This is a genomic window from Chloroflexota bacterium (assembly GCA_020850535.1).
In the GTDB taxonomy this organism is placed as follows: Bacteria; Chloroflexota; UBA6077; order UBA6077; family JACCZL01; genus JADZEM01.
In genome coordinates this window covers 1-56,595 of sequence record JADZEM010000174.1, presented here as the reverse complement: position 1 = coordinate 56,595, position 56,595 = coordinate 1, and the positions used below count along the sequence as shown (strand labels likewise).

51 protein-coding genes and 1 pseudogene are annotated in these 56,595 nt (G+C 69.3%); 30 read left to right on the top strand and 22 right to left on the bottom strand.

Translation table 11 applies throughout. The annotated features are described in order from the left end of the window. Positions 1-424: 424 nt before the first annotated feature. Positions 425-892, bottom strand: coding sequence for a methionine--tRNA ligase subunit beta (metG, locus tag IT306_25020; protein MCC7371704.1), 468 nt, complete (start codon positions 890-892; stop codon positions 425-427). A gap of 224 nt (positions 893-1,116) precedes the next feature. Here metG and IT306_25015 point away from each other — a divergent pair, with 224 nt between their 5' ends. Then, entirely contained in the window at positions 1,117-1,716 is a 600-nt protein-coding gene (locus IT306_25015) for a TIGR00730 family Rossman fold protein (protein MCC7371703.1), read from the top strand. Between the two features lie 46 nt (positions 1,717-1,762). Next, positions 1,763-2,503, top strand: coding sequence for an SDR family oxidoreductase (locus tag IT306_25010; GenBank protein MCC7371702.1), 741 nt, complete (start codon positions 1,763-1,765; stop codon positions 2,501-2,503). Positions 2,504-3,783: 1,280 nt separating this feature from the next. Here the strand turns inward: IT306_25010 and IT306_25005 are convergent. Continuing rightward, positions 3,784-4,647 (bottom strand): aldolase, encoded by an 864-nt coding sequence (locus tag IT306_25005; GenBank protein MCC7371701.1) that lies wholly within the window; start codon positions 4,645-4,647, stop codon positions 3,784-3,786. A 114-nt stretch (positions 4,648-4,761) separates the two neighbouring features. Here IT306_25005 and IT306_25000 point away from each other — a divergent pair, with 114 nt between their 5' ends. From IT306_25000 to IT306_24980, 5 genes are all read left to right on the top strand, one after another. Then, positions 4,762-5,871 (top strand): Gfo/Idh/MocA family oxidoreductase, encoded by a 1,110-nt coding sequence (locus IT306_25000; protein ID MCC7371700.1) that lies wholly within the window; start codon positions 4,762-4,764, stop codon positions 5,869-5,871. A gap of 154 nt (positions 5,872-6,025) precedes the next feature. Continuing rightward, positions 6,026-7,141 (top strand): mandelate racemase/muconate lactonizing enzyme family protein, encoded by a 1,116-nt coding sequence (locus IT306_24995; GenBank protein MCC7371699.1) that lies wholly within the window; start codon positions 6,026-6,028, stop codon positions 7,139-7,141. 21 nt (positions 7,142-7,162) lie between these two features. Then, positions 7,163-8,161 (top strand): hypothetical protein, encoded by a 999-nt coding sequence (locus IT306_24990; GenBank protein MCC7371698.1) that lies wholly within the window; start codon positions 7,163-7,165, stop codon positions 8,159-8,161. Positions 8,162-8,172: 11 nt separating this feature from the next. After that, the gene (locus tag IT306_24985) at positions 8,173-8,970 is read left to right on the top strand and encodes an SDR family oxidoreductase (protein ID MCC7371697.1); all 798 of its coding nucleotides are present in this window, start codon (positions 8,173-8,175) and stop codon (positions 8,968-8,970) included. A gap of 63 nt (positions 8,971-9,033) precedes the next feature. Further along, positions 9,034-10,104, top strand: a complete 1,071-nt coding sequence (locus IT306_24980; GenBank protein ID MCC7371696.1) for a lactonase family protein — start codon at positions 9,034-9,036, stop codon at positions 10,102-10,104. Positions 10,105-10,179: 75 nt separating this feature from the next. Here the strand turns inward: IT306_24980 and IT306_24975 are convergent, their stop codons facing one another. The 3 genes from IT306_24975 to IT306_24965 form a co-directional block, all read right to left on the bottom strand. Next, a complete protein-coding gene (locus IT306_24975) occupies positions 10,180-10,350 on the bottom strand; it encodes a hypothetical protein (protein ID MCC7371695.1) in 171 nt (56 codons plus the stop codon). A gap of 275 nt (positions 10,351-10,625) precedes the next feature. Then, on the bottom strand, positions 10,626-11,603 hold the full coding sequence (locus IT306_24970) for a hypothetical protein (protein MCC7371694.1): 978 nt from the start codon (positions 11,601-11,603) through the stop codon (positions 10,626-10,628). Continuing rightward, positions 11,603-12,016: a response regulator gene (locus IT306_24965; protein MCC7371693.1), complete on the bottom strand. Its 414-nt coding sequence runs from the start codon at positions 12,014-12,016 to the stop codon at positions 11,603-11,605. Before IT306_24965 ends, IT306_24970 begins: the two co-directional genes overlap by 1 nt. A gap of 269 nt (positions 12,017-12,285) precedes the next feature. Between IT306_24965 and IT306_24960 the strand changes: the two genes are divergently transcribed. Then, on the top strand, positions 12,286-13,236 hold the full coding sequence (locus tag IT306_24960; protein MCC7371692.1) for a serine/threonine protein kinase: 951 nt from the start codon (positions 12,286-12,288) through the stop codon (positions 13,234-13,236). Positions 13,237-13,299: 63 nt separating this feature from the next. Here the strand turns inward: IT306_24960 and IT306_24955 are convergent, their stop codons facing one another. From IT306_24955 to IT306_24940, 4 genes are all read right to left on the bottom strand, one after another. Beyond that, entirely contained in the window at positions 13,300-14,175 is an 876-nt protein-coding gene (locus IT306_24955; GenBank protein ID MCC7371691.1) for a glycosyltransferase family 2 protein, read from the bottom strand. Positions 14,176-14,216: 41 nt separating this feature from the next. Then, complete coding sequence (locus IT306_24950; GenBank protein ID MCC7371690.1) at positions 14,217-15,128, bottom strand: glycosyltransferase family 2 protein; 912 nt, start codon at positions 15,126-15,128, stop codon at positions 14,217-14,219. Next, positions 15,125-16,075 (bottom strand): glycosyltransferase family 2 protein, encoded by a 951-nt coding sequence (locus IT306_24945; GenBank protein MCC7371689.1) that lies wholly within the window; start codon positions 16,073-16,075, stop codon positions 15,125-15,127. Before IT306_24945 ends, IT306_24950 begins: the two co-directional genes overlap by 4 nt. Positions 16,076-16,183: 108 nt before the next feature. Then, on the bottom strand, positions 16,184-17,044 hold the full coding sequence (locus IT306_24940; GenBank protein MCC7371688.1) for a zinc metalloprotease HtpX: 861 nt from the start codon (positions 17,042-17,044) through the stop codon (positions 16,184-16,186). Between the two features lie 85 nt (positions 17,045-17,129). On the opposite strand from IT306_24940, the gene IT306_24935 reads away from it, so the two are divergent. The 3 genes from IT306_24935 to IT306_24925 all read left to right on the top strand — a co-directional run bounded on the left by IT306_24935 (position 17,130) and on the right by IT306_24925 (position 19,477). Continuing rightward, positions 17,130-17,258: a pentapeptide repeat-containing protein gene (locus IT306_24935; GenBank protein ID MCC7371687.1), complete on the top strand. Its 129-nt coding sequence runs from the start codon at positions 17,130-17,132 to the stop codon at positions 17,256-17,258. Positions 17,259-17,344: 86 nt separating this feature from the next. Next, entirely contained in the window at positions 17,345-18,037 is a 693-nt protein-coding gene (locus IT306_24930; GenBank protein ID MCC7371686.1) for a response regulator transcription factor, read from the top strand. A 15-nt stretch (positions 18,038-18,052) separates the two neighbouring features. Further along, complete coding sequence (locus tag IT306_24925) at positions 18,053-19,477, top strand: HAMP domain-containing protein (protein MCC7371685.1); 1,425 nt, start codon at positions 18,053-18,055, stop codon at positions 19,475-19,477. Positions 19,478-19,795: 318 nt separating this feature from the next. Here the strand turns inward: IT306_24925 and argF are convergent, their stop codons facing one another. The 4 genes from argF to IT306_24905 all read right to left on the bottom strand — a co-directional run bounded on the left by argF (position 19,796) and on the right by IT306_24905 (position 24,494). Further along, positions 19,796-20,755 (bottom strand): ornithine carbamoyltransferase, encoded by a 960-nt coding sequence (gene argF / locus IT306_24920; protein MCC7371684.1) that lies wholly within the window; start codon positions 20,753-20,755, stop codon positions 19,796-19,798. Between the two features lie 428 nt (positions 20,756-21,183). After that, positions 21,184-22,032, bottom strand: a complete 849-nt coding sequence (locus tag IT306_24915; GenBank protein ID MCC7371683.1) for an LLM class F420-dependent oxidoreductase — start codon at positions 22,030-22,032, stop codon at positions 21,184-21,186. 132 nt (positions 22,033-22,164) lie between these two features. Then, positions 22,165-23,895, bottom strand: coding sequence for a molybdopterin-dependent oxidoreductase (locus tag IT306_24910; protein MCC7371682.1), 1,731 nt, complete (start codon positions 23,893-23,895; stop codon positions 22,165-22,167). Continuing rightward, positions 23,892-24,494 carry a hypothetical protein gene (locus IT306_24905; protein ID MCC7371681.1) on the bottom strand — a complete coding sequence of 201 codons (603 nt, stop codon included), beginning with the start codon at positions 24,492-24,494 and terminating at the stop codon, positions 23,892-23,894. The genes IT306_24910 and IT306_24905 overlap by 4 nt, the downstream gene beginning before the upstream one ends. A 332-nt stretch (positions 24,495-24,826) precedes the next feature. On the opposite strand from IT306_24905, the gene IT306_24900 reads away from it, so the two are divergent. The 5 genes from IT306_24900 to IT306_24880 are packed head-to-tail and all read left to right on the top strand — an operon-like array spanning position 24,827 to position 30,136. Beyond that, entirely contained in the window at positions 24,827-25,846 is a 1,020-nt protein-coding gene (locus IT306_24900) for an iron ABC transporter permease (GenBank protein MCC7371680.1), read from the top strand. A gap of 19 nt (positions 25,847-25,865) precedes the next feature. Further along, entirely contained in the window at positions 25,866-26,654 is a 789-nt protein-coding gene (locus tag IT306_24895; protein MCC7371679.1) for an ABC transporter ATP-binding protein, read from the top strand. Between the two features lie 53 nt (positions 26,655-26,707). Then, complete coding sequence (locus IT306_24890) at positions 26,708-27,784, top strand: ABC transporter substrate-binding protein (GenBank protein MCC7371678.1); 1,077 nt, start codon at positions 26,708-26,710, stop codon at positions 27,782-27,784. A gap of 58 nt (positions 27,785-27,842) precedes the next feature. Beyond that, positions 27,843-28,898, top strand: coding sequence for an LLM class flavin-dependent oxidoreductase (locus IT306_24885; GenBank protein ID MCC7371677.1), 1,056 nt, complete (start codon positions 27,843-27,845; stop codon positions 28,896-28,898). A 50-nt stretch (positions 28,899-28,948) separates the two neighbouring features. Then, positions 28,949-30,136 carry a hypothetical protein gene (locus tag IT306_24880; protein ID MCC7371676.1) on the top strand — a complete coding sequence of 396 codons (1,188 nt, stop codon included), beginning with the start codon at positions 28,949-28,951 and terminating at the stop codon, positions 30,134-30,136. Positions 30,137-30,206: 70 nt separating this feature from the next. Here IT306_24880 and IT306_24875 read toward each other — a convergent pair whose 3' ends face one another. Continuing rightward, on the bottom strand, positions 30,207-31,406 hold the full coding sequence (locus IT306_24875) for a hypothetical protein (protein ID MCC7371675.1): 1,200 nt from the start codon (positions 31,404-31,406) through the stop codon (positions 30,207-30,209). 125 nt (positions 31,407-31,531) lie between these two features. Here IT306_24875 and IT306_24870 point away from each other — a divergent pair, with 125 nt between their 5' ends. Beyond that, the gene (locus IT306_24870) at positions 31,532-32,197 is read left to right on the top strand and encodes an MBL fold metallo-hydrolase (protein MCC7371674.1); all 666 of its coding nucleotides are present in this window, start codon (positions 31,532-31,534) and stop codon (positions 32,195-32,197) included. A 98-nt stretch (positions 32,198-32,295) separates the two neighbouring features. Here IT306_24870 and IT306_24865 read toward each other — a convergent pair. After that, positions 32,296-33,780 (bottom strand): annotated as a pseudogene (locus IT306_24865) (aldehyde dehydrogenase). Between the two features lie 266 nt (positions 33,781-34,046). Here IT306_24865 and IT306_24860 point away from each other — a divergent pair. From IT306_24860 to IT306_24850, 3 genes are all read left to right on the top strand, one after another. After that, entirely contained in the window at positions 34,047-35,540 is a 1,494-nt protein-coding gene (locus IT306_24860; GenBank protein ID MCC7371673.1) for an aldehyde dehydrogenase family protein, read from the top strand. Between the two features lie 275 nt (positions 35,541-35,815). Then, a complete protein-coding gene (locus IT306_24855) occupies positions 35,816-37,261 on the top strand; it encodes an aldehyde dehydrogenase family protein (GenBank protein ID MCC7371672.1) in 1,446 nt (481 codons plus the stop codon). A 171-nt stretch (positions 37,262-37,432) separates the two neighbouring features. Further along, positions 37,433-37,924, top strand: coding sequence for a hypothetical protein (locus tag IT306_24850; GenBank protein ID MCC7371671.1), 492 nt, complete (start codon positions 37,433-37,435; stop codon positions 37,922-37,924). A 71-nt stretch (positions 37,925-37,995) separates the two neighbouring features. Here the strand turns inward: IT306_24850 and IT306_24845 are convergent, their stop codons facing one another. After that, positions 37,996-39,516 (bottom strand): aldehyde dehydrogenase family protein, encoded by a 1,521-nt coding sequence (locus IT306_24845; protein MCC7371670.1) that lies wholly within the window; start codon positions 39,514-39,516, stop codon positions 37,996-37,998. A 54-nt stretch (positions 39,517-39,570) separates the two neighbouring features. Between IT306_24845 and IT306_24840 the strand changes: the two genes are divergently transcribed. Then, positions 39,571-40,926 (top strand): aldehyde dehydrogenase family protein, encoded by a 1,356-nt coding sequence (locus IT306_24840; GenBank protein ID MCC7371669.1) that lies wholly within the window; start codon positions 39,571-39,573, stop codon positions 40,924-40,926. A gap of 239 nt (positions 40,927-41,165) precedes the next feature. Here IT306_24840 and cysK read toward each other — a convergent pair whose 3' ends face one another. Then, the gene (gene cysK / locus IT306_24835; protein ID MCC7371668.1) at positions 41,166-42,101 is read right to left on the bottom strand and encodes a cysteine synthase A; all 936 of its coding nucleotides are present in this window, start codon (positions 42,099-42,101) and stop codon (positions 41,166-41,168) included. A 667-nt stretch (positions 42,102-42,768) separates the two neighbouring features. Between cysK and IT306_24830 the strand changes: the two genes are divergently transcribed. Beyond that, complete coding sequence (locus IT306_24830; protein MCC7371667.1) at positions 42,769-43,623, top strand: methyltransferase domain-containing protein; 855 nt, start codon at positions 42,769-42,771, stop codon at positions 43,621-43,623. A gap of 477 nt (positions 43,624-44,100) precedes the next feature. On the opposite strand, the gene IT306_24825 is transcribed toward IT306_24830, so the two are convergent. Continuing rightward, on the bottom strand, positions 44,101-46,017 hold the full coding sequence (locus IT306_24825) for a glycosyltransferase family 39 protein (GenBank protein ID MCC7371666.1): 1,917 nt from the start codon (positions 46,015-46,017) through the stop codon (positions 44,101-44,103). 234 nt (positions 46,018-46,251) lie between these two features. Between IT306_24825 and IT306_24820 the strand changes: the two genes are divergently transcribed. Continuing rightward, positions 46,252-47,034 carry a hypothetical protein gene (locus tag IT306_24820; GenBank protein MCC7371665.1) on the top strand — a complete coding sequence of 261 codons (783 nt, stop codon included), beginning with the start codon at positions 46,252-46,254 and terminating at the stop codon, positions 47,032-47,034. 86 nt (positions 47,035-47,120) lie between these two features. On the opposite strand, the gene IT306_24815 is transcribed toward IT306_24820, so the two are convergent. Beyond that, entirely contained in the window at positions 47,121-47,507 is a 387-nt protein-coding gene (locus IT306_24815; GenBank protein MCC7371664.1) for a hypothetical protein, read from the bottom strand. A 30-nt stretch (positions 47,508-47,537) separates the two neighbouring features. Here IT306_24815 and IT306_24810 point away from each other — a divergent pair, with 30 nt between their 5' ends. The 5 genes from IT306_24810 to IT306_24790 all read left to right on the top strand — a co-directional run bounded on the left by IT306_24810 (position 47,538) and on the right by IT306_24790 (position 52,149). Beyond that, positions 47,538-48,620, top strand: coding sequence for a hypothetical protein (locus IT306_24810; GenBank protein MCC7371663.1), 1,083 nt, complete (start codon positions 47,538-47,540; stop codon positions 48,618-48,620). A 41-nt stretch (positions 48,621-48,661) separates the two neighbouring features. After that, positions 48,662-48,889, top strand: coding sequence for a hypothetical protein (locus IT306_24805; GenBank protein ID MCC7371662.1), 228 nt, complete (start codon positions 48,662-48,664; stop codon positions 48,887-48,889). A gap of 122 nt (positions 48,890-49,011) precedes the next feature. Then, positions 49,012-50,250 (top strand): MFS transporter, encoded by a 1,239-nt coding sequence (locus IT306_24800; GenBank protein MCC7371661.1) that lies wholly within the window; start codon positions 49,012-49,014, stop codon positions 50,248-50,250. A gap of 104 nt (positions 50,251-50,354) precedes the next feature. Then, positions 50,355-51,611 (top strand): amidohydrolase family protein, encoded by a 1,257-nt coding sequence (locus IT306_24795; protein MCC7371660.1) that lies wholly within the window; start codon positions 50,355-50,357, stop codon positions 51,609-51,611. Further along, entirely contained in the window at positions 51,601-52,149 is a 549-nt protein-coding gene (locus IT306_24790) for a hypothetical protein (protein ID MCC7371659.1), read from the top strand. Before IT306_24795 ends, IT306_24790 begins: the two co-directional genes overlap by 11 nt. A 19-nt stretch (positions 52,150-52,168) precedes the next feature. On the opposite strand, the gene IT306_24785 is transcribed toward IT306_24790, so the two are convergent. Continuing rightward, a complete protein-coding gene (locus IT306_24785) occupies positions 52,169-52,849 on the bottom strand; it encodes an HAD family hydrolase (GenBank protein ID MCC7371658.1) in 681 nt (226 codons plus the stop codon). Next, positions 52,846-53,667 carry an MBL fold metallo-hydrolase gene (locus IT306_24780; GenBank protein MCC7371657.1) on the bottom strand — a complete coding sequence of 274 codons (822 nt, stop codon included), beginning with the start codon at positions 53,665-53,667 and terminating at the stop codon, positions 52,846-52,848. The genes IT306_24785 and IT306_24780 overlap by 4 nt, the downstream gene beginning before the upstream one ends. Positions 53,668-53,906: 239 nt before the next feature. Between IT306_24780 and IT306_24775 the strand changes: the two genes are divergently transcribed. Both IT306_24775 and IT306_24770 read left to right on the top strand, forming a co-directional pair. Further along, positions 53,907-54,293 (top strand): helix-turn-helix transcriptional regulator, encoded by a 387-nt coding sequence (locus IT306_24775; protein MCC7371656.1) that lies wholly within the window; start codon positions 53,907-53,909, stop codon positions 54,291-54,293. A gap of 3 nt (positions 54,294-54,296) precedes the next feature. Continuing rightward, positions 54,297-55,667, top strand: a complete 1,371-nt coding sequence (locus tag IT306_24770) for a hypothetical protein (GenBank protein ID MCC7371655.1) — start codon at positions 54,297-54,299, stop codon at positions 55,665-55,667. Between the two features lie 193 nt (positions 55,668-55,860). On the opposite strand, the gene IT306_24765 is transcribed toward IT306_24770, so the two are convergent. Further along, positions 55,861-56,373, bottom strand: coding sequence for a pyridoxamine 5'-phosphate oxidase family protein (locus IT306_24765; GenBank protein MCC7371654.1), 513 nt, complete (start codon positions 56,371-56,373; stop codon positions 55,861-55,863). Positions 56,374-56,595: the final 222 nt, after the last annotated feature.

The window sequence follows — 56,595 nt, the reverse complement described above, 5'->3', positions numbered from 1 at the left end:
ATACGCGCGGGCGGCGAAATCGGATGCAGCCGGGCCAACGGCCGTCCTCAACGACGACAAAACCGCCGGTACCACCAATCACCGCGAGCGAAGCGACCCAGTCGCCGGCTCAAGGCAGGCGCTGCGAACCCGCCCGCCATCCCCAGCGATACAAGTCGGTTTGGCAAGTTCAGGGCAGGCGCTGCGACTTTCCACCCCGTCATCCCGAGCGGAACGAGCATGGCCGCGCACCTTCTCCGTCATCCCGAGCGGAACGAGCTTGCGAGTGGAGCCGAGGGATCTTCCCCTTCGTGGCTATGCGAAGAAGATCCCTCTCCACTCCGCTCGTTCCTCGCCGCGGTCGGGATGACGAAGTGTGCGCGCCGCCCTGGCCTCGGGCGGGGGGACAAGCCCCCGCGCTACGGCTGCGCCATCGGACAGCGGGCTACGAGACCCGCGTGCCCGCCGGAATCTCCTTGTCGAGCGTGATAAGCCCCAGTTGCTCGCCCTCGCCCCGCCCACCGGCCGCCAGCAGCATCCCCCGCGACTCGACCCCCCGGATCTTGGCCGGCTTGAGGTTGGCGATGATGACGATGCGACGCCCGACAAGCTGCTCCGGCTCGTAGAACTGCGCGATGCCCGAGACGATGGTCCGCTGCTCGAAGCCGAGATCGAGGCTCAGCTTCAGGAGCTTCTCGGTCTTCGGCACGCGCTCGACGGCCGTGACAAGCGCCACCCGCAGATCGAGCTTCGCGAAGTCGTCGATGGTGACGATGCCGTCGTCCGCCGATACGGCTGGCGCTGGAGCGGCCGGGGCGGGCGTCGCCGCCGCCGACTCGGCCGCCGGCACAACGTCGGCGGACGACGCGTCGGACGACGCCGCGGGCCGCCGGGTGCTTGTCTGCTCACTCATGGGCAGTCTCCTTGCGGGGTCTGGGGGATCGGTCAGCAGGACGAATGCGTTGCGGTCCAGAAGCCGATCTCGTGGGTGAATGGTATACGCCCTGTCCCCTATCACCTGTCACCTCGCCCCTGTCCCCTCGCCCCTGTCACCTCGCCTGTGCCATCATCAATGGCACGAGCCGTGGGGGCTCCGTGCGCGGCGTGACCCGCGACTGCCAGTGCGAAAGAGGTCAGATGCCGCAAGCGGGTCTTCGTCGGATTTGTGTGTTCTGTGGCTCGCGGCCGGGCGTCCGGCCAGAGTATCTCGCCCTGGCGCGGCAGCTTGGCAGCCTGCTGGCCGAGCGCCGCATCGGCCTGGTCTACGGCGGCGCGAGCGTCGGGGTGATGGGTGCGGTCGCGGACGCCACCCTCAGGGGCGGCGGCGAAGTGATCGGCGTGATCCCGCAGGCGCTGGTTCGCCCAGAGGTCGCCCACGACCACCTGACCGAGCTGCGTGTCGTCGCCACCATGCACGAGCGCAAGGCCTTGATGGCCGAGCTGTCAGACGCCGTGATCGCGCTGCCGGGCGGCTTCGGCACCTTCGAGGAGTTGTTCGAGACGCTGACGTGGTCGCAGCTTGGCATCCACAACAAGGCGTTCGGCATCCTCAACGTCGGCGGCTTCTACGACGGCCTGCTGGCGCTGGTAGACCATGCCGTCAGCGAGGGCTTCATCCCCGAGCCGCACCGCGCCCTGATCCTCGAGGACTCGGACCCCGCCGCGATGATCGACCGGCTGGCCGTCTACGAGCCGCCCCCGCCGATCTGGAAGTGGCTCAAGCCCGAGGAGACCTGATCGAATTCGTCGGGATACCCAAACCCTGACAACTCTTGGAGCTGCTATGGGAGCACTCGACGGCAAGGTTGCCCTGGTCACCGGCGCGCGCGGCGGCATCGGGCTGGCGACCGCCCGCGCACTGGCCGCCGCCGGCACGAAACTCGTCCTCGGCGACGTTGCCAGCCTGGACGAGACCCTCACCACCATCGACGCGGCCCCTGGCAGCATCGTCGGCGTCAAGCTCGACGTGACCAGCCCCGCCGACGCCGAGGCAGCCGTCACGACGGCCCTGGAGCGGTTCGGCCGCCTGGACATCCTGGTCAACAACGCCGGGGTCGGGAAGCCGGCCCCGCTCGCCGATGTCTCGGACGAGCTGTGGGACTGGATCATCGACATCAACCTGAAAGGCGCGTTCATCTGCGCCCGGGCCGCCGCCCCGAAGCTCGCCACCGGCGGCTGCATCGTCAACGTCGCCTCGCTGGCCGGCCGCTCGTCCAGCCCGTCGATGGCCTGCGCCTACTCGGCCTCCAAGGCCGGGCTGCTCGGCCTGACGCGGCATCTCGCCAAGGAGCTTGCGCCGCGCGGCATCCGCGTCACGGCGGTCAACCCCGGCGTCGTGCTGACGCCGCTGGCGACGGACAACTACTCAGCCGAGCTGATGGATCGCACCGTCAGCGCCGTGCCGCTCGGGCGCGCCGCCCAGCCCGAGGAGATCGCCCAGGCGATCCTCTTCCTGGCCTCAGACGCCGCCAGCTACGTAACGGGCGCGTCGCTGGACGTAAACGGCGGCCTGTTCATGGCGTAGCCGCGTCCCGGTAGCCGCGTCCCGGCCCCCGCATCAGGGTACGCGTCAGTGAGCGCACGGCATGGTTACATCATCCTGAGCGCAGTGCAGGATGACACTTATGAGTTGCATCTCTTTGAATCAATGACGATGCTGTCACTCATGCGAACAGCAATGCGGACTCCCCCGCTCCCGCGTACAGGAAGAGGTGAGCGGGGCAGGGCGATTGCATGTCGAGCGCGTCGTGCCCCCGCGTCGGGGCTTGAAAGCCCCGCCTACGATCCTGCAGTCGCTGCGCGACGCTCCAGTCGCACCAGTGCCTGCCGTGCCCGGCGTCCGTCGCGCAGCGACTGAACGACTGTAGGCGGGGACTTCAGTCCCCGACCGATCAGCGTCAGCCCGATCAGCGCCACGAGGTACCACGCGTTCAGCGCCCGCAAAGGCCAGTGCGCCGGCCAGGAACGTGTTGCGCCAGCGCAGCGCCGCCCCGAGCGCCAGCAGGCCGACGCTCTCGACCAGCAGGAAGGTGGCGTAGACGGTCCAGTCCAGCCCGTCGCCCATCAGCCCCAAGGACTGGATCAGCGAGAGGCCGAGCAGCTCGGCCGTCCCCTCGTGAAAGCTGGCGTTGCAGGTTGGGCAGCGCATGGCCTGTCATCCTTGCGCGGTTTCTCACCTGCACGATGCGCCTGCGCGGCTGCCAGAACCTCGGCCAGAACTGCCAGAGACTGTCCGATGTTCCAACGTCGGCGCCGATCGGGACATCCGCCCCCCTGGAAGTCGGTACAGCCGTCCCCTGCGTGGCGCGCCAGGGGGGCGGTATTCTTGAGTCACCAGGAAGCCAGTGGCGAGACACCACAGACAGGGCGCCTGGCACGACACGAGACACATCGGAGCGCGGGAAGATGGCAGAGCGAAGACGGTCCCAGGCCCGCTACCTCGAGTTGGGGGTGCTGCAAGTTGACTGAGCAGTTCGCCAGCGCCCCGGGCGAGTAGGAAGAAGCGGCCACCCACGGGCAGGCCAGTGAGCGCCGCCCCGCATGTAGAGCAGAGCCGTCGACCGAAGTCCCAGAGGGCAAGGCTGGCCCCGAGTCATCGCCCAGATCATCGAAAACTCGACCGGTCGTTCATCAGGTACACAGATCATCGAAAGCCCCTTCCGCACCGGGAAGGGGCTTCGTCATGTGTGCTGGACACGGCGACGATCGCCGCGGCCGTCGCGTGAGCCGGCCCGCCGGCCGACGCCGCTGCGAACGGTATCTCACCGTGTGGCGCGTGTCAAAACCGGCAGCTGCCCACGCGGGTCAGCTTCGGCCGGCGAGCTTTCGTCCCAGGTCGAGCGCCCCGAACGAGCGGGTCGGCGCGGGCATCAGCCAGCGGTACCCCTGCTCCAACACCCGCTCGACGTTCGCCGTATCGACGTGCGGGTGCCCGCAGACGACGTTGAAGCGCTTGCAGGTCTCGACCACCGACTGCATCGCCTCGACCACGGCCGGGTGGTCGTACTGGCGCGGGTAGCCGAGGTCCTGCGACAGGTCGCCCTCGCCGATGATGACGGCCCCGATGCCCGGCACCTGCTCCAGGATGTCCGGCAGGTTCTTGACCGCCTTGACCTCCTCGCACATGATCGCCACGATGATCTCGCCGTCCGGGGCCAGCGGCCAGACGTCCGCCTGCTTGTAGTAGGCCTGCTGCGAGAGGCCCCAGTAGCGCGCGGCGGCGGTCGGGGCATCGCCGCGCTGGCCGGCCGGCTCGAAGATCGGCGCGCTCGGCGGGCGCGGGTAGCGGCAGGCTGCCACGGCGTTGCGCGCCTCCTCCACGGTGCTGACGTGAGGCCAGACGATGCCGTAGACGCCGCTGTCGAGCACCTGCTTGGCGATCCACTGGTTCATCTCGCCGCCGTTCGGGGGGATGCGTACCAGCGGTGTGACGGCCGGCGCGAGCGTGCCGCGATCCACGATCTGCTTCCGATTGAGCAGGTACTGCAGCGAGTCGCGCAGGGCGCGGATGTCGTACGGGCCGTGCTCCATCTCGAACACGACGCCGTCGTAGGCTGCGTCGCCTATCGCCTGCGCGTTGTCGGGTGTCGCGGCGGAGAACGTCACGAAGGCCGGCTGCCCGGCCTCCAGCGCCGCGATCACCCCGTTGAGCCGAGTCCCCTCAGGCATCGGTTGGCCTCCTCGTCCGTCACCGGCTGGGTCTGCATGGCAGCGTACACCGTGGGTGCCCTCACCCCCCAACCCGGGCTACCCTCTCCCTGACACACGGGAGGCATGGCCGCGATGAGCGAGGTTCGCTGGGGATTCGTGGGCGGCGGCAACGTCACGGAGACGAAAGCGCCGCCGGATAGTGCGTTTACGTTCGAGCAGTCGCGCGTGGTCGCCGTGGCTCGCACCGACCTCGCGCGCTCCGAAGCGTACGCCGAGCAGTACGGCATCGAGCGGGCCTACGGCAGCGTCGAGGAGCTGTGCGCCGACGCGAACGTCACCGCCGTCTTCGTCTGCACGCCGCACCACCTGCACACGCAGCATGTCCTGGCCGCCATCAAGGCTGGCAAGCACGTCCTCTGCGAGAAGCCGCTCACCATCACGACCCGCGAGGGACTGGAGGTGGTGGAGGCGGCCGAGCAGGCCGGCCTGATCCTCGGGGTGGCCTACTACCGCCGCTTCTACCCGGTCATGGAGATGCTGCGCGCGATTGTGCGCTCGAATCGGCTGGGGAAGATCACCTCGGCGCAGATGGTCTGCCGCGGCTACTCGGTGCCGAAGCGCCCGGCCCCGGGGACGGCGCCCGCCTGGCGCGGCGTCGTGGCGCAGGCTGGCGGCGGCGCGCTGACCGACGCGGGATCGCACCGCGTCGATCTGCTCTTCTGGCTGTTCGGGGATGCCAGTCGCGTCTCGGCGAACGTGCGGCACGTCGAGACCTGGACCGAGAGCGAGGATCAGGCCAACGTCACGGTCGAGTTCGCGAACGGCGTCGTCGCGACGCTCGATCAGAGCGGCTGCAGCTACACGCCGCAGGACAGCATCACCATCTTCGGCACCGAAGGCTCGGTCAGCGTGCCGAACCTGGAGGGGACCAGCATCGTGCTCCAGCTCGGCAACGACGTGGACACGCTGGAGGTCTCGCCGCGCTCGCCAGCGACCCACCGACCGCTGGTGCAGGACTTCGTGCGGGCCGTACTTGAAGGTGGCCCGGTCCGCTGTCCCGGCGCGGACGGTCTCCGCACCACGCAGCTGATCGAGCTGGCCTACGCGGCATCCCGCAACCGACAGATCCTGGAGATCCCCGATCCGGCCGCGCACCGTCAGGCCGGGGCGGCTACCATACCGTTGCCCCTGCTGCAGGTATCCCACAGCCCACAGCCGGGGCCGCACGGGGGCCACGGCTGACGCGCAACCAGCCCGGCGACTGTGCGCGTCGCGCTCGGCAGCACGGGCGCACGTATCGCGACACCCCAACCGCGACGCCCCAACCGCGACGCCCCAACGCCACACGCCAACGCGATACCCCAACGCCACACCCAACGACTGGGAGCATTGCTCAATGAAGATCGAGCGAATCAAGACGATTCTCGTCGAGAGAAGCCTGCTGGTACGCGTCTACACCGACGAGGGCATCATCGGGACCGGCGAGGCCGGCCTCTGGGCACACCATGACCTTGTCCTGGAGGCCATCGAAGACCTCAGCGAGTACTACGTCGGCAAGGACGCCTCGAAGATCGAGCACCACTACCAGACGGTCTCGCGAGACACCCACTTCCAGGGCGCGGTGCTCAGCGCCGCGATGAGCGCCATCGACATCGCCCTCTGGGACATCCTCGGCAAGTCGCTGAACAAGCCGGTGTATCAACTGCTCGGCGGCAAGGTCCGCGACAAGGTCAAGGTCTTCGCCAACGTCGGCGGCAACACGCTGGAGGAGCGCGCCCGGCAGGCCGCCGACTTCGTGGCTCAGGGCTACACCTCGCTCCGCACCATCCCGATGTTCGAGGGCTTCGAGCAGCGGCCGTCCTCGCAGACGGTCACCGAGGCCATCGACATCGTCAAGGCGATCCGCGAGGCGGTCGGTTTCGGCATCGACCTGGGCGTGGAGATCCACCGCAACTTCTCGAAGCACGAGATCGTCGTCTTCGGCAACGCCGTGCTGCCGTACCGGCTGCTCTACATCGAAGATCCGCTGGCCCCGGAGAGCACCGACGCGCTCAAGTACGTGGCTGCCCACGTCAACGTGCCGATCGCGGCCGGCGAGCGCTCGTACAACCTCTACCAGTTCAAGGAGATCATCGACACCGGCGCGGTCGCGCTGATCCGGCCGGACCTGTCGCTGGCGGGCGGCTTCACCCAGGTCAAGAAGATCGCGGCGCTGGCCGAGTCGGCGTTCATCGGCGTCTTCCCGCACCTGATGGGCAGCCCGATCAACATGGCCACCTACGTCCAGCTCGACGCGGCGATCCCGAACTACTTCCTCCAGGAGGCGTATCCCGTCGCCGACAGGCTGAACGACATCCTCGAAGCGCCGCTGGTGCGCGATGGCGGCTACGTCGTGGTGCCGGACCGCCCGGGCATCGGGCTGGAGATCCGCGAGGAGAAGCTGAAGGATCACCCGTACCGGCCGTACACGACGCGCGGCTGGTTCCGCGAGGATGGGTCGGTCGCGCACTAGGCAGACGGAAGGAACACAACCATGATCGTTGGTGACGGCAAGTACCGCTACGAGGTTGTCGAGGGCTGGGAGCAACTGCCGGCCGGCTGGTCGCACGGCGACGTGGCCGGCGTGGCGACCGACTCGCAGGACCGGGTCTACGTCTTCAATCGCAGCGAGCACCCGGTCATCATCTATGACCGCGACGGCAAGTTCCTCGACACCTGGGGTGACACCACGCTCTACCCCCGCGCCCACGGCATCACCATCGTCAACGACGAGGTGTTCCTGGTGGACGCGACGGACCAGACGGTCCGCAAGTGCACGCTCGACGGCAAGGTGCTGATGACGCTCGGCGTCCCCGGGCAGGTCTCGGACACCGGCTACAACGCCAAGGCCCCGAGCAACCTGACGACCATCGCGCGGGCGGCCGGGCCGTTCAACGTCCCGACCCGGGCGGCCGTCGCCCCGAACGGCGAGATCTACGTCTCGGATGGGTACGGCAACGCGCGGGTCCACCGCTACTCGGCGGACGGCAAGCTGTTGCAGTCCTGGGGCGAGCCGGGTACCGGCCCCGGCCAGTTCAACCTCGTCCACTCGGTCTGGGTGCACACGGACGGCCGCGTCTTCATCTGCGACCGCGAGAACGACCGCGTCCAGATCTTCGGCCCCGCGGGCGAGCTGCTGACCATCTGGGACCACGTGACCCGCCCCGGCGACCTGTGCATTGGCGCGGACGGCACCGTCTACATCGGTGAGATGGGCTGGGAGAAGGGCACCACCAACATGGCCGGCAAGCTGCTGCCGGAGGACCGCCCATCCCGCCTGACCGTCCGCGACATCGACGGCAACATCCTGTCCACCTGGGGCGGCAAGGATCCGTGCGCGCTGGATGGCTTCTCCGCGCCGCACGGGATGTGGGTGGACTCGCGCGGCGACCTGTACGTCGGCGAGGTCACGAAGACGGCGCTCTCGGCCTTCTTCAAGAACACGACCTGGGACGAGCGCTGCCACTCGCTGATCAAGTTCGCGCGGATCTAGAGGGACGCACCATGAGACTCGAAGGGAAGGTCGCGCTGATCACCGGCAGCGGCCACGGCATCGGGCGCGGCATCGCGATGGCCTACGCCCGCGAAGGCGCGAAGGTCATCGTCAACGACCTCGAACGTGACCCGAGCATCGGGCACGCCGAGGAGGCGGCGAAGCTGATCGCCGAGGCTGGCGGCGACGTCGAGGTGGTGCTGGGCGACGCCAGCGACACCTCCGACATGGAGCGCGTCGTCAAGGCGACCGTCGAGCGTTTCGGCAAGCTGGACATCCTCGTCAACAACGCCAACCCCGGCCGGCGCGATCCGAACGCCTCGCGGGCGTACCTGGATCAGAGCGAGGATCAGCTCTACCAGGGCTTCTATCTGCCGTTCAAAGCGGCGTTCGTGAACACCCAACTGGCGGCCCGCGAGATGGTCAGGCAGGGCACGGGCGGCCAGGTCATCACCATTACCTCGGTCCACCAGGAGCGGGCCTGGGGCTGGGACTCGGTCTACGGCTCGATGAAGGCGGCCTTGCGACGGCTGGTCATGAGCCAGGCCCGCGAGCTTGCCCCCCACAAGATCCGGGTGAACGCCATCGCGCCGGGTTTCATCGACAATCGCCTGTTCCCCGGCGAGCGCGGCGAGCGGTACGACTCGTACAACGTCCGCGCCGAGACCGAGGTCTTGCTCGGCCCGGGCAAGCCGTCCGACATCGCCGGCGCAGCCGTCTACCTCGCCTCGGACGAGGCCCGGTACGTCACCGGCACCTGCATCCTGGTGGACGGCGGCATGCTGCTGCCGCCGATCACGGAGATCTAGGCGGAGATGACCTCACCCCCCAACCCCCTCTCCGCGTCGGAGAGGGGGAGTGAAGGGACATGCATGCAGCCGAATCTTGTCTACGTCGGTACCTACACCCGGCACGGCGTCGCGACGGGCATCGAGACCTACCGCCGCGATCCAGAGTCGGGCGTGTTGACCCACCTGTCCACCGCACCGATGGTCGATCCGTCGTTCCTGGCGTTCAGCCCGGACAAGCGCTTCCTGTTCGCCGTGCGCGAGCTGCGCGAGGCGGCCGGCGAAGGCCCGGGCGACGCCGTCTCGTTCGCCATCGACCAGGAGACCGGCGCGCTCACCCAACTGAGCGAGCAGTCCACCCACGGCGGCGAGCCCTGCCATCTGACCACCGACCCGAGCGGCTCGGTGCTGATCGTCGCGAACCACGAGAACGGGACCGTCGCCGTCTTCCCGATCGACCCGGACGGCACGCTGCAGCCGACCTCGGACCTCCAGCAGCATGTCGGCTCCGGCCCCGGCCCGAGTCAGCAGGGGCCGCACGCCCACTTCGTCACCTTCGACCCGGCGCAGCAGCGCATCCTCGTCTGCGACAAGGGCATCGACAAGGTGATGATCTACCGGCTCGATGCGGCGGCGAAGAAGCTCGTGCCGGCCGATCCGCCGTTCGCGCGGCTCCACAGCGGCGCGGCCCCCCGGCACATCGCCTTCCACCCGAACGGCCGCTTTGCCTACGTCAACGGCGAGGCCGACCTGACGATCACGGCGTTCACCTACGACGCCGCCGCGGGCGTCCTCAAGGAGCTGCACTACCTCTCGACCCTCCCCGAGGGCACGAAGATCGAGCGGATGTCGACGGCGCAGATCCTGGTCGCTCCATCTGGGCGGTTCGTCTACGTCTCGAACCGGGGTCACGACACCATCGCGATCTTCGAGATCGACCAGGAGACGGGCCGGTTGACGGCGCGCGGGCACGCCTCCAGCGGCGGCAAGACGCCCCGCAACTTCAACATCGATCCGAGCGGCACGTTCCTGTACGCGGCCAACCAGGGCTCGGACAGCATCGTCCAGTTCCGGATCGATGGGGAGACGGGTCAGCTCACCCCGACCGGCAACGTCACCACGGTCGGCGCGCCGGTCTGCATCCTGTTTGCGTAGGAGTCCTCGGTTTCAGGTTTCGGGTTTCGGGGGTGGTCCCCTGAAACCCGAAACCCAGCATCTGAAACCCGCGAACTACACCCACGACTCACCCCGGAACGTCTCGATGGAGCCGTCCAGCCAGTCGGCGATGCTGTTGGACCGGGCCACAAAGGCATCCTCAAACGTCTGGGCGTGCTCCCAGGTCGTGAGGGTCTTCCAGCCGTTCGTCGAGGCGTTCATCATCCGGACGTCGTCCTCGTCCACCTGGATCATGCCTCGGTGCCGTAGAAGATGCAGTTGATCGAAGCCGTCTCACGCGGCGTCAGATCGCTCTCGATGGTGGCCTGCGCGCCGTTCGCGAACTGGATCAGCCCGACGCAGCTGTCCTCACTCGTCCCGCGCGGCCGGCGTGATGTCCGCCAGGGCCACCAGCCCCGTCCGCTCGCTGTGGGTCCAGCCGTAGGCGTGCGACCGGCCGATGAGACCACAGCCGATCAGGCCCACCCGATACCGTGTCATATGACGATGCTCTTCCCGCGCTACGGGCGCGCCAGCACCTCAAGCTCGGGGAACTCGGCGCGGTGGGCCTGCGTCAGCGCCGCCAGCGCCTCCGGCTCTGAGCCGAGATAGGCGTCCAGCACGTCGTCGCGGCCAGCCACCGACATCAGCTTGTCCAGGTAGCCCTGGACTTCGAGCAGGTCCGGTCGTGCGTGCTTCGACGGTCCGGCGTAGCGGGTCTCCATCAGCGTGGCCATCGCCTCGTCCAGCAGGTAGGACGCATACGGCAACCCCCGCCGATCCTCCACCGGCAGCCAGATGCGGCGGCCCGCCGGCTGCTCCTGGAGCCAGAAGCCGCTGGCGCGCAGCAGCCGGCCTTCGCCCTCCGACCAGCGACGCGCCTTCGGCATGGCGTGCCAGAACTCGTGCACCAGCACCCGCCGCAGCTCGGCCGAGGGGACGTGCTCGGCGTTGACGCGGATGCGGTCGCTGCTCACGTCGTAGTAGGCGTAGCTGGCGAGGGCCGCCTGGGCCCGGGTTGAGGGGAACGCATCGCCGAGGTTCTTGATCGCGCCGCGCGGATCGGTCCGGTACTGTTCGAGCAAGGCATCGCGTTTCTGGAGATCGGCGTCGAATGTGCTGTACACCAGGAACTCGAACGGGCTGAGCAGATCCACCCGCCCCGCGATCTCGCGCGGCTTCTCGCGGTAGCAGCCGTCGAGGCCAAGCTCGGCCGCCTGCTTCGTCACCACGGTTGTTGCCTCGGCCAGCGCCGCCGCCTGCTCGGTCTCGTTCGGACGGTAGGCGAACGGGGCGGGCAGGTCCGCGGCGACGCTCGCCGGCGCGACTGCCCGGCTGGCCGGCCGCTCAGGGGCCGAGGCGCAGGCCGGGTCCAGGGCCGGGGCGGCCAGGACGACGGGCGGCGCACCCGTCGCCGCCGCGGCGCTCGCCAGCAGCGCCAGCGCGGCCGCGGCGGCCCACGTCCGCCGAGCGACTGGCACCGGCGGCCTGGCGCGCATCAGCTGCATCCGGACACCCCCCGCGCGGCAACCTCGTCAACTGCCTGGATCAGCTCGGTCAGGTCGAACGGCTTGGTGAGCGCGCGCGACACCGACCGCCGTTCCTCGCGAGACAGCAGCTCGGTGCTGCCCGAGACGACGACGACCGGCAGTCGGTCGGTGGCGCGCTCGGCCATCAGCCGCTGCAGCACGGCGCGCCCGTCAAGGTCTGGCAGCTCCAGGTCGAGCGTGATGACGACCGGCCGCAGCTCGCGGATGACGCGCAACGCCTTGCGCCCGTCCCGCACGACGACCGGCTGGTAGCCGGCGTCTTCGAGAATAGCGGCGATCAGGAGCGCGATGGTCAGGTCGTCTTCGACGACGAGCACCTGGTTGTCAGAGGGTGCGGGTGAGCGCCCTTGTGGATCTAGCATCTACCTCTCCGGTGATCTCGATCAGCAATCTCACCAGGAGCTAAAGCAGAATCCGTACCGCAATCTCACATTAGCTCAGCAGAACCCCCATCCACGAGCGAAACATGACCCGTCATTCGCGGCCGTTTGTCCCCTCTGCCGCGTGCCTTCGCCCGATGAGACACGCCCCGGCTCCGCAGTCAGGGCCTGCGAGATCCGTGCCACCCGACAGTACGGTCAGCAGCGGTACGGACGGGCGTGGCGAGACGCGCGGCCTGGAGGGGCGCCAGATGGAGCGAGCAGTCGGGCAGGATGGCGGGCAGACACCCGGACAGGGGATCGGTAACTATCGGCTGGTCGCGCGCGTCGGGGTCGGTCTGGACACCGAGGTCTGGCAGGCTGAGGACGTTGTGCGCGGTCGAACGGTCGCGCTCAAGCTGTATCCCTCGCGGTTCGCCCTGGACTGGTCGTTCGTGCAGCGGCTCAAGCGCACCGCACGCGTCGCCGCCGAGCTGCGCCACCCGAACCTGCTGCCCTGCCTGGATGCCGGCGCGGCGGATGGCCGGGCGTACGTGGCGAGTCCGCTGGCTGCCGACGGCTCGCTGGCCCAGCGCCTGGCCGGCCAGCCCTGGACCGTGGACGCGGCCATCACGCTCCTGGGGCCGCTCGCCAGCGGCCTCGACGCCATGCACGGCCAAAACGGGGTGCATCGCAACCTCAAGCCATCGAACGTCCTGTTCGACGGAAGCACGCCGCTCCTCTGCGACATCCTCACGCCGCGCCCGTTCGACCCTTTGGAGGATCTCGCGCAGTTCGGGCACCTGGCGCTTGCCCCCGAGTACGCCGCCCCCGAGCAGGTGGCTGGCGACGCCACGCCCTCCAGCCGCCTGAGCGACCTGTACAGCTTCGGCGCGCTGGCGTTCGAGCTGCTGACGGGCCGGCCGCCGTTCGTCGGGCCGTCCACGGTCGGCGTGCTGTACGCGCACATCGCCATGCCGTTGCCGTCCGCCGCTGACCTGAACCCCGCGCTGCCGGCCGCCGTCGATCTCGTGCTCGGGACGATGCTGGCGAAGGATCCTTGCCACCGCTTCGCGAGCGCGGTGGCCTTTGTCACCGCGCTGGGGCACGCCATCAGCCCGACGTGGCAGCAGGCGGTCGGCGGCGTGACGGGCTACGGGCACAACCTCGATGAGGTGCGCCAGCCCGGCCGGCGCACCCGCCTGCGCTGGCGCGAGCTGTAGGCAGCGTGGAGGCGTGTCCCGCCTGCCAGTCGCGCTAGACGTTTGGACGCTGTCGGGCGAACGTCAGCGAGCTGGCTTGAACCGGTTCCGGGCCAGCGCCGCCATTTCCAGCAGCCCGATCCCACCGTGCACCGCCAGGTTGAACGCCGCGTCGTGCTCCCGTGCGTAGTGCTTGTCGTAGAAGACGCGCATCGCGTCGTAGAACGCGCGGATCGAGGAGACCGGCCGCTGGCGGCTGCTCTGGCCCTTCAGGTGCAAGACCGTCACGGCCGGGTGGTAGCGCACCCGCCAGCCAGCCGCTTTGATCCGGTAGGCCCAGTCCAGATCCTCGCCGTACATCCGATAGGCCTCGTCGAACATGCCGACGCGCTCCACGACCTCGCGGCGCAGCAGCATGTACGCCCCGCACACTGAGTCCACGTCCATGGCCGTGTCTTCGTCCACGTTCAGCAGGTTGTAGCGGGCGAAGCGGGGATGGTTCGGGAAGAGGCGTGCCAGCCCGAACAGCCGGTAGAATGCCACTTCCGGCGACGGGAACGAGCGCCGGCAGGCCCGGTCCAGCGTGCCGTCGCCCCGGATCAGCTTCGGGCCGAGCGCCCCGATGTCCGGGTGGCGCTCCATCTCGGCGATGGTGTCCACCAGGGCGTTGGGCGGCAGCTTCGTGTCGGGATTGAGGATCAGCAGGTAGCGGTAGCGGCCGGCCGCCTCGCGGATGGCCAGGTTGTTCGCCGCGCCGTACCCTCGGTTCCAGGTGCTGGCGATCAGCCGGACCCACGGGAACTCCTCGCGGACCATCTCGACCGAACCGTCGCCCGAGGCGTTGTCCACCACCCAGACCTCGCCGGTGAGCGTCGCAAGGTCGTGCTCCAACGAGCGAAGGCAGTCGCGCAGGAGGTCGCGCACTTTGTAGTTGACGATGACCACGGAAACGTCGAGCAGGGGCGTCTCGGCATCCCGCGGCGTGCTGGCGTTCGTGTCGGTCAGAACCACAGGATCCTCCAGTAGCCGCCGCAGCGCTCGCGGAACAGGTCCGGGCTGATCCGCCGGCGCAGCACGGCCCGCAGGCTCCGCGCGAAGCGATACGCCGTGCCGGCCCAGACAATGGCTTTGAGCAACGCGTAGCCGCCTCCGCCGTAGTGCCGATGGTAGAAGATCGCCTGCGAGCGGTGGAACTCGACGGACATCTTCTCGCTGGCGGCCGAGGTGCTGGCGGCGCTGACGTGCATGACCCGGGCGTCCGGGCAATAGTAGTTGCGCCAGCCGGCCTTCAGGGCGCGCGCGCAGAGGTCCGTCTCCTCGTAGTACATGAAGAATGCTGGATCGAACAGCCCGAACTGCTCGACGGCCTCACGGCGGAGCAGCAGGCAGGCGCCCAGCAGGTGCTCGGTCTGGAAGGGGTGGTCGTAGGAGGATGGCGGGTACCGCCCGTTGCGCTCGCTGTCGAGCGGCGCCAGCCCGTCGAAGAACCCGAAGAGCGCCTGCTTCCAGTCTGGCAGCCGGAACGCCGAGTGCTGGAACCGCCCGTCCTCGTACTCCAGGCGCGCCCCGACGAGTGCGGCGTCCGGGTGGGCGTCGGCAAACCGGACCAGGGCCGCCAGGCTCCCGGGCCGCACTACGATATCCTGGTTCAGCACCATCAGATAGCGGCCACGCGCCACGGCCAGCCCCTGGTTGCAGGCTCGCCCGTACCCGACGTTCTCCCCGTTCGCGATGACTCTGACCGTCGGGTAGCGCTCACCGACAGCGGCAGCCGTGCCGTCCGCCGAGGCGTTGTCCACGACGATCGGCTCAAGGCTCGGGGCGTCGGGGTCGGCCAGGAGCGAGTCGAGGCAGCGGGCCACCAGCTCGCGGCGGTTGTAGCTGACGACGACGACGGAGAGGGTCGCCGTCACGGCGTCACCATGATCGAGCGGAGGTAGCCAATCGGCGCGCGCCGCCGCTGCTGGATCGTGCGGCGCTCGGCCTGGAGCCGTGGCAGCTCCAGCAGGCCGGCGAGCTGGCCGCGCAGCTTGGCCCGAGCGGCCGGCTCGCGGATGTGCCGCAGCGACTCCAGCGCCATCGTCAACTGCGCCCGGGCGATCTTCGGCCAGACCCGCCGCAGCAGCGGCCCCGGCATGTTCCGCGCGATGACTCGCAGAAAGTTGCGCCCGCAGTAGTAGCTCGCCAGCGGTCCGCCGCCCGTCGCGCTCAGCATGTGGTAGACGATGGCCGTCGGGACGTAGACGCAACGATACCCAAGCAACTGGCTGCGGAACGAGAGATCGACATCCTCGCAGTACATGAAGAAACTGTCTTCGAACGACCCGACATCGTCGAGCATGGCCCGGCGGTAGGCTGCCGCGCCCGCGCACGCCCCGAAGATCAGCTCTGGCCGGTCGTACTGGCCGTCGTCGTGCTGCCAGACGCCGCGGTTGCCCGGCATGCCGTCCAGGCCGTAGAAGTCGCCGGCCGAGTGGATGGTGTCGCGGCGGTCGAACAGGAGCAGCTTGGACGCCGCCGAGCCAGCCTCGGGGTGGGCCTCGAGCGCCGCGTGCAGCTCGGCGAGCCAGCGCGGATCGGCCTCGGTGTCATTGTTGAGGGTGGCGATGATCGGGGCGTCGGTGTGGGGGAGGGCGGCGTTGGTGCCGCCGGCCAGCCCGAGGTTCTCGGTCAACGCCAGGATGCGGACCTCGGGAAACTCCGCGCGGACCAGCGCCAGCGAGTCGTCCGAGGAGCCGTTGTCGACCAGGACCGTCTCAAAATCCGTGAACGTCTGCGCCCGCAGCGCCCCGAGACAGGTCCGCAGCAGGTGAGCGCCATTCCAGTTGACGACGACGACGGCAATCTGAGGTACTGACATACGACAACCGGCCGTGCTGGCCGCGCCGATTATACGGCCCGGCGGCAGCACGGCCGGCGGATTTCGCCGGCGAGGTGAGGGGCGCTGACGGGTACGGGCCGCCCGTCGTCAGACCGGGTAGCCGGCCATCCGCTGCAGCCGCTTGATCCGCTCCGAGATCGGCGGGTGCGTCGAGAACAGGTTGCCGATGAACTGCCCACTCAAGGGGTTCACGATGAACAGCGGCGCCGCTGCCGGGTTCACGTCCATCGGCATCCGCTGCGAGCCTGCCTCCAGCTTCTGGAGCGCCGAGGCCAGCGCCATCGGATCGCCCACGATGTGGGCGCCGGTGTCGTCCGCGCCGTACTCGCGCGAGCGGGAGATCGCCATCTGGATCAGCGTGGCGGCCAGCGGAGCCAGGATGATCATCCCGAGCGCCGCGATCGGGTTGACGCCGCGCTCGCCGTCCCGCGAGCCGCCGAACCCACCGAAGAACGCCGCGAACTGGAGCATGTGCGCGATCATTACGATGGCCCCGGCGACCGTCGCCGCGATGGACGAGATCAGGATGTCCTTGTTCTTGACGTGCCCCAGCTCGTGCCCGAGGACGGCCATCAGCTCATCGCGATTCAGGATCTGCTGGATGCCCGTGGTCACGGCCACCAGCGCATGGTTCTGGTCGCGGCCCGTGGCGAAGGCGTTCGGCGACGGGCTCTCGACTATCGCGACGCGCGGCTTCGGCAGGCCCGCGCGGTACGCCAGCTCTTCGACGATGCCGTGCAGCTGCGGGGCCTCTTCAGGCGAGACCTCGCGCGCGCCGGCCATCTTCATCGCGATCTGGTCCGAGAACCAGTACGACGCAAAGTTCATGACCACCGCCATGCCAAAGGCGACGATCATGCCGGTGGTGCCGCCGAGCACCCGCCCCATCACGACCAGGAGGCCGGTCAGGGCGCCCAGGAGAATGACGGACTTGATGGTATTCGACATGGGTTCAGCTCCTCTGTGAGACGACGCCGCTGGCACCTGGCCGCCCACGGCCACACACCCAGGGTTGCCCACGGGCAGATGCACGATGCAGGCCCGGTTGGGCGGGTGCGACCTGGGCGGGTGTGACCTGGGCGGGTGCGACCTGGGCGGGTGCGACGCGGCGTCTCGAATGCCTCACTGGTATTGTCGGTGCGCGCTCGTTAGCGGCGCATAAGTGCAGCATAAATGCCGCGTAAGAGGTTGATGAGAGGATCGTGAAGCGTTCAGACGCGCCCCGTGCGGCGCGGCTACACTCCTGGTGTGAGTAACGCGAAGCTGCTCCTGGTAGACGACGATCCCCGCGTGCTGTCGGCGGTTGGCCGGCGGCTCGGCTTCGAGGGCTTCCAGGTCGATCTGGCGGCCTCCGGCGACGAGGCCCTGGCCCTGGCGGCGCGCTCCGTCCCCGATCTGGTGATCCTCGACGTGATGATGCCCGGCATGGACGGCCTGGAGACGGCTCGCCGGTTGCGACGCGACAGTCAGGTACCGATCCTGATGCTGACGGCCCGCGACGCCATCGCCGACCGTGTCGCCGGCCTCCGCAGCGGCGCGGACGACTACCTTGTCAAGCCGTTCGCGTTCGAGGAGCTGCTGGCGCGGATCGAGGCGCTGCTGCGGCGCTCGCGACCGCCCCAGGTCGAGACGCTGACCTTCGCGGATGTCGAGCTGGACACCCGCACCCACGAGGTCACGCGGGCCGGCGCGCCCATTGAGCTGACGGCGCGCGGCTTCACCCTGCTGGAGTACTTCCTGCGTCACCCGCGCCAGGTGCTGACCCGCGAGCAGATCTTCCGGGCGATCTGGGGCTCGGACTTCCTGGGGGCGTCGAACGTCATCGACGTGAATATCAGCTACCTGCGTGACCGGCTGGAGTCGAACGGCGGGACGCGCCTGATCCACACGGTGCGCGGTGTCGGGTACGCGCTCCGCGAGCCGAATCCCGGCCGCGAGTAGAGAAACGTAGCCGCGGTGACCCTCAAGGCGATACTGGCGCTGACCCAGGTCGCGATTCTGGCGGCCGGCATGGCGCTGCTCGGGACGCTGGTCGTCGAGTCGTTCGAGCGGACGCTGCGCGCCGACGCCGACCAGCTGCTGTCCGCGCGCGCCGACGCCCTCGAAGCGACCGTTCTCGGGATGCTCCAGACGGGGGCTGGCGACCCGGCCAGCTTCGATCCGAACTCGCCCGGCTTCGACGCCTTCTCCGAGCCGCGCCTCTTCTTCGAGATCTGGGACGGTGAGGGCCGTGCCATCGCGGCGTCGCCGGGCCTGCCGGCCGGCGGCCTGCCCTGGACCGATCAGACCCGTGCAGCCGCCGAAAGCGGCCGCCCGTTGACGGAGTCGGTGTCGGTGAACGGCCGCCGTGCGCGGGTCGTCACCCGGCCCATCGTCGAGCACGGGCGGGTGACCGCCGTCGTGCGGATTGGGGAGTCGCTCCAGGCCATCGACCAGGCGGTGAACGATCTTCTCCGGCCGCTGACGGTGGGGAGCGTGCTGGTGCTGCTGGTCTGCATCGTGGCGACGTGGCTCGTGGTGAGCCGCGCGCTCGATCCGCTGGAGGAGATCGCGGCCACCGCCCAGCGTATCGCCGCGACTGGCGATGTCGGCCTCTCCGTCCGCCCGGAGGGCACCGCCGAGGTCCGCCGGCTGGCGACCTCGTTCGACCACATGATCGGCCGGCTGCGCCGCCTGCTCGACTCCCAGCGGCAGTTGCTCGCCGACACCTCCCACGAGCTACGCAACCCGCTGACGGTCATTCGCACCGACCTCGACTTGCTTGGCCTCGACCTCGACGCCGAGACGCGCCAGGAGGTCGCTGCCGAGGCCCAGGAGGAGGCCGAGCGGATGAGCCGCCTCGTGGCCGACCTGCTGTTCCTGTCCCGCGAGGAGGAGGCCGCCGTCGGGGATGCCGAGCCGGTGCGCCTGGACCGGCTGGCTGAGGAGGTCGTCGAGCGGCTGATGGCGCTCGCGCCCGAGCACGAGGTCCGCGCCGAGGACGCCGGGCCGGTCGTGGTGCTCGGCAACGAGGACCGGCTCCGCCAACTGGTGACGAACCTCGTGGAAAACGGTATCCGCTACACGCCGCCTGGCGGGCACATCACGGTGCGCGCGTGCCGGCCGGACGAGAGGACGGCGCGGCTGGAGGTTGCGGACGACGGCATCGGCATTCCCTCCGAGCACCTGCCCCGTGTCTTCGACCGCTTCTACCGGGTGGACCCGGCCCGCAGCCGTGCGACGGGCGGCACCGGGCTGGGGTTGTCCATCGTCAAGCACATCGTGGAGGTACACGGCGGCAGCGTGTGGGCCGAGAGCGAGCCGGGCGTCGGAAGCAGGTTCGTGGTGACGCTGCCGGCCGCCCCGCCCGACGTGCGCAAGGGGGCCGTCGGCGAGGAGTGAGCCACCATCACGCATCGTCATCCCGAGCAGGCCGGAGTGGTCATCGCGAACGAAGTGAGTCCATGTGGCAAGCACCGGGCAAGCCTGACGACCCTCCACCCCGTCATCCCGAGCAGAGCGAGCTTGCGAGCGCAGTCGAGGGATCTTCCCCATCGATTCACTCGTGCTTGCCAGGGAAGATCCCTCCGCTTCGCTCGTTCCTCGCGACGGTCGGGATGACGGCGTGGTCGTGCCTCGCGACGGTCGGGATGACGTGACGGGGTGTGGGCGGGTGCCTCGCGACGGTCGGGATGACGGCCGGTTTGGCATGGCGGCAGGCTACGCCAGCGAGCTTCCCGCCCACGAGGCCAGCCCGGGCGTCCCCAGCAGTCCCAGCAGCAGCGCCTTCTGCGCGTGCAACCGGTTCTCTGCCTGCTGGAACGCCACCGACCGCGGTCCGTCCAGCACGCCGTCCGTGATCTCGTCGCCGCGATGGGCCGGCAGGCAGTGCATGGCCACCGTGTGCGACTGCGCCTTGCCCATCAACGCCTCGTTGATCTGGTACGGCTTGAAGATCGGGCGGCGTCTTGCCGCCTCATGCTCCTGGCCCATGCTGTACCAGGAGTCGGCATAGACGGCGTCCGCGTTCGCCACCGCAACCGCTGGATCGCGGCAGACCTCGACGAACGCGTTGCCGACCTTCGCGTCGGCGTGAGCCTGCTCGAGGATCGCCCCGGCCGGCTCGTACTCGGCTGGCGTGGCGAGGCAGAGGTTGACCCCGAGGCGCGGCAGCGCCAGCAGCAACGAGTTCGCCACGTTGTTGGCATCCCCGACATACGCGACAGTCAACCCGCGTAGCTGCCCGAACCGCTCCTTGAGGGTCAGGAGGTCGGCCAGGATCTGGCAGGGATGCTCGTCATCCGAGAGGCCGCTGATGACCGGGACCGGGCAATGCTGCGCCAGCTCCTTCGCCACTTCGTGCGCGAAGACCCGCACGGCCACCGCGTCGACATAACAACCCAGGGTCCGCGCCACGTCGGGGACGGACTCGCGGGTGCCCAGCCCGACCTCGGTGGGGCCAAGGAAGCGCGACGTGCCGCCAAGCTGCTCCATCGCGATCTCGAACGAGAGGCGGGTCCGCAGCGACGGCTTGAGGAACAGCAACGCGAGGGCCTTGCCGGCCAGCGGCGCGTTGGTCAGGCCGGCCTTGCGCTCAGCCTTGAGGCGGGCCGCCACGTCCAGGAGGGCCACGATCTCGGGGGTGGACAGGTCGGCAATGCTGATCACATCGCGCTTCATGGGAGGAGTCTCCAGCGGTGGGGCGCACCGAACGCAAAGACGGGGCTGGCTCTCAAACGAGAGGGCCAGCCCCGTCAGGGAGTGCGCGTGGCGAAAGGGGAGCGGTCTACCGGGGGACGGAGAGGGAGGGCGCGGCTGGCCGGCTCATGGCAGGATGCCTGAGCCTGGGCCCGATGGTGCGCGCGACCAGTTCCGTCATGCTGCGAGGAGTGTAGCAGGCGCGCCGCGCGGCCTGCTGGCGGTGCGCGTGCCGTGGGTGATGCTCAGGTCTGCACCGGCGCCAGGACCACACGAAGCCCCTTCCTGCACCAGAAGGGGCTTCGTCGTGTGGACTACGGATGGGCGGTCCGCCCGCTGTGGCCCTGAGGGAGCCTTGAGAGGCTCCAGCGTCTCTCAACCTGAGCGTGTCCCGTAGCCACGGAGCGGCATTAGCCGCGCAGTGGCATCACCACCTCGTTCCAGATCCAGCGTGCGCCCTTGGCGCTGTACGGCTGCGGGCAGGTGTAGATCAGGTGCGTGGCGCCCCGCCCGATGTACTGGCGGCTGAGGTCGAGCAACTCGGCGGCCGAGGCGCCGGCTCGGAACTGGGTTGAGCGCTCGATGGTCTTCGGGTCACGCCCGATGGCCCGGCAGTGCTCGTCCAGGACGGCGCTCTTGTGCGCGAACTCCTCCGGGGTGCCGCCGGAATAGTTCCACTCGGCGGCGTACCTGGCCGTCGTGCGGAGGGTCACCTTCTCGCCCTTCGCGCCGATCACCAGCGGCGGATGCGGATTCTGGATCGCCTTCGGCTCGTGGTACGCCTCTTTGAGGGTGTAGTACTGGCCGTTGAAGGTGGTCCGCTCCTGGGTCCAGAGCGAGATCAGGATCTGGCAGGCCTCGTCGAGCGCGCGGACGCGGTCCTTCAGGGGCGGCAGGGTGATGCCGTACTGCTCGTGTTCGGCCTCCATCCAGCCGGCCCCCAGCCCGACCTCGACCCGCCCGCCGGAGATGCGGTCGATGGTCGTGGCGATCTTGGCGAGCAGGCTCGGGTGGCGGAACGTGTTCGAGGTGACCAGCAGCCCGCCCCGGATGCTCTTGCTGAGCGCCAGGAGCGCCGCCAGGATCGACCAGCCCTCCTCCTCGGGCGCGGACAGGTCGTTCTGGTTGAGCAGATGGTCGTGGAGCCAGCCGGTATCGAAGCCGAGCCGGTCGGCCTCCAGCCATGCTTCCTTGGCGTCGTCGTAGAGGCCGGTCATCTGGGCGACTTTGATGCCCACGCGGACCTGTGGTGCTGCCACCTTGCCACTCCCCACACTGGTGTCGGGCGAGTATAGGCCAGACCCGCACGGCGGCATGATGTGGCGCGAAGCCCGCTGAGGGACTGACGGCCGCCACGGCACGACATCAGCCGTGGCGGCCGAGATGCGACGCTACGCCGAGCCGTTCGGGTGCGCGGCTTCCAACCCCAGCACCACTCGCTCTGGCGTGAGCGGCAGCGTGGTCAGGCGGACACCCGTGGCGTCGTGGACCGCGTTGGCGATGGCCGCGAGCGCGGGCACGATTGGCGGCTCGCCGACGCCGCGCGCCCCCATCGGACCAGATGGGGCCGGCACCTCGATCACAATCGTCTCGATGTCCGGCACGTCGGCCGCCGTGAGCTTGCGATAGTCCAGCAGGCTCGGGTTCATCAGCCGGCCGCTGTCGCTGTACATCAGACCTTCGGTCAGCGCGAAGCCGAGGCTCTGCACGGCGCCACCCTGCATCTGGCCCTCCGCGCCGAGCGGGTTGATCAGCTTGCCGACGTCCTGCACGACCACGAAGTCATGCAGCGTGATCTGGCCGGTGTCCGGGTCGATCTCGATGCGGGCCAGCTCGGCGGCGAAGGCCGGCGCCAGCTCCGAGACGCCCGCGGCGCCCAGCCCGATGATCGGGCCGCGCGACGAGGCCAGCGCCGTCGCCTTCTTCGCGATGGCCGAGAGGGTCATCGACTTGCCCGGCACGCCCTGGACCACCACCGCGTCGCCGTCGATGTCGAGGTCGTCCGGAGACGCCTCCAGCTCGTCGGCGGCCACACTCAGCGTCCTGGTGCGGGCATCCTTCGCCGCTGCCACCACGGCGCTGCCGACCGAGTAGGTCGTCTTCGAGCCGGCGCTCAGGCCAGTCCACGGCGAGCTGTCGGTGTCGCCGGTGACGATCTTGACCTTGCTGATGTCGACGCCGTAGGTCTCGGCAGCCATCATCGCGAGGCCCTGATTGGTGCCGGCAATGTCCACCGAGCCGGTGAAGACGGTCAGCGTGCCGTCCGTATCGAGCCGCATGGTGGCGCTGGACGGCTGCGCGCCCGGCACCCACCCGCCAACGGCCACGCCGGTCCCCCGGTAGCCAGCGCCGTTCTTGCCGCCGCTCTCACGCCAGGCGTCTCGAGTCTGCCAGAACGGGTGCTCGAGCATGCGCTCGAGGCACTCCCAGGCGCCGTTGACCGCCCACTTCTGGCCGTGCGCCATCAGGTCGCCGCCGCGCTGGAGGTGCTTCAGCTTGTACTGGCCCGGATCCAGCCCGAGCTGCCGCGCGATCTGGTCCATGTGCGAGTCGATGACATAGGCGGTCTGCGGGGCCATCGGGGCGCGGTACGCCGCGATGCTCGGCTTGTGCGTCAGCACCTCGTAGCCGGTCACCTGGAAGGTCGGCCACTGGTAGACGGACGCCAGGAATACGCCACTCATCGTCAGCACGGCCCCCGAGTACGCGCCGGCCTCGATGACCGTCTCGCCCTCCAGCGCCATCGGGGTGCCGTCCTGCTTGACGCCGGTCCGGAGCTTGATGGTCACGCTCGGGGCCGGCATGCCCGCCTCGAGCTCTTCGCGGCGCGTCATGATGTACTTGACCGGCCGCCGCGTCACCTGCGAGAGCAGGACGGTGATCGGCTCGGTCAGCGCGCGGATCTTCGCGCCGAAGCCACCGCCGCACTCCATCGGGATGACCTTGACGATCTCCTCGGGGATCTGCAGCACATCCGCGATCTCGGCCCGCGTGTTGAAGGAGCCCTGGGTGCTGGCGTACACCGTGATGCGGCCGGTCTGATCGACGTGCGCGACGGTGCCATGGGTCTCGATGTACCCCTGGTGGACCATCGGAACGTGGTACGTCTTCTCCAGGATCACGTCGGACTCGGCGAACGCCGCCGCGAGATCCCCCGCCCGAGCTTCGAGGTCTGGGTGACGTTCGGGGCGGTCTTCACCTGCTCGGTGGCGGTGGCAGCGATGCCAGAGTGGGCCAGGGCTTCGGAGGTGTCGGCTTCGGTGCCCTCGTCGGCGACGCGCGGGGCATCCCAGTCCATCGACTTGATCGGGTCAACGGCCGCCGGCAGCACCTCGTACTCGACCTCGATCAGGTCGAGCGCCTCGTCCGCGATCGCCAGCTCGTCGGCGGCGACGGCTGCCACCGGCTGGCCGGCAAAGATCGCCCGGTCAATGGCCATGATGGCGTGGCCGCGCGTCTTTGCGCCGTGATGGAGCGTCGGAATGTCCGCCGCCGTCAGGACCGCCCGTACTCCCTTGAGCGCCTTCGCCTTGCTGACGTCGATGCGCGTGATGCGGGCATGGGCGTGTGGGCTGCGGAGCAGGCGAGCGTGCAGCATGCCGGGCAGGATCACGTCGTTCACGTACCGCGTCTTCCCGACGACTTTGTCTGGCGCGTCGTAGCGCGGCACCGAGAAGCCAACGCCCCGCACGTCTCGACTGGTCTTCATCACGGTCGCCATCGATGCGTCCTCCCTCACGCCGGGTGCAGGCAGTGCGGCAGCGGCGCTGCCCCGGCAACAGCGCAGGGCTGGGAGAAGCGGTCGCAGAAGCCGCCGCCCAGCCCGGCCTGACTACTCATTCTTCGAATAGTCTAGCGGCGGTCTGCCTGGCCGACAAGTCGGGCCGACCGGCCTGCAAGGCCCAGCCCGCTGCCGGGTGAGCGCGCCGCGGCAGCCGCCCACATGAGCCGCCGGCCCGCTGGTCGCGACTATTCAATATATGTATACTGGGCCCATCTATTCAATCTCTGGATAGCGCCGGCTCCCTCGCCTCGCCGGCCTGGTGTGCTCGCATGCAGTCCTCGTCCTCTGCCGCCGCCCCCGGTCTGCGCCTCGCCGCGCTCCTGGTCGGCGTCGTCGCGCTCTTCCTCGTGTCGTTCCCGCTCGGCCGTTACCCGATCCCGGTCGATACCGTGCTCGGCATTCTCGGCTCGCAGCTGGTATCGCTGCCGCGGACCTGGACCGACACGATGGAGACGGTCGTGCTGCAGGTCAGGCTGCCCCGCATCCTGGCCGCCCTGCTGATTGGCGCGGCCCTGGCGGCCTCCGGCGCGGCGTATCAGAACGTCTTCACCAACCCGCTGGTCTCGCCAGCGATCCTCGGCGTCTCGGCCGGGGCCGGCTTCGGGGCGGCGCTGGCGATCGTTCTGCAGCTGCCCTGGCTGGCCGTGCAGGGATCGGCCTTCGTGTTCGCCATCGTCGCAACGGGTCTGGCGTTGCTGATCGGACGCTGGGTCGGCGCTGGCTCCACCGTCGTGCTGGTGCTCGGCGGGCTGGTGATCTCGGCGCTGTTCCAGGCGTTGATCTCGATCCTGCAGTACCTTGCGAACCCGGTCGACACGCTGCCCACCATCACCTTCTGGCTGATGGGCGGGTTGTCCCGGGTCAGCATGCGGGACGTGCTGTTCGCGGTCTGGCCGGTTGCGCTCTCCTGCGGCCTGTTGTACGCCGTGCGCTGGCAGGTGCAGGTGCTGGCGCTCGGCAGTGACGAGGCGACGGCGCTCGGGATCGACCGTTCGCGCGTGTGGGCCATCGTCATCGTCAGCGCGACGCTGATGACGGCCACCGTCGTGAGCATCGGCGGCATCATCGGCTGGGTCGGGCTGCTGGTGCCGCACATGGCAAGGATGGTGGTCGGCCCGAACTTCCCGGTGCTGCTGCCGGCCTCGATCCTGATGGGCGGCGGCTTCTTGCTGCTGGTGGACAACATCGGGCGAAGCGCCGGGCCGCTGGAGATCCCGCTCGGCATCCTGACGGCCCTGATCGGCGCGCCGTTCTTCATCGTGCTGCTCGCCCGGACGGCGAAGGTGTAGGCGGGCGGCCGTGAGTGTGCTGCTCCAGGTGGACGGGCTGTCCTTCGCCTATCCCGGCCGGCCGCCGACGCTGCACGGCGTCGGGTTCGGGGTGGGCGCGGGCGAGGTGCTCTGCCTGCTCGGCCCAAACGGGACCGGCAAGACCACGCTGTTGCGCTGCCTGGTGCGGCTGGCGAAACCGTCCAACGGCGCCATCAGCATCGGCGGGCGTGACACCGCCAGCATGACGGCGAAGGAGCTGGCCCGGCATGTGGCCTACGTCCCGCAGGCCAGCAGCACGGTCTTCCCGTTCAGCCTGCTGGACATCGTGGTGATGGGGCGCAGCCCGCACCTCGGCTTCATGCAGACCCCTACCGCCCACGACCGGCAGGTCGCCCAGGCTGCGCTGGAGCGCGTCGGGATCGGGCACCTTGCGACCCGGCCCTGTACCCAGGTCAGCGGCGGCGAGCGCCAGTTGGCGCTGATCGCCAGGGCGCTGGCGCAGGAAGCCTCGATCCTGGTCATGGACGAGCCAACGGCCAGCCTGGACTACGGCAATCAGGTCCGCATGCTTCGGCTGGTCAAGGGGTTGGCGGCGGCTGGCCACACCGTCGTGATGACCTCGCACGTTCCGAGTCACGCCTTCGAGTGCGCCCATCAGGTAGCCCTGATGAAGGAGGGCCGCATCGCCGCGCTGGGTCCACCCGACGAGGTCATCTCGGGCGCCAGCCTCAGCGCGCTCTACGGCGTGGATGTGCGCGTGGTGGCGGCGGCCATCGAGGAGCACGAGCCGGCCACCGTCAAGGTCTGCGTACCGATGCTGGCATGACCAGCGCACCAGCGCGAGGCACCGGGCATCGGTGCTCGCAGGAGGAGCTGCCGATGTTCTCGATCCACCGTCCGTTCGCGGCCCGACGGCCGGCCCGCGCCGCGCTCACGCTGCTGGTGTCGCTGATCGCCGTGCTCGTCGCCGGCTGCTCGTCGATCGCCCCGCAGGCAGCGCCCGGCGCGTCGAAGCGCACCGTCACCGACATGGGCAACCGGTCGGTCAGCCTGCCGGCCCAGATCAAGCGGGTCGTGACCGTCGGCTCGGTGCCGGTGATCAACAGCTTCATCTTCGCCGTGGGCAAGGGCGACACCATCGTCAACGGCCTGCCCCAGTTCGCGCGGACGCCGCGCTATCGCTACCACAGCCTCTTCGCGCCGGGCATCAACGAGAAGCCGATGATGCAGGCCTCGAACAACGATCCGAACGTCGAAGAGATCCTGAAGGCCGAGCCTGACGTGGTGTTCACCATGGACCCGCCGCGGGTGGAGCCCCTTGAGAAGGCTGGCCTGCGCGTCGTGCTGCTCCAGTGGCGAGACCCCGAGGACGTCAAGCAGGTGATGACCCTGATGGGGCAGATCTTTGACGAGCGGGCGCGGGCCGAGGCGTACGTCAAGACCTTTGACGAGGTTGTCGGGCGGGTCCACCGCGAGACGTCGGCCATCCCTGCCGACCAGCGCCCGCGCGTCCTCTACTTCACGCCGGCCACGCTGACCCAGCCCCACGCGATCGCCGAGTGGTGGATCGAGACGGCCGGCGGACGCAGCGTGACGCGTGAGGACATGAAGGCGGAGAGCCTGACGTTCACCATCGAGCAGTTGCTGCGCTGGGATCCGCAGGTGATCCTCGTCAACTCGCCGGCCGACGCGCAGGGCGTGTTCAACGATGCCCGCCTCGCACCGGTCCAGGCGGTGAAGGATCGGCGCGTGTACACCGCTCCCATCGCGGCCCACACCTGGGGGAACCGCACCACCGAGCAGCCGATGACGGTGCTGTGGGCTGCCAGCAAGATCCACGGCGACCGCCTGCCCGGCGTCGATCTGCCGAAAGAGGTCAAGGCGTTCTACCGCGACATCTTCAGGACCGAGCTGACCGATGCCCAGGTGACGGACATCCTGAGCGGTCAGTTGTGAGCGCGGCGGCGACTCCACGAGAGACCGGCCGGGCGGCCGACACGGATCAGGTGCGCTGATGCAGTTTGGACTGTCTGGGTGCGGCGGCGGGCTGGAGTCTGGCGATCCGCGCGATCTCCTCGATCTTGCCCGCCTCGCCGACGCGCTCGGGTACGCCGGGCTCTGGATCAACGAGGAGCACTTCAATCGGCCGGAGGCGGGACGGGGCCGCCTCTGCCTCTCACCATTGATCCTGGCCGGGGCGCTCTCGGCGGCCACCTCACGGATCCGCATCGGGTTCTCGGTGCTGCTCGCGCCGCTGCACCATCCGTTGCGGCTGGCCGAGGAGCTGGCATCGCTGGACGTGCTGTCCGGCGGACGTATCGACGTGGGCATCTCGCGGGGCAACAACGGGCGCTACTTCGAGGCGTTCGGGGTCGATCTGGCGGACAACACCCAGGCGTTTCGGGACACGCTCGACTTCATGCGGCGCTGCTGGACCGAGGACACCGTCGAGCTGCATGGCGAGGTGTTCCCCGTCGAGCCGAAGCCGGTCCAGCAGCCGACCCCGCCGATCTACGTCGGCGCGTACACAGATGAGTCAGTGCGGTGGGCGGCGACGGCCGGCCACCGGCTGATTCAGCACGGCATCCAGTCGCTGACGACGGTCGAACGCGCCATGATCCTCTTCGCGGAGGCCGGCGGCGACATCGCAACCGTGCCGGTGGGGCGCTTCGTCTACGTCAGCGCCAGCGACGAGCAGGCCCGCCGCGAGGTCTGGCCGACGATCCTCGATCTGACGGCGAAGCTCCGCCAGGTCGGGATAGCGCGGTCACGGCGGGTCATCGCCGAGGAAGAGCTGGAGCCAGAGCGGTTCATGGCCGAGGTCGCCATTGTCGGCGGTCCGGAGACGGTCGCTGCGCGGATCGCAGGCCTGCACGCGCGGCTGGGCATGCAGTACCTGAACCTGCTGCCGGCCTTCTTTGGGTATCTGCCGGGGCCGCTGTTGCGGCAGTCCCTGGAGATCTTCGCAGCCGAGGTGATGCCGCGCTTCCCTGGTACGGAGGTCACGGATGCTGCCGTGCGAGCGAGTGCGCGCGTGGAGCATCATGCAGGAGCATTCGGGGCCGGCTGACGGCCTCGAACCTCGCAGGAGGTCGGTCCAGTGATCTCGGCGGATGCACGATGACGCAAGCGGCGTGGGGGCCGCAGTGGGCGCTTGCCCGGGCACGCCGTGGGCGTGCGCTGGCGACCATCATGGTGATCGGCGTCCTGGCCGCTGTTGCGTGGCTGTCGGCAGCGCCGGCCGCCGCCCAGGACGCTCCGCCGGCGCCTGCACCGGCCCCGGAGGTCGTCGCGCGGGGGCGCATACTCTTCACCGCCGAGCTGACGCCCGAGCAGGGGCTTGGCCCCCTCTACAACGAGACGTCGTGTGCCGGCTGCCACCTGACCCCGCGCACGGGCGGGATGGGGCGCGGCGGCCTGGCGGTGGTCACCCGCGTCGGGCGGCAGACGGGCGGCACGTTCGATCCGCTGCTGGAGCGCGGCGGTCCGATTGCCCGGGCCCACGCGATCTCGGAGCTGGGCGCATCCTGCTCGCTGACGCCCGGCGTCCCGGCCGAGGCCGCGCTTGCCGTCGAGCGCAACACGCCGGGCCTGTTCGGCCTCGGGCTGATCGACCAGATCCCGGACGAGGTCATCCTGGCCGGAGCCATTGCGCGCGAGGATGGTACCCACGGCCGGCCGCATCTGGTGATAGATGCCGGCGGCCGGCAGCGCGTCGGGCGGTTCGGTTGGAAGGCGGACACGGCCACGCTGGAGCAGTTCTCGGCGGACGCCCTCCGCAACGAGCATGGCATCACCAGCCCGCTCGCCTCCGTCGATCTCCTGCCCCCGAACGGTCAGATCGATACCTGTTCCGCCAGCACGGGCAACGGGGCGGGGTCACCCGAGATGGACGGTGCGGACGTGGCGGCCTTGACCGCATTCGTCGCATCGCTGCCCGCGCCGACCTCGCCGGCGCACCCCACCGGCGAGGCGTTGTTCGCGCAGGTCGGCTGCGCGAGCTGCCACACGCCGTCGCTCTCGACGCCGAACGGCGAGGTCCGCCTCTACTCCGACCTGCTGCTGCACGACATGGGCGCGCCGCTCAACGACGGCATCGTGCAGGGGCAGGCGGGCGGTCGAGACTGGCGCACCACGCCGCTCTGGGGCCTCCGCGAGCGGGAGCGCTTTCTGCACGACGGCCGCGCGCGAAGCATCGAGGCGGCCATCGGGGCGCACCGTGGCGAGGCGGCGTTGGCCTCGGACCGGTACACGAAACTGTCGCGCGAGGACCGTGCGATGCTGCTGCACTTCCTGCAGACGCGCTGAAGGCGCCCCGCTCGCCCCACAGGGCGTGTGGGCGAGCGCTTCAGCCGACGAGGGGGCGTCCCGGCCGTCCCTATCCCGTCGGCAGCGAGCCGTCGAACAGGCGGTCGAAGGCGAACCCCCAGGGCGGACGCAGGAACCCGAGCGCGCGGACATCCTCGTTCCAGTAGCCGAAGGGCGAGTACCGCGCGAACGTCCCGCCGCCGATCACTTTCGACAGCCGGCCCAGCGCCGACTCTGCCAGCTCGGCAATGACCGTCTTGCCTTTCAGGATGTCGCGGTTCGGGCGGGCCTTCGTCTCCATCGCGCGGGTCATCCCCTCGAACGCCTGGAGGATCGTCCACTCGTCCAGCTCCGCGCGCGACCATTCCACCCGCTCGTAGGCGCGCAGGGCGCCCGCCTTCTTCGCCAGCGACGCGCGGGCCGTCTCGAAGGCGACCTCGACGATCCCGACGATCACCGCCGTGAACACGAAGTTGTCGAAGGCCCCGGCCGGCGAGGCGATGGCATCGCGCGTGCCCTTCCAGGCCTGCCGCGTGGCCGGAAAGCTGTCGTACCGCATGCCGTGGCTCTGGGTGGCGACCATCCCGTGGCCGTCCCAGGGTGCTGTCAGGGTCGCGCCCTGCGAGCCGTCCCAGGGGACGCCCTTCATCCTCAGGAAGAAGGTGGCCGGAGCCGTCTCGCCCTCCGGAATGGCCGTCGTCACCATGTACGACATGATGCCCATGCCGCTGCCGAAATGCTTGACGCCCGTGAGCCGCCAGCCCGTCGGGCCATCGTCGCGGACGGCGACGGCTTTGGTCTTCCCAGGATCGCCGCCGCTGCCCGGCTCCGAGGTGATAGTGCCCCAGAGGTCGCCATCCTTGACGGTCTGGAAGATCCAGCTTCGCTGCGCCTGCCATTCCTCGTCGCCGTCCGCGATGCTGGTCGAGGCGAGCCAGGGCGAGAGAATGGAGGGGTGCATCGCCGAGACCAGGGCCAGGGACGAGTCGCCGTGCGCCAGCGCCCGCAGGACGGCGGCCACCGGGCGGGCCGATCCCGCCAGCGTGTCCCAGAGGCCGCCCTGCTCGACTGGCACGGCGGTCAGCGTGTAGGCGGCCGCGCGAAGGCGGTCGACATCGGCCGGGTCAAGCTCGCGCCGGCGCTGGCGCTGCTGGCGATCCTGGGCGAACTCGGCGGCAAGGGCCTGAACGGCCGCCAGCAGGGCCGCGCGCCGCTCAGCGAGCGAAGCCGACTCGGCCAGAGGAGTGGGAGTCGTCTGGTGGGCAGTCATGGGAGAGGAGTTCTCCTCAGATCGGCGCGGACAGGCCGACACCGGCGTAGTATTCATCGATTGAATACCGGGTTGGGGCGGCGCGTCAAGCGACGCCAGCGCGACGAGAGGGATGGGGAGGGCACATGGACGCCACCGAGCTGATGATCCGCCACACGGTGGTCGGACTGATTCAGGCCAACTGCTACATCGTCGGGTCGAGACGCACCGGCGAGGCGATCTGCATCGACCCCGGCGACGAGGTCGGCGAGGTTCAGGCGCTCGCGCGGGAGATGAAGGTCTCCATCAAGAAGATCGTCTGCACGCACGGGCACCTCGACCACATCATGGCCGTGCGTGCGCTCCAGGAGGAGACCGGCGCGCCGTACCTGCTCCACGCCGACGACCTGGAGATCGCGCGGCGGATGCCGGCCTCGGCGCCGCGGATGTTCGGGCGGCACGAGCGGCCGTCACCCGAGCCCGACGACTTCCTGGCACACGACGACACGGTCGGGGTGGCGGGCGTCGACCTGAAGGTGATCCACACGCCCGGGCACACGCCGGGCAGCGTCTGCTTCTACACCGACGGCGTGCTGTTCAGCGGCGACACCCTGTTTCAGGGGTCGGTCGGCAAGTTCGACTCGCCCGATGGCAGCTTCGAGCGGATCATGATCAGCATCATGAGCCGGCTGATGCCATTGCCTGAGGATACGGTGGTGCGTCCGGGCCACATGGATCAGACGACCATCGGCTTCGAGCGCCGCCACAACCCGTTGGTGCAGCAGATCCTCGAGGCGATGCGCGCCCGGTAGAGACGGCCGGCAACGACTGGCAGCGCGTCAGGCGTACCGGCTGGTGTGGGGTGTCTCTGGCGGCAGGCCACGCCTGCCGCCAGAGACACGCATCGGGCCTACTGGCCGGCGTTGAACACCACCGCCTTGATCTGGGTGTACTCCAGGATCGTGTCGACGCCGCCAGTCCGGCCGAAACCGCTGTTCTTGTAGCCGCCGAACGGCGCACCGATGACGCCGGCCGAGCCGTACTGGTTGACGTAGACCTGGCCGGACTCGATGCTCTTCGCGAGCTGAATCGCGCGCTGGATGTCGCGGGTCCAGACCGACGCGCCCAGGCCGTAGCGGGTGCCGTTCGCGATGTGGACCGCCTCGTCCACGTCGGTGAACTCGATCACCGAGAGGACGGGACCGAAGATCTCCTCCTGGGCGACCCGCATGTCCGGCTTGACGTTGTCGAAGAGCGTCGGCTCGACGAAGAAGCCGTTGTCGAACTTGGCCCCGCCGAGCTTGTTGCCGCCGACGACCACCTGGACGCCTTCCTGCTGCGCGACGTCCATGTAGCCGAGCACGCGATTCTCCTACTTCTTGGAGATCAGCGGCCCCATGTCCACGTCCTCGTACCAGTGGCCAACCCGCACCCGCTCCATCTCGGCCGCGATCGCCTCGACGATCTGCGAGCGCACCGACTGATCGACCACTAGCCGCGTCCCGGCCACGCAGACCTGACCGGCGTTGCTGGTGAAGTTGCGGACGATGTGTGGGACCGCCGCGTTGAGGTCGGCATCGCGCAGCACGACCTGCGGCGACTTCCCGCCCAGCTCCAGGTGCAGCGGGATCAGCCGCTGGGCGCAGGCCGTCATCACCTTCGAGCCGGTCTCCGGCGAGCCGGTGAAGCTCATGTGGCGGACCAGCGGATGCAGCGGCAGGGCCGAGCCGGCCTCGGAGCCGTAGCCGGTGACGACGTTGATCACGCCGTCCGGGATGCCAGCTTCCTGCGCCAGCTTCGCCAGGTAGAGGCAGGTGATCGGCGCGTCCTCGGGTGGCTTGACCACGATGGTATTCCCAGCCGCGATGGCCGGGGCCACGTCGCTCATCATCAGGTGGGGCGGGAAGTTCCAGGGGACGATGCTGCCGCAGACGCCGTACGGCTCGCGCAGGGTGATGCCGAGCACGTTCGGGTTGGCCGAGGGCAGCGTGTCGCCGGTCAGCTTGTCGGCCAGCCCGGCAAAGTAGATGGCGCGGTCGCCAACGTTGGCCGGCCCCTTGAACGGCTTGCCGACCTCCAGGCACTCGAGGATCGCGATGTCCTCGGCGTGCTGGTTGCAGATGTCGCCCCAGCGGCGGATCAGGTTGCCGCGCTGGGTGGCGCTCAGGTCGCGCCACTTCGGGAACGCCGCCGCCGCCGCCGACACGGCCTCGGCAACGTCGTCGGCGCCGCCGCGCGGCACGCTTCGCAGATGCTCGCCCGAGGCGGGGTTGATGACGGCGATGGTCTCGCCGTGCTTCGCGGGGGTCCAGACGCCCCCGATGAACTGGACACCGTCAGGAACCTGTTCGAGGATGCCAGGGGCCCGAGTCTGAGGCGGAGCGCTCACTGCCACGATGCTAGTCCTCCCTGCGGAAAGCTCCTTGACAGTCTATTCAAAGTTTGAATAGAGTATCAAGGTCGAGGTCGCGCCCTGGTCTTCGCCGGCCGCTCGGGCGCGCACTCGGCCCGGCGCAGATGCTCTGGGCCGCAGCGCGAGCGGCTACTTCCGTACCCGCCGTTCCCCACGAGCGCTGGTATTATACATAGCTAAGCGTGCAGTTTAGCCCGTAGTAATCTCGTTCGTCATGGGGCTGCGGGTGGGGTGGGAGGTCAGGCGCGATGGCGCTAGCAGGCGCATGGGCCAACACGCGGCATCCGTTCCTGGACGGCACGCCGAAGAAGATGCTGATCGGCGGTCAGTGGGTCGACGCGGCCTCGGGCAAGACCTTCGAGAGCGTCAATCCGGCCACGGGGGAGGTGCTCGCGACGGTCGCCGAGGGTGACGCCGTCGACATCGACCGGGCGGTCAGGGCGGCGCGGGCGGCGTTCGAGGGGCCGTGGAGCAAGGTCAAGCCGTACGAGCGGCAGGCGATCCTGCTCAAACTGGCCGATCTGGTGGAGGAGCACTTCGAGGAGCTTGCCACCCTCGACACGCTCGACATGGGCGCGCCGGTCAGCCGCACCATGTCCACCAGGCGGCGGGCGCTCGGGATGCTCCGCTGGTACGCTGGACAGGCGACGGCCATCCACGGCGAGACCATCGAGAACTCGCTGCCCGGCGAGTACGTCTCGTTCACCCTCAAGGATCCGGTCGGCGTCGTCGGCGCGATCATCCCCTGGAACGGGCCGCTCGGCGCCTGTATCTGGAAGGTCGGGCCGGCCATCGCGACGGGCTGCACCGTGATCCTCAAGCCGGCCGAAGAGGCGCCGCTGACCCCGCTCCGCTTCGCCGAGCTGTGCCAGGAGGCTGGGGTTCCCGATGGCGTCGTCAACGTGGTGCCCGGCTACGGCGAGACGGCCGGCGCGGCCCTGGCGCGGCACCTCGACGTCGACAAGGTCGCCTTCACCGGGTCACACGTGACGGGCCAGGAGATCATCCGCTCGTCGGCGCTGAACCTGAAGCGGGTGTCCCTGGAGCTGGGCGGCAAGTCGCCAGACGTCGTGTTCGCCGACGCCGACCTTGACGCAGCCGTCCCCGGGGCGGCGATGGCGGTCTTCGCCAACTCCGGACAGATCTGCAGCGCTGGAACACGCCTCTTCGTCGAGCGCAAGGTGCACGACGAGTTCGTGGAGCGCCTGTCGAACTTCGCCTCAGAGCTGAAGGTCGGCAACGGCCTCGATCCGAATGTGCAGATCGGGCCGCTGGTCTCGCAGCAGCAGATCGAGCGGGTCACTAGCTACCTGCAGCTTGGGGCGGATGAGGGGGCCAGGGCGACGGTCGGCGGGGCGCGCCTGACCGAGGGCGAGCTGGCCAACGGCTACTTCGTCCCGCCGACGGTCTTCGCCGACGTGCAGGACGGCATGCGGATCGCTCAGGAGGAGATCTTCGGCCCCGTCATCTCGGCGATGCCGTTCGACGACATCGAAGAGGTGGCGCAGCGGGCGAACGACACGACCTACGGCCTGGCCGCCGGCATCTGGACCACGGACGTCCGCAAGGCCCACCGGGTGGCCGCGAAGCTGCGCGCGGGGACGGTCTGGGTCAACTGCTACAACGTCGGCGATCCGGCCCTGCCGTTCGGCGGCTTCAAGCAGTCCGGCTGGGGCCGGGAGATGGGCCACAACGCGCTGGAGCTGTACACCGAGGTGAAGTCGGTGGTGATCCAGCTGTAGACGCGGTGACCATGGTCGTGGGCGCGCTGCTGGGGCGCCGCCCGTCACACCCAGAGAAGCTTCCCGTCCACCCTGACTATTCAAACACGGAATATTCCGTGTTTGAATAGTCAGGGTGGTCTGCGCCATAGTAGTCGCGCAGGCTGGTGCTCGCGCTTGCTGGTCGCCACACCAGACCGAACGTTGCGAGTGAGAAGGGGTACACCGTGGTACTGACAGAGAGCAGGCCGGGGTTGGGCGCGAACGTCGCCGAGTTCGTCGGCAGCCCGCGCCCGATGCTCATCGACGGCCAGTGGGTGCAGGCGGCGTCTGGCAAGGTCTTCGACGTGTTCGATCCAGCCACCGAAGAGGTCATTGCCCAGGTGGCTGAGGGCGACAAGGCGGACGTCGAGAAGGCCGTCGCGGCTGCTCGCCGGGCCTTCGAGGTCGGCCCGTGGCGCAGGAGCGTCTCGCCGTCCGAGCGGGGCCGGATGATCTGGAAGCTGGCCGACCTGCTCGAGCAGAACGCTGAGGAGTTCGCCCAGCTCGAAGCGCTCGACAACGGCAAGCCGGTGGCGGTGGCCCGGGCCGCCGACGTGCCGCTGGCCGTCGATCTGCTCCGCTACATGGCCGGCTGGGCCACGAAGATCGAGGGCCACACCATCCCGATCTCGAACATCCCGCTGCCGGGCCACAGGTTCTTCGCCTACACCCGCCACGAGCCGATTGGCGTGGTCGCGCAGATCATCCCCTGGAACTTCCCGCTGCTGATGGCGGCCTGGAAGCTTGGCCCGGCCCTGGCGACGGGCTGCACGGTGGTGCTGAAGCCGGCCGAGCAGACACCGCTGACGGCCCTGCGCCTCGGCGAGCTGATCGCCGAGGCTGGCATCCCGAACGGCGTCGTGAATATCGTCACCGGCTTTGGCGAGACGGCCGGCGCGGCCCTGGCGGCGCATCCGGACGTGGACAAGGTCGCCTTTACCGGTTCGGGCGAGGTCGGCAAGATCGTCGTCCAGGCGGCGGCCGGCAACCTCAAGAAGGTCTCGTTGGAGCTGGGCGGCAAGTCACCCAACATCGTGTTCGACGACGCCGACGTGCCGGCCGCCATCGCCGGGGCGTCCAACGCGATCTTCTTCAACCACGGCCAGTGCTGCAACGCCGGCTCCCGCCTGTACGTGCAGCGGAAGGTCTTTGACGAGGTCGCCCAGGGCGTGGCGGACGCCGCCGAGGGCATCAAGCTCGGCAACGCCTTCGACCCCGACACCCAGATGGGGCCGCTGATCTCCGACGAGCAGCTGCGGCGCGTGACCGGCTACCTCCAGTCTGGCGCGGAGCAGGGCGCTCGCTCGCTGGTCGGCGGCAGCCGCTTCGGCGAGCGCGGCTACTTCTTCCAACCGACGGTGCTTGTGGACGCCAAGCAGGAGATGAAGATCGTCCAGGAGGAGATCTTCGGGCCGGTCGTGGTGGCGCTGCCGTTCGACGACATCAACGAGCTGGCCGGCATCGCGAACGACACGACCTACGGCCTGGCGGCCGGCATCTGGACGAAGGACGTGGCGAAGGCCCACGCGCTGGCGGCCGAACTCAAGGCCGGCACGGTCTGGATCAACACCTACCACGTCTTCGACGCCGCGCTGCCATTCGGCGGCTACAAGGAGTCTGGCTGGGGCCGTGAGATGGGGCACTACGCGCTGGAGCTGTACACCGAGGTCAAGTCGGTGGTGGTGGCCCTGCCCTCGTAGCAACCGACACCCGACCAGCGTGCGGCGACTGGCCGGCCGCCGTACGCACATCCTGACCTGCCGCCGTCGCCCGCGGGGATGGTGGCAGTGTCAGTCGGCGTGGTCGCCAACGTCCCGTTTGCCCCAGACGGTGGCCGCGCCGACCATCCTTTCTTCCTGAGGTGGCATCCTGTGGTAGCCGTCAGCCAGCGCGATCTTCGGGGGCTGCGTGCAGCCGCCCGCCGCGATGCGCACGCGCGCCGCTGCGACGAGGTCGCGTCGCTGTCCACGATCTGCGAGCGGTTCGGCGTCGCCAGCGTCACGACGTTGGAGCCTGATATCGCCCAGTGGATCACCGAGGCGTACGTGGTGTTGACCCACGAGATCGCCGGGACGCTGCGCGAGCGCCACGCTGCCTGGAGCGCTGCCAACGGCGCCCCCACCCTGACCCACACGCTGGCCGGGACGACGCTCGGGATGGTGGTGGACACCCTGGTCACGATGCAGGAGTGGCCGGATCAGTACGAGTTGCCGCCCGAGGGCGGCTGGAAGTTCCGGATCCTCCCGCTGCCCGACGCCTGGGTCGGCTCGCAGCACACCTTCCGCTTCCGGGTGGATCTGTGGGGGCCGGTGTGCCTCGCTCAGCGGGTGGCCTACTTGATGGAGCAGCGGCTGTTCCCCTGAGGTCGGCGTAGCGGCAGGGCTGACCTCCAGCGGATGGACGCCCGATCCGCCAGAGGCCCAGCCGCCGGAGCCTACTGGCCGGCGTTGAACACGACCGCCTTGATCTGGGTGTACTCCAGGATCGTGTCGGCGCAGTTCGTCCGCCCGAAGCCGCTGTTCTTGTAGCCGCCGAACGGCGCACCGATGACGCCGGCCGAGCCGTACTGGTTGACGTAGACCTGGCCGGACTCAATGCTCTTCGCGAGCTGAATCGCGCGCTGGATGTCGCGGGTCCAGACCGACGCGCCCAGGCCGTAGCAGGTGCCGTTCGCGATGTGGACCGCCTCATCCACGTCGGTGAACTCGATCACCGAGAGGACGGGACCGAAGATCTCCTCCTGAATCCTGGCGTAGACGGCGGCGCGCTCGGTCCGGTCGATCAGGCTGGCGGCGCGCTCAAGCAGCGCGTCCACGCGTGGGTTGGCGTACGCGGCGACATTCGCGAACGGGATCGGCTTGATGTTCGAGGTGACGTGGGCTCGCGTCACACCAACCTCGGGGTCTGGGCCGTTGCAGTAGCCCCAGATGCTGACGTCAAACTCGCGCTTGATGAACAGCGTGTCGAGCGCGGCGTTGAACTCCATCGGCCGAATCTGGACGGCGATCCCCACGGCAGCGAGATCGCGGCGGATCGCCTCGTGCAGCTTCTCCAGGACGGCCAGCGACGGCATGCCCAGGCTGAAGCGGACGCCATCTGTACCCCGCCGGCAGCCGGCGTCGTCGAGCAGCCGCTCGGCCTGCGCCGGGTCGTGCGGGTAGCGCCGAACGTGGGGATGGTGCGCCCAGGCCAGGGCGCTGGAGATCGGGCTGCTCCCCACCTTGCCCAGGCCGAAGCGCACCTCGTCGAGAATGCGCTGCTGGTCAACGGCGTGGACGATGGCCTGCCGGACCTCACGACGCTGGAGGATCGGACGCCGGAGGTTGAAGAACATCGTCTCCTGGCAGTTCGAGTTGCCGTCGCCAAAGCCAGCCGTCTTGACAACGGCCTTTCCGCCTGCCTGGAGCCGAGCCATCTCGGTGGGCGGCGTCGAGGTCAGCAGATCGACGTCCCCGCGCTCAAAGGCCCAGACGCCCGTGGCCGTGTCGGCGACGATGATGTACACCAGCTCGTCCAGGTAGGGCAGGCCAGGCTTGAAGTAGCGCTCATTCCGTACCAGCCGGACCATGTCGCCGCTGCGATACTCGGCCAGCCGGTACGGCCCGGTCCCGACCGGGTGCAGGTTGGCGTCGGTGTGCTCCGGGTCGCTGCCCTGGTAGATGTGTCTGGGGAGGATGGCCGCCTCCACCACGTCGAGGCGCTGGAGCAGCGGGCCATACGCTGACGTGAATCGCATGACGACGGTCTGGGGGTCTGGCGCATCGATCCCTTCGAGGACGTGCTCCAATCCGGCCCTGGTGCGCGAGTGGTACTTGAGCAGGATGTCCTGGAACGTGAACGCGACGTCTGCCGAGGTGAACGGCTGGCCGTCGTGCCAGAGCACACCCGACGCCAGCGTGAAGGTCACCGTCTTGCCGTCCGGAGAGACGACCCAGCTCTCTGCGAGATCCGGCACCGGGTTGAGGTCGGCGTCGAGCCCGACAAGCCCATTGAAGAGGTTGACCGTGACATGGTGCGTGCCGCCGACGTGGATCGGGCGGTCCAGGCCGCCCAGGCCGCGTTCGCCTCCTGGCGCACCGTGATCCCGCGCGACCGAGGTCGGCTGCTGCTGAGGATCGCCGATGCGCTGGATGCCCGCGGCGAGGAGCTGGCGCGGATCATTGCGCTGGAGACGGGAAACGCCCTGCGGACCCAGGCTCGCAATGAGGCGCGCCTCTCGGCAGACATCTTCCGCTACTTTGGCGGCCTTGGTAGCGAGCTGAAGGGTGAGACGCTCCCGCTCGGCGAGCAGGTTCTGAGCTACACCCGACGCGAGCCGCTCGGCGTCGTCGGCGCGATCATCCCCTGGAATGCGCCCGTCCTCCTGGCCGCGCTCAAGATCGCGCCGGCCCTCTGCACCGGCAACACCATCGTCCTCAAGACGGCCGAAGATGCGCCGCTGGGTGTGCTGCTCGTCGCGCGGGTGGCCTCCGAGATCCTGCCGCCGGGCGTGCTCAACGTGCTGACGGGCCTCGGCGAGGAGTGCGGCAGCGCGCTGATCCAACATGCGGGCATCGCCAAGCTCTCGTTCACCGGCTCCACAGAGGTCGGGAAACTGGTGATGCGCGCTGCCGCCGAGCGGGTCGTGCCGGTCTCGCTGGAGCTGGGCGGCAAGAGTTCGTCCATCGTGTTCCCCGACGCGAACGAGGACTGGGTGGTTGACGGCATCATCGCGGCGATGCGCTTCACCCGCCAGAGCCAGTCGTGCACGGCCGGCTCACGGCTGTTCCTGCACGCCTCGATCTTCGACAGCTTTCTGGAGAAGCTCGCCGTGAAGGTCGCGACGCTGCGGCTGGGCGATCCGCTCGACGAGGCCAGCGACATCGGGACGCTGATCAACGAGAAGCAGTTCAAGCAGGTCTGTTCGTACGTCGCAGACGGCCTCGAACGGGCGGATGCGCGCCTGGTGCTTGGCGGGTTGCCGCCGAAGGAAGGTCCGCTGTCAGCCGGGTACTTCGCCCTCCCGACGGTCTTCGCCGACGTCTCTAACGACTGGCGCATCGCCCGCGAGGAGATCTTCGGGCCGGTCCTGGTCGCGATCCGCTGGACTGACGAGCAGGACGTCATCCGCATGGCGAACGATTCCCACTACGGGCTGGCCGCCTACGTCTGGACCCACGACATCGGACGGGCGCTGCGGACAGCGCACGCGGTGGAGGCGGGCTGGGTCCAGGTCAACCAGGGCCTCGGACAGACGCCAGGGCACTCGTACGGCGGCTACAAGCAGAGCGGTATCGGTCGGGAGTTCTCGCTTGAGGGCATGCTTGAGAGCTTCACGCAGCGGAAGAACGTGACCGTCAACGTCCAGACGCCGCCGGCCTTCTGACCCGCTGTCAGACCAGGGGAAGGCGAGCGCCAAGGGCTGTCAGGCCGGCGCTCGCGCCGCGCCGCCTGTTGGCACGCGTCGCGCTTCCGTGCCACGAGCGTCAGCGAGTGGACCCGCATGGTGACGGTCCGACTCGCCGACGCTCGCGGTGCGGAGGGCGTCCTCTCCGGACGGCATCGGGGGTCGGGGGGTGAGGCTCCTTCGGACGGAAGCCGCGGAGTTTCCAGTGTCGCTCTGGACTAGGCGTCCGCCAGGCCGGCGTAGAGTGGCGTGCTCAGGTAGCGCTCGCCGAACGACGGGATGATCACCACGATCAGCTTGCCGGCGTTCTCAGGCCGCTGCGCCACCTGAAGCGCCGCCCAGACCGCCGCCCCTGACGAGATGCCGACCAGGATCCCCTCGGTGCGCCCCATGCGCCGCGCCGTCTCAAACGCATCGTCGTTCTTGACGCGGATGACCTCGTCGTAGACCGTCGTGTCCAGCACGTCGGGCACGAAGCCCGCGCCGATGCCCTGGATCGGGTGCGGGCCTTTCTGCCCGCCAGAGAGGATCGGCGAGGCGTCTGGCTCGACGGCAACGACCTTGAACGAGGGCTTGCGGGCCTTGATGACCTGCCCGACGCCGGTGATCGTGCCGCCCGTCCCGATGCCGGCCACCAGGATGTCGACCTGTCCATCGGTGTCGGCCCAGATCTCCTCGGCCGTGGTCTTGCGGTGGATCTCCGGGTTGGCCGGGTTCTTGAACTGCTGCGGCATGAAGTACCGGGGGTCCGAGGCGGCGATATCCTCGGCACGCTTGATCGCGCCGGCCATGCCCTCGCTGCCCGGGGTCAGGATCAGCTCGGCCCCATAGGCCCGCAGGAGGATGCGCCGTTCGACGCTCATCGTCTCGGGCATGGTCAGCACGAGCTTGTAGCCGCGCGCAGCGCAGACGAACGCCAGGGCGATGCCCGTGTTGCCGCTGGTCGGCTCGACGAGGATCGTGTCGGGCTTGATGAGGCCGGCCGCCTCGGCGGCGTCGATCATCGAGACGCCGATACGGTCCTTGACGCTGTGGGCCGGGTTGTAGAACTCAAGCTTGGCGACGACCGTCGCAACGGCCCCTTCGGTGACCCGATTGAGCCTGACAAGGGGCGTGTGCCCAACGAGCTGGGTCGCGTCATCGGCGATTTTCATGACAGGATCCTCTTTTCAGAGCTGGAGGCCGGGCGCCGCTCGGTCTTCTCCCCCCCTAATGCTGACTCGGGTAGTCGAGTTTGTCAACTATGTGTGCTGATCGTGATGCGCTGCGCCAGGGCTGACGGCTGACTGCAGGGCGGTTGCATGTTCGTTGGTGTACCCGAAGCATCATGGAACGGGCGGTCGGGGACTGAAGTCCCCGCCTACAGTCACGCCGTCGCTGCGCGACGGACGCAGGGAACGGCAAGCACTGGTGCGACTGGAGCGTCGCGCAGCGACTGCAGGATGGTAGGCGGGGCTTTCAAGCCCCGACGCGGCGGCACGACGACATCAACATGCAATCGCTCCGGTTCGTGACTCAGGGCGGTTGCATGTTCGTTGGTGTACCCGAAGCATCATGGAACGGGCGGTCGGGGACTTCAGTCCCCGACCACAGTCATTCAGTCGCTGCGCGACGGCCGTCGGGAACGGCAGGCACTGGTGCGACTGGAGCGTCGCGCAGCGACTGCAGGATCGTAGGCGGGGCTTTCAAGCCCCGACGACGCTGCGGGACGTGCCCATCATGCAATCGCCCTGCGACTGCATGGTGGTTGTTCGCGGGGCTCACCGTGTGGCGGCTACACTCCCCGCGCAGACGCTTGCTGGAGCAGACGAGTTTCCCGTGATGAGCCAGGATCGCCCCGACGCCGCAACCCCGGCCGGCCGTCGCTGGCAGCAGATGGCGCTGGCCCACCGGGCGCAGAGCGAGCGGCTGCGCGATCCGGCCTGGGAGTCCGGGACCGACTTTCGGCCCACCTTCGTGGAGAGCTTTCGGGCGGGCCGAAGTCGCCAGGACGACGCGGCGGTCGTCGAGATCCTGCGCCCGCACCTGCGCCCCACCGACACCCTGGTTGATGTCGGGGCGGGGGCTGGCCGCTTCGCGCTGCCGCTGGCGGCAGCCGTCCGCGAGGTGGTGGCCGTCGAGCCGAGCCCGATCATGGGCGAGACGCTCACGGAAGACGCCCGAGCGCGTGGCATCGCGAACGTCCGCCTGATGCCGTCACGCTGGCAGGAGCTGCCGGACCTGCGCGGTGACGCCGTGTTCTCGTCGCACACGGTCTACCCGTTCCTCGACATCGAGCCGTTCGTACGCTGGATGTCGGGCGCGGCCCGCCGCTGGGCGGCCATCGCCCTTTTCGCAGTGCCGCCGCAGGCGTGGATCGCGCCGTTCTGGCCGCTGGTGCACGGCGAGGAGCGGCTGCCGGCCCCCCACTTCCCGCAGCTGGCGGCGGTGCTGAAAGACCTGGGTCTCGGCCCCATCGAAACGACCGTGATCGAGGTTGAGCCGTTCCCGATGGGCTCGCCTGACGGTGCGCTGGCCCGGCTGCGGCGTCGGCTGTACGTCGTGCCGGGCAGCGAGGCCGACCGTCGCCTGCGCTCCGCGATGGCCGAGCTGCTGGAGGAGCGCGATGGCGTGCTGGTCGTTCGCGGGAGCGCCCCGGTGACGCTGGGCGTCGCGCGCTGGCGCACCGCCGGCTGACGCACCGCTGGCCGACAGCCGAGCGTCCAGCGCAGGTCCAGAGATCAGATTCGGGAATAGAGCGCGACAAGGCCCCCAGGAAGCGCGGCGGCGTCAGCTCCGTCCGACGGCCGCCAGGGCTTGCCGCTCGAAGCTGCGGGCTCGCTGGGCCGCGGCCCGCCGACGCCCGGCACGCTGCCGCGCGGACTGAGTCCTGGCAAGCTCCTGCCGAATGACGCGACTCACGATGTCGTTGACGAGCGCCGCCGATGACTGTGGCTGCGCGGGCGCGAGGTCCGAGGACATTGGGGGACTCCAGGGATGCTGCTTGAGATCAGCGGCTTAAAGATCCAAACGTAGACTGTCGCGATAACGGGACGTTTATCGATGCTCCATCGTATGTATGCGTGATCTGAGGGGGTGGCCGTCGTCCAATTGTGGGGGTCACGGACGGGCGCTCACGGTTCAAGGACGTGCATTCGCGGCCGGGACGTCCGCTCAGCGTGTGGCCGTCGTGCCAGAAGGCGCGCGGACGGGCGGGCCAGAAGGCGCGCGGACGGGCGGGCCGCCCGGGCCGGCGCAGCGGCGCAGACCGTAGATCGGCCAGTCGCCGTCGCCGTAGTGCGCCTGGACGGCTGGTGTGCCCGGGCAGGCCGGCCGCCGAAGATCGAAGCCCACGTACCACGGACTGGTGCGGTAGATGCTGTCCACCACGCGCTGCACGAAGCTGCGCGAATCGCTGGAGGCCAGCGCTGCGAGGCGGGCATTCTCGATGGCGGCCGGCCCGCGATACCAGCCGTTCCACTCGTAGCCGCCGTCGATATCGGTCGGCGGGATACCCTGGGCCACCGGCGAATCAGCCACCTGCCAGACGGCTGCCTGCCGCTGGAGGTACTCGCGCTGCCAGGAGAGCGACCACCCGCCGAAGCAGAGCGCGCCGACCAGCAGCAGGGGCACGGCGGCGCGCCGTTCGCGGACGGCGTACCCGACGCAGGCCAGCAGGCCCGGCAGCACCGGCAACAGGTAGCGGTCGTACAGGCCGTTGACCGGGCCGGCCAGCGGTCCGTACCCGAGGGTCAGCAGCAGGATGCCCAGGCTGGCGAGGCCGAGGAGCCGGATCGCCAACGGCGTCTGCGCGACAGCCTGCAGCTGCCAACCCCGCGCCGTCCGCGCACCTGACGCCAGCGGCGAACTCGCCGGCGACCGTCCGCCCGGCGTTGCTCCGAGTGCGCTGACCAGCCCCGTCGTCAGCCCGACTGCTCCCAACACCCCGAGGATCGCCAGCAGCGTCTGCCCGAGTGCGTCCGCCGTGACGGCGCGCGGATGCAGCCCGGAGACGGTCAGGCCGGCCGCGTTCAGCGTGTTGCCGAACAACGGCGTGAGCGTGCCTGCCGCATCCAGCTGGACGCCGAGGGCCAGCCAGACCAGCAGCAGGGAACAGGCTGCCGCGTTCCACTGCCAGCGCCGCCAGCCGAGCAGGCTCGGGTTGGCCAGCAGCAGCGGCGTGGCCGGCCCGACCGACCACCCGAGCAGCATCAGGGCTGCGCCGCTCGCCCGCAGCTCGGTCCAGAGCAGGCCTGGCAGATCGGCCGTCCGCAGGCCGTCCAGCAGCCGCACCTCCACCGTCACGTCGCGCGGATCGGCGTAGGTCAGCAGGGTGACCACCAGCAAGAAGGGCACGCTGAGCGCGGCCAGCAGGCAGGTGCGCCCGCGCGGCGTGGCGCGCAGTCCTGGCCATGCCGCACATAGCTCCGGCAGGGCGGCCAGCAGCACGGCCGGTCCGAGCACCATGCCGACCTGTCGTACCAGGCAGGCCAGCCCGATCAGCCCCGAGGCGAGCGCCAGCCAGCCCAGGCTGAGGCCCCGGTCGTCCGGGCGCCCGAGTTGGACCCGGGCCGTCTCAGCCGTCAACCTATCGGCGGACGCGCCGTCTGGCCGCCGACTGCCCAGCCCGATCTGCCCGCACCAGAGCGCCAGGAGCATGATGGCCAGGAACGGCACGTCGGTCATGAACGATGCCGCGAGGTGTACGAACAGGGGGTGCAGCAGCAGCAGCAGCGCCAGGGCGAGCGCCAGCCAGGGGCGCAGGGCCGTGCGGAGCAGTCCCACGTACGCCACCAGCGCGAGCGCTGCCAGCACCAGTGTGCCGGCGCGCAGGGTGGTGTGGGAGAACCCGAACAGCCAGGAGAGGGCTGCTCCCCACCACGCCTGGGCCAGGAACGCCGAGTCGATCCACACCGAGCGCTGGTAGCGGCCCTCGGTCAGCAGTTGCTGGACCGTCTGGGCGTAGATCCAGTCGTCGTCGACGGGGAACTCGCCGCCGGGCGGGGCCAGCACGACGACGCCGGCCATCACCAGCCCCAGGATGACCCAGCAGGCCGTTTGCTGCGCCAGGCGCGCCCGGGGAGACCGCACACCAACCCCCTCCTGCACACTGTCGCAGGTTGGGCTGAAGTCTCGGCGGCAGAAACCTGAAGATTCTGCTAACACCCGGCCCCTTCAAGTCGGCGGATGGTCTCGCTCGGGCAGCCACGCCGAGCGACGCTGCCAGCGGCCTGTTACTGAACAGTTGCTGATGCCCCATTCAGGGCGTCGCCACGTCGTTCTCGCAGGATGGTCCCATCACCCCCACACACGGAGGATGGACCGATGACCGCGACAACCACCCCCCAGACGCCGGCCGAGGCCCAGGCGCGCCCGATGACGACCCGCCTGCAGCGTCTCGCTGTGCGCCACCGCGCTCGCATGTTCCCTGCCGTCGGTCGCCGGACGCTCGCCGCCCTGGCGCTGACGCTCGGTCTGACGGCGGGCCTCGTGGCAGGCCCCGTTGCCACGTTCGCCGCCACGCCCTCCCAGGAACCGATGGCGGCCACCAGCATCGTCACGGTCCCGCGCGTGCAGGATCGCGACGACTATGTGTTCACGTTGGGTCAGCTGGTCAGCGTGGACGACGACGAGATCACCATCCGCCTTGCGAACGGCGACACCCAGACGTTCGACGTGGACGACGACACGGACGTGCGCGGCCAGGACGGCGACGACCGGAACCTGGACGATCTGCAGGTCGGCGAGCTGGTGGTGGTCATCACCGACGACGATGATGACGACACGGCTCTGGCGATTGTCGAGAGCGGGGCAGAGGGGTTCCGCGCCGGCGGCCCGTTCGTGCCTCCCGCTGGTGGCGAGCCACGTGGCCAGTGGCGGCAGGCCGCGCCGGCCAGCCTGCCGCTCGCGCCACGCCAGCAGCCGCCGGCCCAGCAGCCGGGCACGCAGCCAGCGGCCGGCCAGCCGCCGGGCACGCAGCCAGCGGCCGGCCAGCCGCCGGCCGCCCCGACCGGCACGATGGGTGCGCCCGGCCACGGCATCGAGCCCGGCGGCGGCCCGGACGGCCAGCACCAGACGGCTGGCGGCCCGCCGCCGATGCCTCGGTAGCCGCCGGCGATGCCCCCCAGCGGCTGCCGATGCCTCGGTAGCCGCTGGGGGGCGCGATTCCCTGCGCCCCCAGCCCTGGCCGCGGCTTACACGTACCCCGCCATCGACAGCGCCGCTCCGAGCATGAACGACGCGAGGTTAGCCAGCAGGCTCAACAGCAGCAGCCCTGCCGCGTCCCGGCGGCCGGCCAGCCAGCCTACGGCCAGCCAGTAGAGCGCCGCCTCGGCCAGCCAGGCGAACCCCTCGGCGGTCAGCAGGTAGCCGCGCACGCCCAGCGTGGGCAGCGTCACCGCCGGCAGCACGAACCAGACGACCGGATGGGTCAGCAGGCTCCCCGCCAGCCCGAGCAGGACGCCAGCCAGCGGCCGAACGCGGTACCATCGGGCGAGCGCCCACGCAACCAGCGGCGCTTCGACGAGCAGCGTCAGGAACAGCGCCAGCAGGTACTGGCCCAGCGGATCGTGGAGGGGCATCCAGGTGGCTCACGGTCAGGGTGACCGAGGATGGTAGCCCGGGCGCAGCCCGCGACGTCTGCGCCGGGCCTCCCCTCGTTCGGTGTCGGGGCGGATGGCCGGCGGAGCGACCCTGCGCGTGCCCCGGCGGAGATCCGTGGTCTCGTCGGCTGGTGGCAGGTGGCCGAGCTGGCGGCGGTCGTGACGGTCGGCCTGGGGCTGGCGCTCAGCCTGCCACTCGCGACCTCCGTCTTCGCCCTGCTGCTGTTCGGCGTCCTTCACAACTACTTTGAGCTGCGGTACGTCGTCGGGCGGTTCGGCCCGCTGTTCAGCCGCCGCCTGTTCGAGGCGACGCTCCTCGGCCTGACGGTCGTGGTGGTGCTGCGCCTGCTGCCGCTCGGCGGCTGGGGCCGCCCGTTGGAGATCGTCGCCGTCTACGGGCTGCTGGCGGTGACGCTCGTGCTGCGGCTCGGCGGCCGTCCGTGGCTGCTCGCGGCCGGATTGGGGATCGTCGCCCTGGCCCTCGTCGCCTCACTCGCCTACGTCGAGCACCATTTTGTCGTCATCACGCACCTGCACAACGTCCTGCCGCTGGTCTTCCTCTGGGAGTGGTTGGGGCAGGGTGCGCCCACGCCGTCCGTCCGTGCTTTCCGGGGGCTGCACCTGACCTGGGCCATCGTGCTGCCGGCCCTGCTGCTGGCCGGCCTCTTCGACGGGCTGATGAGCGGCGTCGGGTCGGTCCTGGCGGACTGGACGCCGGCCGCCCGCATCGTGGGGGACGTGGACGGCTACGTCCGCGCCATGACGCCGCCCGGCGGCGACACGCTGCTGGGCGCCCGCCTGCTCGCCGTCTTCGCGCTGCTCCAGTTGCTGCACTACTACGTCTGGTGCCGCTTCTTCCCGTCCGTTGGCGCGGTCGAGGTCGGCCAGTTCAATCAGACGATGTTGGGGCTTGGCCTGCCGCGCGGGCGCACCCTGACCGGTCTCGTCCTGCTGCTCGCCGGGCTGATCTTCGCGCTGATGTGGGCGGACTTCCAGCGGGGTCGGTCCCTGTACGCCGCCCTGGCCGGCTACCATGCGTACCTGGAATACACCCTGTTGCTGCTGTTCGTGGTGAGCTGGCGTCGAGCGTGACGCCGTGCCCGGCGATGGCAGCGGCGCACGCGGGAGGTGAGGTGGCATCTATGGCGCTCCTGTTCACGAGCACGACGCTCGAGACCGCAGACCGGCTCCGCGACATCGTCCCGATCAAGCCGACCCTCGAAGAGGCGCGCACCGCCTCCGCGGCGCCGGCCGCGGATGTTGCGCCGGCCGGCGGCTTCGACATCCTGATCGTCGGGCTGATCGCCGCCGTCGTGGCGATTGTGCTGGTGGTCACCATTCGGGCGCGCCGGAAGCGGTAAACTTCCCGAGCAGGTCACTTGCTCCGGAATAGCGACACCCGCCCGGGTGTTGCTCCTGTCGCCAGACTGGCGGCGGCAGTTCGCGTTAGGGGAGACAGATGCTGGCGAGAGTCGCATCCCGCATGGGCGTCCACTACGGCTGGTTCGTGGTGGCGATCATTTTCCTGGTCCTCTTGATCTCGGCCGGCATCCGTAACATCCCCGGGCTGATCATCAAGCCGCTGGAAGAGGAGTTCACCTGGACCCGCTCGGCGATCTCGTTCGCCATCGGCATCAGTATCCTGGCCTACGGTCTGGGCGGCCCGTTCAGCGGCCGGTTGATCGGGCGATTCGGACCGATGCGCCTGCTGACGGGCGCGCTGATGGTCTCGGCGTTTGGGACGGCGGTCCTCTACTTCCTCCAGAACATCGTCCAGCTTACCGTCATCTGGGGCATGATCGTCGGCCTGGCGACGGGCGTCCTGGCGATCCCCCTCGGCGCGGCCCTGGCCTCGCGCTGGTTCGTGGCGCGGCGCGGGCTGGTGACGGGCATCCTCGGAGCAGGATCGTCGGCCGGCGCGCTGATCTTCGTGCCGATCATGATGTCGCTGACGGTCAACTTCGGCTGGCGCGCCGCGATCCTGCTCGGGGCCGCGCTCTTGCTGGCGCTGGTCCCGGTGGTGCTGCTGATCGTGCGGGACGCGCCGGCCCAGGTCGGGATCGAGGCGTACGGCGCGGCCGATGCCCCGGCCGGCATGGCGGCCGCCGATCAGCGCACCACCCCGATGTCGGAGGCGATGCGGACGCGCGACTTCTGGCTGCTGGCGGGCAGTTTCTTCGTCTGCGGTTTCACCAGCAACGGGCTGATCGGCACCCACCTGATCCCGCACGCGCTGGAGCACGGCTTCACCGAGACGGTGGCGGCCGGCTCGTTGGCCTTGATCGGGGCGTTCAACGTCATCGGCACGATCTGCTCGGGCTACCTGACGGACCGCTTCAGCCCGCGCGTGCTGCTGGCGACGTACTACGCCTTCCGGGCGGCCTCGCTGGTGCTGCTTCCGTCGGTGACCACCGAGACGGGGCTGATCGTCTTCTCGGTGATGTTCGGGCTGGACTACATCGCCACTGTCCCGCCGACCATCGCGCTGACGGCCGAGCGGTTCGGGCGGGCCAGCCTCGCGACGGTCTTCGGCTGGATCTCGTTCTCGCACATGGTGGGCGGGGCGGTCGCTTCGTACGGCAGCGGCGTGGCGCGCGACCTCTTCGGCGACTACACGCTGGCGTTCCTGATCTCGGCGCTGTTCGGGTTCATCGCGGCCGGCATGTCGCTCTGGATCAACACGCGCCTGCGGAAGATCGAGCCGGCCACGGCGACGGCGTAGCTCGCAGTCACACGCGGGGGAGCGGGGCCGCGCTGGTACACTTTCTCCTGGCGACCGGCCGCCCGGTCGTGGCCGCTCATTCCCTGTCGTAGCTGGAGGCGCACGTGTCCGACGTCGTGATTGTGGGTGGACGAGTCTGGGACGGGACCGGCGCCGATCCGAGGCCGGGCACGGTCGTGGTGCGGGACGGGTGCATCGCCGCCGTGCAGGGGCCGGAGGCTACGCTGCCGGCCGACGCCACGCGGATCGACGCAGCAGGCGGCTTCGTGATGCCGGGCATGATCGACTCGCACGTGCATTTGCCGTCGTCTGGCGCGGCCAACTACGAATTGCAGCGGCTCAAAGACCTGTTGCCGCTGGTGTCGCTCCAGGGGGCGGCCAACGCCCGCACCATGCTGATGGCCGGCTTCACGACCGTCCGCGACCTCAGCTCGCCGGGCTTCAGCAACGTGGCGATCCGTCAGGCGTTCGACGCCGGGCTGCTGGTCGGGCCACGGGTGCTGGCGGCCGGCATGTCGCTGACGGTCCCCGGCGGCCACGGCGACAGCTACTACCGGCCGGACGTCAGCGTCAACCGTGAGGGTATCGTCAACGGGCCGGATGAGGCCCGGCGGACCGTCCGCACCTGGGTCAAGATGCGCGTCAACCTGATCAAGCTGCTGGTTACCGGCGGCGTGATGACCGACGGCTCGGAGGTCGGCGCGCTCCAGTGGACGCCCGAGGAGCTGCACGCTGCCATCTCGCAGGCGCATCAGCTTGGCGTCAAGGTGGCGGGCCACTGCCACGGCGGCATGGGCGTCAAAGAGGCCGTCAAGGCCGGCATCGACACCATCGAGCACGGCACGATGCTGGACGAGGAAGCCGTCTCGATGATGGCGAAGGCCGGCACGTTTCTCGTGCCGACGATCATCGCCGGTCAGCACATCGTCGATCATGGCACGGCCGGCGGCATCGCCCCGCACGTCGTCGCCAAGGGCGAGCAGATCGGCGTCTGGCACCGTAAGAGCGTGCGGATGGCCCATGAGAACGGCGTCAAGGTGGCGTTCGGCACGGACTGTGGGACGCCCTTCAACAAGCCCGGCGAGAACGCCATCGAGCTGCGCTACATGACGGAGTGCGGCTTCAGCGCCGGCCAGGCGCTCGAAGCGGCCACCCGCGTGGCGGCCGACGCCTGCGGGCTGGCCGACCGACTTGGCACCCTGACCGAGGGCAAGCTGGCCGACATCCTGGTCGTCAAGGGCGATCCGCTCGCGGAGATTCGGCTGATGGCCGACAACAGCAACATTCAGTGGGTAGTGAAGGGCGGGGCGGTCGTCAAGCGGCCGAGCGGCCCGGTGGACCAGATCCAGCATGCCAGATAACCGTCTCGATCCCGAGTGGCCGTTTCCCCTGCCTGACCTGTCGCGGCCGGCCGTCGACAGCAAGCTGCGGGTCGGCGCGCGCATCTTCCACATCCTGATCTCGCCGGTCATCGCCGAAGTGCCGGACGAGCCAGACACCGACCTTGTGCAGCTGATGGTGCTGCTGGACGACAAGCCGCTGACCCTCAGCGATCTCGGCTGCGACAACGCGCGGGCCTCAACGCTCTGGTCGTTCCTGTGCAGCAAGCTGACCGAGCTGACGGTGGACTTCTACGATCCGCAGCCGCTGGAGAGCGGCGAGCCGAACCCGCGCCTGGGCTGCTGGGGCACCCGCCCGGACCTGCTGGAGACGGCCCCGGAGGAGGACTCGGCGCTGGCGGTGGTGATCGGCATCTCGACCTACCGCATCGGGACGCGCCCGCGCGGCACGCACCTGGACTTCATCCGCGAGCTTGGCGCGACGCTGGCCGAGGTGCTGGCCTACTGGGTGCTCCGCATCGAGCAGGACCGGAAGGCGGCGCACCGGCTGGCGCCGTAGGGGGTGAGGGGCACCGCTCCTACGGCGCCAGCCACCGCGCCGCCGACGCCAGGCTGTTGAACGTCAGGTGCGGCGTCTGCTCGGGCCGCGCCGGCTGCTGGCAGGCGAACGGCCCGCGCCGAATCCGGATCGCCAGCATCCCCACCTTCCGCGACGACTCGATGTCGAGGTCGAAGCGGTCGCCGAGCATCGCGACGCGCTCGGGGGCCATGCTCAGGTGATCGAGCGCCATCTGGAAGATGCGTTCGTCAGGTTTACTGATCTTGATCTCATCCGAGAGCAGCATCAGCGAGAAGTGGCGATCCACTCCCGCGCCCTCCAGCAGGGCGCGCGCGTGCAGCCCCTGGTTCGCCACCATCACCAGCGGATACCGCTGCGCCAGCCGCGCCAACGCCGCGTCGGCGTAGGGCAGCACGCGGTCGCGGTTGGAGAAGGTCCGCCAGATCTGCCGGGGGATGGCCGGGTCGCCGCCGAGCGCGCTGAACGCGTGCGAGCTGACGCGCGGCGCATGGGCCATCATGGCGGCGCGGAGAGCATCCCGCAGTTGCTGGCGGCTGACGGACAGGCCGCCCTCGCGCAGGTGCTTGAGCGCCAGCCTCTGCCAGTACGACCACGTCGGGTGCTCGTCCACCACGACGCTGCCCATGTCGATGCAGACGGCCCCAAGGGTCGAGCGGTCGCGCAGAGCCGGGTGGCTCATCCGAGCGCCTCCACGCCGCCGCCCGCCGGCAGCCGCACAATCCCCGGCGTTGGCAGATGGGCCGTCAGCAGGATCTGCCCCTCGCGGCGGGCCTGCTCGAAGACGCGCCGGCGGGTCTCGGCAGACAATTCTGGCAGCACGTCGAACAACGGCGACCACTCCGGGTGCTCGATCTGGGCCGGGTGGTGGAACATGTCGCCGGTGTAGACGCCCATCTCCGAGCCAGACGTCAGCGTCACGATCAGGTGGCCGGGGGTGTGGCCGGGCGCGGTGACGATCCGGACGCCCGGCGCAACCTCCACCTCGCCGTCGGTCAGGGTCAGGCGGCCATGCTCGACCAGCGGTGGCAAGGCGTCGTCCAGGAAGGCCGGTCGCTCGGGCAGCGCCGGGTTCATCCAGTAGTCCCACTCGCCCTGCCAGAGCCAGTAGCTGGCGTTCGGGAAGGTCGGCACGCGGCGGCCGCCGTCGCGGATGCTGGCGCCGCCGGCGTGGTCCCAGTGGGCGTGGCTGATCACGACCGTGTCGATGTCGGCAGGATCGGTTCCGAGGGCGGCCAGCGCCGAGAGCAGTTGGCCGCAGTTCTGGCCGCGCTCGGCGGCGAGATCGGCCCCGCCGCCGGTGTCCAGCAGGATGCGGCGCTCGCCAGCGCGGATCAGCAGGCAGTTCACGCCCACCGGGATCTGCCCATGCTCGTCGAGGGGCGCGACGGGCCGCCAGTCGGCCTCGGAGACCCGCCCGAACACCCGCGCCGGATCGAGCGCCAGCCCGCCATCGGACACCACCGCGACTTCCAGCGACCCGATGAACATCCTCGTCACGCGCGCGCCTCCCGGTAGTCGGTCCGGGGCCGATTATAGGCCGGGCTGCCGGGAGCAGCACCGTGCTGCGGACGGCGACCCTGGCAATCGCATGGTGAGCCCGTCGTGCAGCGTCGTCGGGGCTTGAAACCCCGCCGAGATCTTGCGCTGCAATGTATTGGACTGCTATGTATAGAGGTGCAAGACATGGAGCTGAGATCGGCGTGCGCCCTCCGGCGCGCTGCCTCACAGGTGACCCGATGGAGATCAACAAAGACCTGATCGCCGCATCCTCCACCCCGATGGTCCTCGCGATCCTGGCCGACGGCGACAGCTACGGCTACGCCATCCTCAAGCGCGTGCAGGAGCTGTCTGGCGGCCACATCCAGTGGACGGACGGCATGCTCTACCCGGTCCTGCATCGCCTCGAACGGCTCGGCTTCATCGAGGCGCGCTGGCAGACGGCGGAGAGCGGACGCCGCCGCAAGTACTACCGGATCACGGATGGCGGGCGGTCACAGCTTGCCGAGGAGCGTCGTCAGTGGCAGGCAGTGGATGCCACGCTGCGGGGTATCTGGCAGGTCTTGTCCTCGCCCGCCTCGGCGGGGCGCTCGCCGTCCGCCCTTCCACGTCCGCAGGGAGCCTGACCGATGAGTGCGCTCAGTCAGACGATATCGCTCGAAGAGCAGATCGATCAGTGGCGCACCTATCTCCGGCGACGGCAGGCGATCCACACGTCAGATATCGCCGAGCTTGAGGATCACCTGCGCGAGCAGGTCGCCGTGCTGGAGGAGTCCGGGCTGGCCACGGACGAGGCGTTCCTGGTGGCCGTCAAGCGGATGGGCAGCCTCGACGCCCTGTCACGGGAGTTCGCACGGGAGCACTCGGAGCGGCTCTGGAAACAGCTGGTCGTCGTCCCATCCGAGAGCGAGGCGTCCCACGCCACGGCGCGCAAGGATGCGATGGTCGCCTTCGGACTGGCGGTGGCAGCGGCCCTGCTGATCAAGGCGCCTGCGCTCTTCGGGCTGTACGTGGCCGAACAGGGCGGCTTCTACGCGCGCAACCTGAGCCTGTTCGTGCTGCCGCTGCTGACGCTCTACTTCGTCTGGAAACGGCAGCTCAGCACCGCGGCGGTCCGCTGGTGCGGCGTCGGCTTTCTCGCGGCGGTGGTCTTCGCCAACGCCTACCCGTTCACCAGGAACGGCCACACCGAGGCGCTGACGGCGCTGCACCTGCCCATCGCGCTCTGGCTGGCCGTGGGGATCGCCTACGCGGGCGGGCGCTGGAATCAGGTCAGCGGGCGGATGGACTTCATCCGCTTCTCTGGCGAGCTGTTCATCTACTACGTGCTGATCGCCCTCGGCGGCGGCGTCCTGACCATGTTCACGGGGATCACGTTCATCGCCATCGGGATCGATCTGGAGTCGTTCGTCGAATCGTGGCTGCTGCCGTGCGGCGCGGTCGGGGCGCTGGTGGTCGGCTCGTGGCTGGTGGAGGCGAAGCAGAGCGTCATCGAGAACATGGCGCCGGTCCTCACGCGCCTCTTCTCACCGCTGTTTGCGGCCATGCTGATCGCGTTTCTGCTGGCCCTGGCCTGGACGGGGCGCGGCGTGGACATCGAGCGCAACGTGCTGATCGCGTTCGATCTGCTGCTGGTGGTGGTGCTGGGCCTGCTGTTGTACTCGATGTCGGCGCGCGATCCGGCCGCGCCGCCGAGCATCTTCGACGTGGTGCAGGTGGTGCTGGTGCTCAGCGCGCTGCTGGCCGACGCCGTGGCGCTCTGGGCCATCGCCGAGCGCATCTCCGAGTTTGGCTACACGCCCAACCGCGTGGCCGCCCTCGGCGAGAACGTGATCCTGCTGGTCAATTTGACGTGGTCAGCCGGGCTGTACATCCGGTTCCTGCTCGGCCGGGGCACGTTCGGGGCGCTCGAACAGTGGCAGACGAGCTACCTGACGGTCTACGTGGTGTGGGCGGCCATGGTGGTGATCGCGTTCCCGCCGCTGTTCGGCTACATGTGACGGTCAGTACGTGACGGTCAGTATGCGGCGGTCAGTACGTGGCGGTCGGTTGGCGCTGGCGACAGCGCGCCGAGACGAATGCAGATCGGCTCACCCCGTAGCGGGGGCTTGCCCCCTGCCCGTCTGACCATGAAACGGGCGGGGGACAAGCCCTCGCGCTACCGTTGCAGACCGCCTCTAGTGCGCAGCCGGCTCAGAACCGCCAGCGTGTCAACGCCGTCGGGAACGAGTCCCACCCGAACGCCACCTTCAGCGTCACGACGTACAGGCCACCCTGGTCCCAGGTGTCGGGCGTGGGCACGTAGGTTGGCCCGTACTTCGCGCCGAGCGCCGCCGCCAGCTTCTCCGCGAACGCCCGCTCCGGCTTCCCGACGAGGTGCGCCTCGCCCTCCAGCACCACGACCTCGTCGCCGCTCTCCAGGTGCACCACGATGCTCGGATTCTGGGCCAGGTTCTTGCCGCGCCGCGTCTCCGGGCTGCCGTCAAAGTAGAACGCGTCATCCACCCAGGCGCCCCAGGCCGGCATCGCGTGGGGGCGACCGTCCGGGCGCGTCGTGCAGAACCAGTAGTTGCGCGCCTGCTCGATGCGCTCCACCGCCCACGGCCACGGCAGGGTGCCCTCGTCCGACTCCGGCACGCCGTAATCTTTCGGCAGCAACGGCCGGCCCTGGACCGGCTGCGCCGCACCGCTGGTGTTCGTTGTCATACCTCTCCACGTCCTCCCCGGGAAAGTACCCGTCGATCCTCAGGTGCCACCCGATCACCATACGGCGTCGAACATGACAACGGGTGTCATATTTCGGGTCGTGGGTCGTGGGTCGTGGGTCGTGGGTCGTGGGTCGTGGGTCGTGGGTCGTGGGTCGTGGGTCGTCAATGTTGGTGAAAGCATGCAAGCTGCAATTGTCATCCTGAGCGCAGCGAAGGATCT

Excerpts from the sequence above, each read along its gene's own strand:
- metG (MCC7371704.1), bottom strand. The coding sequence starts at position 892 with ATGAGTGAGCAGACAAGCACCCGGCGGCCCGCGGCGTCGTCCGACGCG.
- IT306_25015 (MCC7371703.1), top strand. The coding sequence starts at position 1,117 with ATGCCGCAAGCGGGTCTTCGTCGGATTTGTGTGTTCTGTGGCTCGCGG.
- IT306_25010 (MCC7371702.1), top strand. The coding sequence starts at position 1,763 with ATGGGAGCACTCGACGGCAAGGTTGCCCTGGTCACCGGCGCGCGCGGC.
- IT306_25005 (MCC7371701.1), bottom strand. The coding sequence starts at position 4,647 with ATGCCTGAGGGGACTCGGCTCAACGGGGTGATCGCGGCGCTGGAGGCC.
- IT306_25000 (MCC7371700.1), top strand. The coding sequence starts at position 4,762 with ATGAGCGAGGTTCGCTGGGGATTCGTGGGCGGCGGCAACGTCACGGAG.
- IT306_24995 (MCC7371699.1), top strand. The coding sequence starts at position 6,026 with ATGAAGATCGAGCGAATCAAGACGATTCTCGTCGAGAGAAGCCTGCTG.
- IT306_24990 (MCC7371698.1), top strand. The coding sequence starts at position 7,163 with ATGATCGTTGGTGACGGCAAGTACCGCTACGAGGTTGTCGAGGGCTGG.
- IT306_24985 (MCC7371697.1), top strand. The coding sequence starts at position 8,173 with ATGAGACTCGAAGGGAAGGTCGCGCTGATCACCGGCAGCGGCCACGGC.
- IT306_24980 (MCC7371696.1), top strand. The coding sequence starts at position 9,034 with ATGCAGCCGAATCTTGTCTACGTCGGTACCTACACCCGGCACGGCGTC.
- IT306_24970 (MCC7371694.1), bottom strand. The coding sequence starts at position 11,603 with ATGCGCGCCAGGCCGCCGGTGCCAGTCGCTCGGCGGACGTGGGCCGCC.
- IT306_24965 (MCC7371693.1), bottom strand. The coding sequence starts at position 12,016 with ATGCTAGATCCACAAGGGCGCTCACCCGCACCCTCTGACAACCAGGTG.
- IT306_24960 (MCC7371692.1), top strand. The coding sequence starts at position 12,286 with ATGGAGCGAGCAGTCGGGCAGGATGGCGGGCAGACACCCGGACAGGGG.
- IT306_24945 (MCC7371689.1), bottom strand. The coding sequence starts at position 16,075 with ATGTCAGTACCTCAGATTGCCGTCGTCGTCGTCAACTGGAATGGCGCT.
- IT306_24940 (MCC7371688.1), bottom strand. The coding sequence starts at position 17,044 with ATGTCGAATACCATCAAGTCCGTCATTCTCCTGGGCGCCCTGACCGGC.
- IT306_24935 (MCC7371687.1), top strand. The coding sequence starts at position 17,130 with ATGCAGGCCCGGTTGGGCGGGTGCGACCTGGGCGGGTGTGACCTGGGC.
- argF (MCC7371684.1), bottom strand. The coding sequence starts at position 20,755 with ATGAAGCGCGATGTGATCAGCATTGCCGACCTGTCCACCCCCGAGATC.
- IT306_24905 (MCC7371681.1), bottom strand. The coding sequence starts at position 24,494 with ATGGCGACCGTGATGAAGACCAGTCGAGACGTGCGGGGCGTTGGCTTC.
- IT306_24900 (MCC7371680.1), top strand. The coding sequence starts at position 24,827 with ATGCAGTCCTCGTCCTCTGCCGCCGCCCCCGGTCTGCGCCTCGCCGCG.
- IT306_24890 (MCC7371678.1), top strand. The coding sequence starts at position 26,708 with ATGTTCTCGATCCACCGTCCGTTCGCGGCCCGACGGCCGGCCCGCGCC.
- IT306_24885 (MCC7371677.1), top strand. The coding sequence starts at position 27,843 with ATGCAGTTTGGACTGTCTGGGTGCGGCGGCGGGCTGGAGTCTGGCGAT.
- IT306_24880 (MCC7371676.1), top strand. The coding sequence starts at position 28,949 with ATGACGCAAGCGGCGTGGGGGCCGCAGTGGGCGCTTGCCCGGGCACGC.
- IT306_24875 (MCC7371675.1), bottom strand. The coding sequence starts at position 31,406 with ATGACTGCCCACCAGACGACTCCCACTCCTCTGGCCGAGTCGGCTTCG.
- IT306_24870 (MCC7371674.1), top strand. The coding sequence starts at position 31,532 with ATGGACGCCACCGAGCTGATGATCCGCCACACGGTGGTCGGACTGATT.
- IT306_24860 (MCC7371673.1), top strand. The coding sequence starts at position 34,047 with ATGGCGCTAGCAGGCGCATGGGCCAACACGCGGCATCCGTTCCTGGAC.
- IT306_24855 (MCC7371672.1), top strand. The coding sequence starts at position 35,816 with ATGCTCATCGACGGCCAGTGGGTGCAGGCGGCGTCTGGCAAGGTCTTC.
- IT306_24840 (MCC7371669.1), top strand. The coding sequence starts at position 39,571 with ATGGTGCGTGCCGCCGACGTGGATCGGGCGGTCCAGGCCGCCCAGGCC.
- cysK (MCC7371668.1), bottom strand. The coding sequence starts at position 42,101 with ATGAAAATCGCCGATGACGCGACCCAGCTCGTTGGGCACACGCCCCTT.
- IT306_24830 (MCC7371667.1), top strand. The coding sequence starts at position 42,769 with ATGAGCCAGGATCGCCCCGACGCCGCAACCCCGGCCGGCCGTCGCTGG.
- IT306_24820 (MCC7371665.1), top strand. The coding sequence starts at position 46,252 with ATGACCGCGACAACCACCCCCCAGACGCCGGCCGAGGCCCAGGCGCGC.
- IT306_24815 (MCC7371664.1), bottom strand. The coding sequence starts at position 47,507 with ATGCCCCTCCACGATCCGCTGGGCCAGTACCTGCTGGCGCTGTTCCTG.
- IT306_24810 (MCC7371663.1), top strand. The coding sequence starts at position 47,538 with ATGGTAGCCCGGGCGCAGCCCGCGACGTCTGCGCCGGGCCTCCCCTCG.
- IT306_24800 (MCC7371661.1), top strand. The coding sequence starts at position 49,012 with ATGGGCGTCCACTACGGCTGGTTCGTGGTGGCGATCATTTTCCTGGTC.
- IT306_24790 (MCC7371659.1), top strand. The coding sequence starts at position 51,601 with ATGCCAGATAACCGTCTCGATCCCGAGTGGCCGTTTCCCCTGCCTGAC.
- IT306_24785 (MCC7371658.1), bottom strand. The coding sequence starts at position 52,849 with ATGAGCCACCCGGCTCTGCGCGACCGCTCGACCCTTGGGGCCGTCTGC.
- IT306_24775 (MCC7371656.1), top strand. The coding sequence starts at position 53,907 with ATGGAGATCAACAAAGACCTGATCGCCGCATCCTCCACCCCGATGGTC.
- IT306_24770 (MCC7371655.1), top strand. The coding sequence starts at position 54,297 with ATGAGTGCGCTCAGTCAGACGATATCGCTCGAAGAGCAGATCGATCAG.
- IT306_24765 (MCC7371654.1), bottom strand. The coding sequence starts at position 56,373 with ATGACAACGAACACCAGCGGTGCGGCGCAGCCGGTCCAGGGCCGGCCG.